The organism is Streptomyces sp. NPDC002701 (genome assembly GCF_042889045.1).
In the GTDB taxonomy this organism is placed as follows: Bacteria; Actinomycetota; Actinomycetes; order Streptomycetales; family Streptomycetaceae; genus Streptomyces.
This window is the reverse complement of the sequence record NZ_JBIAQL010000001.1, coordinates 995,458-1,044,388: the sequence shown is the minus strand read 5'-3', so window position 1 is coordinate 1,044,388 and position 48,931 is coordinate 995,458. Positions and strand designations below refer to the sequence as shown.

The window sequence follows — 48,931 nt, the reverse complement described above, 5'->3', positions numbered from 1 at the left end:
ATCACCTCGACGCGCCTGCGCTCGTCGAAGTCGATGTCGACGTCGGGCATGGAGACGCGCTCGGGGTTGAGGAACCGCTCGAAGATCAGGCCGTGCGGGATGGGGTCGAGGTCGGTGATGCCCATGGCGTACGCGACGATCGAGCCGGCCGCGGAGCCACGGCCGGGGCCGACCGCGATGCCCTGCTTCTTGGCCCACATGATGAAGTCGGCGACGACGAGGAAGTACCCCGGGAACCCCATCTGGATGATGACGTCCATCTCGTACTCGGCCTGCTTCTGGCGGTCGTCGGGGACGCCGCCGGGGAAGCGGCGCGCCATGCCGCGGCGCACCTCCTCCTGGAACCAGGTGACCTCGGTGAAGCCCTCGGGGATGTCGAACTTCGGCATGAGGTTCTTCGCCTCGAACATGCCGGTCGTGTCGATCTGCTCGGCCACCAGGAGGGTGTTCGCGCACCCCTCCTGCCAGGCGTCCGAGGAGTCGACGGCGTACATCTCGTCCGTCGTCTTCAGGTAGTAACCGGTCCCGTCGAAGCGGAAGCGGTCCGGGTCGGAGAGGTTCTTGCCCGTCTGGATGCACAGCAGCGCGTCGTGCGCGGTCGCCTCGTGCGCGTACGTGTAGTGCGAGTCGTTCGTCACCAGGGGCGGGATGCCCAGCTTCTTGCCGACCCGCAGCAGGTCCTCGCGGACCCTGCTCTCGATCTCGATGCCGTGGTCCATCAGCTCCAGGAAGTACCGGTCCTTGCCGAAGATGTCCTGGTACTCGGCGGCCGACTTCAGCGCCTCGTCGAACTGGCCCAGGCGCAGCCGCGTCTGCAGCTCACCGGAGGGGCAGCCCGTGGAGGCGATCAGGCCCTCGGACCACTGGGAGATGGTCTCCTTGTCCATGCGGGGCCACTTCTGCAGCCAGCCCTCGGCGTACGCGTCCGAGGAGAGCTTGAAGAGGTTGTGCAGCCCCGTCTTGTTCGCCGCCCAGATCGTCTTGTGGGTGTAACCGCCGGAGCCGGAGACGTCGTCGCGCTTCTGGTGCGGCTGGCCCCACTTGATCTTGCGCTTGTTGCGCCGGGACTCGGGGGCGACGTACGCCTCGATGCCGATGATCGGCGTGACGCCCGCCTTCTTGGCCGAGTGGAAGAAGTCGTACGCCCCGTGGAGGTTGCCGTGGTCGGACATCGCGATGTGCGTCATGCCCATCTCGTTGCACGCGTCGAACATGTCCTTGAGCCGCGCGGCACCGTCCAGCAGCGAGTACTGGGTGTGGACGTGCAGGTGCGTGAACGGCGGCTTCGACACGGTTTCGGCCTCCAAGAAGAACTGGCGTCGACGGGCTCCCGACAGGCTGCGGACAGTCTGGGGGACAGCGACGAAGTCTATGCCTGAGCACTGACACGAGGAGGCCCCTCCCCCGTACCTTCGTGCGGGGGAAACGGGCACTCCCGCGAACCTCCGTCCGTTGGACGGTGACGGAGACATCCGTTCCGCCGGGCGGCACGTTCCGCCCCCCATGTCATGCACCACCTGCACCAGGAGGCACCCAGCGATGTCGGTTCCGCAGCTCAGCGCCGAGCAGCGCGGCGAACAGATCCTCGCCGTATTCGATACCGCGTTCGGCGATCTGCTGGCCGCCGATCCGGCCGCGTTCCGGGTGAAGTTCCGGAAGATGGCGGCCTCCGCGTTCGCGTTCTACCGCGGGACGGCCAACCTCTTCTACCACGACCTGGACGAGGAGAAGAGCGGCGGACCGTACCTGGACGAGCGCACCTCGCGGGTGTGGATCCACGGCGACCTGCACGCGGAGAACTTCGGCACCTACATGGACGCCCAGGGCCGCCTGATCTTCAACGTGAACGACTTCGACGAGGCGTACGTCGGCCCCTTCACCTGGGACCTCAAGCGCCTCGCGGCCTCGGTGGCCCTGATCGGCTACGCGAAGGCGCTGAGCGACGAGCAGATCACCTCCCTCGTCCGGACGTACGCGGCGGCCTACCGCGAGCGCATCCACGCCCTCGCGACGGGCGCCAAGAGCGACGAGGTGCCGCCCTTCACGCTGGACACCGCGCAGGGCCCGCTCATCGACGTCCTGCGGGACGCGCGCTCGCTGACCCGCTTCGGGCTGCTGGAGTCGATGACCGAGATCCGCGACTTCGAGCGCCGCTTCGCGCCGGGCGGCGGCTCCATCGAGCTGGACGCGGCCACCCGCTACAAGGTGCTGGCCGCTTTCGACGGCTATCTGGAGACGCTGCCGGAGTCGTCCCTCGACCGCCCGGACTCGTACCGGGTGAAGGACGTCGTGGGCCGCCGGGGCATCGGCATCGGCTCGGCCGGGCTGCCCTCGTACAACATCCTGCTGGAGGGCGCCACCGACGCCCTGGAGAACGATGTGGTGATCTACATCAAGCAGGCCCAGACCCCGGCCGTCTCGCGGCACATCACGGACCCCGCGATCCGCGACTACTTCCAGCACGAGGGCCACCGCACGGTGATCTCCCAGCGCGCCCTCCAGGCGCACGCCGACCCGTGGCTGGGCTGGACCGAGCTGGACGGCGCGGGCCAGCTGGTCGCCGAGGTCTCGCCGTACGCGGTCGATCTGGACTGGGGCGACATCGACGACCCGGAGGAGATCGCGGCGGTCGTCGCCGATCTCGGCCGGGCCACCGCCACGATGCACGCCGCGGCGGACGACGAGAGCGGCCACTCGGAGCTGGTGCCGTTCTCCACGGAGCGCGCCATCGACGCGGCGATCGCGGGCGACGAGGACAGCTTCGGCGACCTCCTCGTGGACTTCGCCCACGAGTACGGCGCCCGCGCGCGACGCGACCACCAGATCTTCGTGGACCTGTTCCGTAACGGTCGGATTCCGGGTCTGTAGCCGTCCGGACACCCACAGGAACCCTTTAGGGGTCCCTTACAGGAGTACGTGACAGACTCTTCCCCGCTATGGACATATCCGGGACCCAGCTCAGAACCGTGCGCGCGGCGCTGTTCACGGCACTGGTCGTGACGCTCAGCACCGCGTCGCACGTGCTGCTGTCCCGGGCCCCCCTGCCGCTGACCACCGTGGCCGCGCTCGCCGGCGCCGTCTTCGCCGTCGCGTACGCGCTGGCGGGCCGGGAGCGCGGCTTCGGACGGATCGCCGCCCTGCTCGTCCCGCTGGAGCTGGCCGCCGACACGCTGTTCACCGCGGGCCAGCACGCCTGTTACGGCGAGGCGGGCGGCCCGGTGACCGGCCCGCTGCGCTCGGTCGGCCTCGACGTGCTGTGCGGCGGCGAGGTCGGCGCCCCGCTGGCCCGGGTGACGGGCGGCGAGGCCACGCCCGCCGCGGCGCTGCTCGCGCAGGCCGACCCGGGCGCCGCCTGGCTGCTGCTCGGCGCGCACGTCGGCGTCGGTCTCCTCGCGGCGGCGTGGCTGCGCCGGGGCGAGCGGGCCCTGGCCCAGTTCGTGGACGCGGTCGCCGCCACCACCTTCCGCCCCCTGCTGGTCGCGGTCGCCGCGGTGACCGTCCACCGCACCCCGGCGCGCCGGCTGCCGCGGCCCACCCGCCGGGTCGCCGCCACGCGTACGCGGCTCCTCGTGCACTCCCTGGGACGGCGTGGACCGCCGTGCTCGGCCTTTGCCGCCTGAGCACACCAGTCCACGTACACCTGCCATCACCACGGAGAACGATCATGAGCAAGAGGAACAGCCAGGCCGCGAAGTCGGCGGCCCGTGAGCGGCTGCGCGTCGAGCGCGAGCGCCAGGCCAAGCGCGACAGGGCCAAGCGGCAGCTCGTCGTCGCCGGTTCGATCGTCGCGGTCCTCGCGATAGCCGGCGGCATCGGTTACGCCGTCGTCCAGAACGGTGAGCCCTCGAAGTGGGACGAGGCCGCCGACGCGAAGGTCGTCGCACCCGCCAACACCAGCGGCAAGAACGGCACGACGATCGTCGTCGGGGACTCCAGGACCGACAACACGGTCCACCTCTACGAGGACCCGCGCTGCCCGGCCTGCGCCTCCTTCGAGCAGACCGTCGGCGAGACCGTCAACAAGGGCATGGAGGACGGCGACTACAAGCTCGCCTTCACCCTCGGCACGTTCCTGGACGGGAATCTCGGCGGCGAGGGCTCGAAGAACGGCGTGAGCGCGCTCGGCGCCGCGCTGAACGTCAGCCCGGAAGCCTTCCTGGAGTACAAGACCGCCCTGTACTCGGCGAAGTACCACCCGGAGGAGACGAAGGACGACCTCGCCAAGGACGACTACCTGATCAAGGTGGCGGACACGGTGGACGCACTGAAGGGCAACAAGAAGTTCCAGGACGCCGTCGAGAAGGGCACGTACGACGCCTGGGCGATGAAGATGAGCAAGGCGTTCGACGACTCCAAGGGCGTCGACTCGACGCCGACCATCAAGATCAACGACAAGGTGATCACGAACCCCAGCACGGTCGCCGAGTGGCAGAAGGCCCTCAAGGACGCAGGCGTCACCAAGTAGCGGAGGACGGCGCGGGGCCTCGGGGCGGGTGAACTCCTGCGAGTTCGCCCGCCCTTCATGTCCGCCGTCTTACCAAGGGTCCTACCGCTCAGTAATCTGATCCGCCGTGACCAGTCGCATCAGATCCCACTCCAGCCCCGGCCTCCCCGCCCCGACCCGCCGTACGGTGGTCAAGGCGGCCGCGGCCACCGCCGCGCTCGGCGCCCCGCTCGCCGCCGCACTGCCGGCCCGCGCCGCCCAGGCCCCCGCGTTCCTGCACGGCGTCGCCTCCGGCGACCCGCTGCCGGACGGCATCCTGCTGTGGACCCGGGTGACGCCCGCGGACGACGCCACCCCCGGCTCCGGGCTCGGCCCGGACGTCCAGGTCGAGTGGACGGTGGCCACGGACAAGGCGTTCACGAACGTCGTCACCAAGGGCTCCACCACCGCGACCGCCGCCTCCGACCACACCGTCAAGGCGGACATCCGCGGTCTGCGGCCCGCCACGGACTACTGGTTCCGCTTCTCCAGCGGCGGCACCGACTCACCGGCCGGCCGCGCCCGCACGGCCCCCGCCCACGACGCGGCCGTGGCGGGGATGCGCTTCGGCGTGGTGTCCTGCGCCAACTGGGAGGCCGGCTACTTCTCCGCGTACCGGCATCTCGCCGCGCGCGGCGACCTGGACGCCTGGCTGCACCTGGGCGACTACATCTACGAGTACGGGACCGGCGAGTACGGCACGCGGGACACCGTCGTACGCCCGCACGCGCCGGCGCACGAGATCGTCACCCTCGCCGACTACCGGACCCGGCACGGACGTTACAAGACGGACCCCGACCTCCAGGCCCTGCACGCCGCCGCGCCGGTCATCGCGATCTGGGACGACCACGAGTTCGCCAACGACACGTGGTCGGGCGGCGCCGAGAACCACACCGAGGGCGCCGAGGGCGCCTGGTCCGCCCGGCAGTCGGCCGCCAGGCAGGCGTACTTCGAGTGGATGCCGGTCCGGCCCGCGATCGAGGGGACCACCTACCGGCGGCTGCGCTTCGGCAGGCTCGCCGACCTCTCGCTGCTCGACCTGCGCTCGTACCGCTCGCAGCAGGTCTCCACGGGCGACGGCTCGGTGGACGACCCGGACCGTACGCTCACCGGCCGGGCCCAGCTCGACTGGCTGAAGACGGGCCTGCGCACCTCCGACACCAGCTGGCGGCTGGTCGGCAACTCGGTGATGATCGCCCCCTTCGCCATCGGCTCGCTCTCCGCCGAACTCCTCAAGCCCCTCGCGGAGCTGCTCGGCCTGCCCAAGGAGGGCCTCGCCCTCAACACCGACCAGTGGGACGGCTACACCGACGACCGCCGCGAACTCCTCGCACACCTGCGGGACAACGCGATCCGCAACACGGTCTTCCTCACCGGCGACATCCACATGGCCTGGGCCAACGACGTGCCCCTCGACGCCGGTACGTATCCGCTGTCGGCCTCCGCCGCCACCGAGTTCGTCGTCACGTCGGTGACCTCCGACAACCTCGACGACATCATCAAGGTCCCCGAGGGCACGGTCTCCGCGCTGGCGTCACCGGTGATCCGGGCCGCCAACCGGCACGTCCACTGGGTCGACACCGACCGGCACGGCTACGGCGTCCTGGACCTCACCGCCGAGCGGGCGCAGATGGACTACTACGTCCTCTCCGACCGTACGTCCACCAACGCGACGGCGTCCTGGGCCCGTTCGTACCGCACGCGCAGCGGCACGCAGAAGGTCGAGCGGACGTACGACCCGGTCTGATCCGCCGCCCGGCACCGGCCGCCGACCAGCGGCCGCCGGCAACGGGCAGCCGGCTACAGCGTCTCGAGGAAGCCGAGTGCCACCCGCCAGGTGGCCTCGGCGGCCTCCTCGTCGTAGTCCGGCAGACCGGGGTCGGTGTAGAGGTGCCCGGCGCCCGCGTACCGGTAGATCTCGACGTCCGCCCCCGCCTTCCCCATCTGCAGGTACCAGGCGGTCAGCCAGTCGTCGGGCTCGAAGGCGTCCGGCTCGGCGACGTGCAGCTGGACCGGCAGCTCGTCCACGGAGGCGTTCTCCGCGATGTCGGACGTGCCGTGCAGGAGCAGCAGCCCGCGCGCCTTGTCGTCGCCGAGCGCCAGGGTCTGCGCGGTGGCCGCGCCCAGCGAGAACCCCGCGTACACGAGCCCCCGTTCCGAGTAGGGCGCCGCGGCCAGGATGGCGCGCTTGAGCAGCTCGTCCTTGCCCAGTTCGTCCTTGAAGTCCCTGCCCTCCTCCACGGTCTCGAAGACGCGCCCGTCGAAGAGGTCGGGCGTCCACACCTCGTGTCCGGCCGCACGCAGCCGGTCCGCCGCGTCCCGCACCGCGGGCCGCAGACCGTAGGTCGAATGGAAGAGCATGATGTTCATGGAGCCATGGTGCCAGCCGCGGCTTGGACGCCCGCCGGGAAGGCGCGGGGGGGGGCAGATATGACCAGGGTTACAGGTTAAGGACCCCCGTCGGCCGGTTACGGTCGAAGGCATGGAGAACGTGCTTCGCCCGCTGATCGTGATCGGCGGCTCCGTCGTACTCACGCTGCTGGTCGGCTGGATCGCCGACCTGCTGCTGCGACGCGCCGATCAACGCCACCCAGGGGTCCCGCTGTGGGGCCTGCTGCGCCGCTGCCGTCTTCCGCTGCAGTTCGCGATGGGCGCGGCGCTGCTGAGAGGATCGTACGACGAGGCCGAACTCACCAAGGAGCACTCCGCGGGGGTCGGCCACATACTGACCCTGGTCCTCATCGGTTCCGCGGCATGGCTGCTGGTGCGCATCGCGACGGCGATCGTCGACTCCACGTACTCCCGGTACGCCAACGCCCACCGCGATCCGGCCAGGGTCCGCCGCGTCCGTACGCAGGTGGCGCTGATCCAGCGGGTGGTCTCCGCGATCGTCGGTGTGGTGGCGGTGGCCGCCATGCTGCTGACCTTCCCCACGATGCGCGCGGCCGGCGCCTCCCTGCTCGCCTCGGCCGGCATCCTCGGCATCGTCGCCGGTGTGGCCGCGCAGTCCACGCTCGCCAACATGTTCGCCGGGTTCCAGATCGCGTTCGGCGACATGGTGCGGCTCGGTGACACGGTGGTGGTGAACGGGGAGTGGGGCACGGTCGACGAGATCACGCTCACCTTCCTGACCGTCCGCACCTGGGACGAGCGCCGGTTCACCATGCCGGTGTCGTACTTCACGTCGCAGCCGTTCGAGAACTGGTCCCGCGGCGGTGTGCAGATGACCGGCACGGTCTTCTTCCACCTGGACCACAGCGCGCCGGTGGAGCTGATGCGCGACAAGCTGCGCGACATCCTCCGCGAGTGCCCCGCCTGGGACGGACGTGACTACGGTCTCGCCGTCACCGACTCCACGCCCAGCACGATGGAGGTGCGCGCGCTGGTCACCGCGAAGGACGCGGACGACGTCTGGACGGTCCGGGTCACGGTCCGCGAGCAGATGCTCCGCTGGCTGACCGCCCACCACCCGTACGCGCTGCCCCGCGTCAACACGGCCGAGGCGATCCTCCCCCCGGGCGCCGTCCACCCCAACGGCACCGAGAACCACCGCCCCCGCAGCATGCGCGCCCGCATGACGGAACCCCCGCGCACCGGCAGGGGCTGACCCGGCAGAACAGAGGACTACCGCAGACTGCGCACGTCGAGGTGCCGCAGCACCCGGTCCACCACCTCGGGATCGGCCCCCGCCTCGCTCCGCGCGGCGAGCACCTCGTGCCGGGCGGCCGACAGCATCTCCCCCTGGATGCGCCGCACCCGCCTGATCCGCCGAGCCCGCTGCTCGTGCGCCTCGCGCCGCTCGTCCTCCCCCATGTCGGGACTGATCCGGTACCCGATGTCGAACGCCCGCCGCAGCAACTGCTCGGTGAGCTCCTCGGACAGGTCCTCGCTCTCCCCGATCTCCCTGAGCCGCTGCTTCGCCGCGGTGGCCGCCCGCACGGCCAGTGCCCTCTCGAAGTCCTTCTCCCGGTCGGTGTCGGCCTGCACGCCCAGCCTGCGGACCAGCCACGGCAGGCTCAGCCCCTGCACCACGAGCGTCGCCATGATCACCCCGAACGCGATGAAGATCATCTCGTCCCGCTGCGGGAACGGCTCCCCGTTCTCCATCTCCAGCGGGATGGCCAGCGCGAGCGCGACGGACGCCACCCCGCGCATCCCGGCCCACCACATGACGACGGTCTCCCGCCAGGTCGTCGGGATGTCCTCGTCCCGGTCCCGCCTCGCGTGCATCCGCTGGGTCAGCCAGGTGGCGGGCAGCAGCCACGCCAGGCGTACGAGCACGACGACCCCCACGATCGCGGCGGCCCAGCCGAGCATCTCCCCCCACCGCCCCGAGGCCGTCCTGATGGCGTTGTGCAGCTCCAGTCCGATGAGCCCGAACGCCACCCCGGTGACCAGCGTGTCGACGATGTTCCAGAACGTGTGCCCGGCGAGCCTCGTCATGACGTCGTCGGCGTCGTTCGCGTACTCCGCCAGGAACAGCGCCGTGGTGAGGACCGCGAGGACGCCGGACCCGTGCAGCTCCTCGGCCAGCACGTACGAGGCGTACGGCACGAGCAGGGTCAGCCCGATCTGCAGGGTCGGGTCCCCGAGGTAGTCCAGCAGCCGGTTCGCGCCCCAGCCGAGGGCGAACCCCACGGCGAGGGCGACGACGGCGGACAGCAGGAAGTCGAGGGCGGCACCCGGCAGCGAGAAGGAGCCGCTGATCGCGGCGGCGATGGCGACGTGGTAGAGCACGATCGCCGTCACGTCGTTGAACAGCCCCTCGCCCTCCAGGATCGACACCAGCCGGCGCGGCAGCCCGAGCTGCCCCGCGACGGCGGTCGCCGCGACCGGGTCGGGCGGCGCCACCAGCGCGCCCAGCGCCACGGCGGCGGCGATCGGCAGTCCGGGCACGACCGCGTGGGCGACCCCGGCGACGACCGCGGTGGTGACGAACACCAGGGCCACGGCGAGCAGGAAGATCGGCCGTTTGTTGGCGGTGAACTGCCGCCAGGAGGTACGCCGTACGGCGGCGTAGAGCAGCGGGGGCAGCAGCGCGGGCAGGATCAGCTCGGGCGGGATGTCCACGTTGGGCACGAAGTGGAGGAGGGCCAGCACGATCCCGAGCAGGGTCATCAGCACCGGCGAGGGCAGCCCCAGCCGGTCCCCCAGCGGGACACTCACGACGGCCCCGAGCAACAGGACGAACAGCAGGGCCAACTGGTCCACGGTCGGGGCTCCAGGGTCTGGTCGGTCGGAAGGGTCCAGACCTCAAGCGTGCCACCGCAACCCGAATCCACACGTGACCGCCCCGACAACCCCGCCCCACCAGGAGCGCCCGTCAGGGGCGCGGGGAACTGCGCGGCAAGCCCCCACCGCCGTGCACCCGACGGCACCCCCGAGCCACCCGAAGCCTAGAAACGGTGCCGCATCGCCAGATGCGGAATCCCGGCGTCAGGGAACTCCGCCCCGTACGCCACATACCCCAGCCGCTCGTAGAACCCCACCGCGTGCGTCTGCGCGTGCAGGTCCATCTCCGTCAGCCCGCGCGCGCGGGCCGCGTCCTCGATGCCCCGCACGAGCGCGACCCCGACGCCGAGCCCCCGCGCGGCCCGCACGACGGCGAGCCGCCCCAGGGATCCGACACCGGGGTCCCCGTCGTTCTTCGCGGCGGCCGCCGCCCCGTACAGCAGCCGTCCCGCGCCGAGTGGCTCACCGTCCTCGCGCACGGCGAGCACATGCACGGCACCGGCGTCGTACGTGTCGTACTCGAGGTCCTCGGGAACCCGCTGTTCGACGACGAAGACCTCCTTGCGCACGGCGAAGCACGCCTCGCGGTCGGCGGGGTCCTCGGCGACCCGCACCACGTACGACGACGGGCTCGTCGACGGGCGCACCGACGGACTCATGCGTTGCTTTCCTCCCGTACGCGGTCCAGCGCCTTCTGCAGGTCCTCGGGGTAGTCGCAGGCGAACTCGACCCACTGCCCGTCCCCGGGGTGCTCGAAGCCGAGCCGTACCGCCTGCAGCCACTGGCGGGTGAGGCCGAGCCGCTTGGCGAGCGTCGGGTCGGCGCCGTACGTCAGGTCACCGACGCAGGGGTGCCGGTGGGCCGACATGTGGACGCGGATCTGGTGCGTGCGCCCGGTCTCCAGCTTGATGTCGAGCAGCGAGGCCGCGCGGAACGCCTCGATCAGGTCGTAGTGCGTCACGGAGGGCTTGCCCTCGGCGGTGACCGCCCACTTGTAGTCGTGGTTCGGGTGCCGCCCGATGGGCGCGTCGATGGTGCCGCTGGTCGGGTCGGGGTGGCCCTGCACGAGCGCGTGGTACCGCTTGTCGACCGTGCGCTCCTTGAACTGGCGCTTGAGCGACGTGTACGCGTACTCCGACTTGGCCACCACCATCAGGCCCGAGGTGCCCACGTCCAGGCGGTGCACGATGCCCTGGCGCTCGGCGGCGCCCGAGGTGGAGATGCGGTACCCGGCGGCGGCGAGACCGCCGATCACGGTCGGTCCCGACCAGCCGGGGCTGGGGTGCGCGGCGACCCCGACCGGCTTGACGATCACGACCACGTCGTCGTCGTCGTGGACGATCTCCATGCCCTCGACGGGCTCGGCGACGATCTGCACGGGCGGGGCGGCCTGCGGCATCTCCACCTCCAGCCAGGCGCCGCCGTGCACCCGCTCGGACTTCCCGACCACCGAGCCGTCGACCGTGACCTTCCCCGCCGCGGCGAGCTCGGCGGCCTTCGTACGGGAGAAGCCGAACATGCGGGAGATGGCGGCGTCGACACGCTCGCCCTCCAGGCCGTCGGGCACGGGCAGGGTACGGATATCGGGAACGGTACTCACCCGTCGAGTATGCCGGACGGCCCGGACACCGCCGCACCGCAGCCCGTGCGCCCGGCCCCTGCCCGCGCGCTCAGTCCTTGTGGACGGTGCCGTCCGGGTCCAGGCCCCGGAAGGAGAGCAGCACGATCAGGATGCCGCCGCAGACGATCGCGGAGTCGGCGAGGTTGAAGACCGCGAAGTGCTTGGGTGCGATGAAGTCGACGACCGCTCCCTCGAAGACGCCCGGTGAACGGAAGATCCGGTCGGTGAGGTTGCCGAGCGCGCCGCCGAGGAGCAGGCCGAGCGCGACGGCCCACGGCAGGCTGTAGAGCTTGCGGGCGAGGCGGGCGATGACCACGATCACGGCCGCGGCGATCACCGTGAAGATGATCGTGAACGCCTCGCCGAAGCCGAAGGCCGCGCCCGCGTTGCGGATCGCCTCGAACCGCAGCCAGTCCCCGATGATCTCGACCGGCTCGTGGTGCTCCAGCTTCGCGACCACGATCAGCTTGCTGATCAGGTCCAGCGCGTACGCCAGGACGGCGACCGTGAAGAGCACCGCGATCCGGCGCCTGCCCCTGGGCGCCCCGGGCTGCTCCGGCCCGGCACCCGCCGCGTCCGCGTCCGGAGTGTCCGGCGTACCGATGATGCGCTCCGCCTCTGCCACGTGAGTCCCTCAACCTAGGTGCCTGACTGAGCACGAGGGTACGGCACGGTCCGCCGCGGACGGCCGCCCAGGAGGCACACCGGGCGGATCGGTGTCCGATCGACGGAAGGCCGGTGAAGTCAGTAGCGGCGCTCCTGCTTCTGCTTGCACTCGACGCACAGGGTGGCGCGCGGGAACGCCTGCACACGGGCCTTGCCGATGGGGTTGCCGCAGTTCTCGCAGAGCCCGTACGTGCCCGCGTCCAGGCGCTCCAGGGCGCGTTCGGTCTGCTCCAGCATCTCGCGGGCGTTGGCGGCGAGCGCCATCTCGCTCTCGCGCGTGATGTTCTTGGTGCCGGTGTCCGCCTGGTCGTCGCCCGCGCCGTCCCCGGAGTCACGCATCAGGCCCACCAGGGACTCCTCGGAGCGCGTGATCTCGGTGCGCAGCCGCAGCGCCTCGGAGAGCAGTCCCGTGCGGGCCTCCTCGACCTCCTCGGGCGTCCACGGGTCCTCGCCGGGGCGTACCGCGAGCTCGCCGGGTTCCGCCGCGGCCACCCGCGCCTTGGGAACCGCCGTGGGCTTGTCCGCCGCTTCGGCCGTGCCAGGGGTCTTCTTCGCAACCACCGTCGTGGCTCCCGTCGTCTCGGCGGCCTGGGCCGCTCCCTCGGCCGCGGAGGCGACCGCCTTCTTGGCCGTGCGTGTGCCCTTCCTGCCCTTGGCCCCGCCCCCCGCAACCTTCTTGGCGACGGCCTTCTTCGCGACGGACTTCCCGGTCCCGGCGGCCCCTGTGGTTCTGCCGGACGCCGACTGCTGTGCGGCGGTCTTCTTCGCCACCATGGCCGCGGCCCCTTCACATTCTGTGACCTTGCACGCGAATCGTGCTGGGACGATAAATCGACTTCAGTCCCGCGGCAACGGGGCACGCCGTGCGGTCCCCCCGCCCCGCGCGTACCGCACAGCGAGTCTGCAAGCGTTGTGCCCAGCTCCCCGCCCGGTAACCCGCCGGATCGGCCGTCCCAGGATGCGAACGCGGCGCCCCGGCATTCGGCTCAGTGCCCGCCTCCGCGGAGCAGCGCCGCCGCGCTCCCGTGCTCCGCCGGACCCCGGAGAACCGGGCTGCCGCCGCCCGCCCGGCGCCGTACACTGGGCGGAGCGAGAAGCGTGGATGGGGACGAGTAGCGGCGTACGCGGCCAAGAGCGACCCGGGGGCGGTGGGAGCCCGGGGGCGAGCGCGACGTGAAGATCACCCCGGAGCCGCCGGAAGAGGGCCGCAGCGAGTCAGCAGCGGCCGGTAGACCCGGCATCGCGACCTCAATGAGGGGGTTCACCGGCGCGCGGAAAGCGCCGAGGGGCCAAGGAGGGTGGTACCGCGGGAGCGCGCCGCACACGGCGTAGGTGACACACAGCTCTCGTCCCTCCGGACGGAAGGCAGAAGTCCGCCGGAGGAAGTTCGTTGGATACGCAGCCGAGTACACAGCCGCAGTACCGCCAGGTGCCCGCCCAGGTCGACCTGCCCGCCCTAGAGCACGCCGTGCTCGACTTCTGGCGCGAGCAGAAGATCTTCGCCAAGTCCCTGGAGCAGTCCGAGGGCCGCCCGGAGTGGGTGTTCTACGAGGGCCCGCCCACCGCCAACGGCATGCCGGGGGCCCACCACATCGAGGCGCGCGTCTTCAAGGACGTCTTCCCGCGCTTCCGCACCATGCGCGGCTACCACGTCGGCCGCAAGGCCGGCTGGGACTGCCACGGCCTCCCGGTGGAGCTGGCGGTCGAGAAGGAGCTCGGCTTCAGCGGCAAGAAGGACATCGAGGCGTACGGCATCGCCGAGTTCAACGCGAAGTGCCGTGAGTCCGTGACCCGCCACACCGACGCGTTCGAAGAGCTCACGACCCGCATGGGGTACTGGGCGGACCTCAACGACCCGTACCGGACGATGGACCCGGAGTACATCGAGTCCGTCTGGTGGTCGTTGAAGGAGATCTTCAACAAGGGGCTGCTGACCCAGGACCACCGCGTCGCCCCCTGGTGCCCGCGCTGCGGCACGGGCCTGTCCGACCACGAGCTGGCGCAGGGCTACGAGACGGTCGTCGACCCCTCGGTCTTCGTCCGCTTCCCGCTCACCTCCGGTCCGCTCGCGGGCGAGGCCGCACTCCTGGTGTGGACGACGACCCCGTGGACCCTGGTGTCCAACACGGCGGTGGCCGCGCACCCCGACGTGACGTACGTGGTCGCGACCGACGGCCGGGAGAAGCTCGTCGTCGCCGAGCCGCTCCTCGCGAAGGCCCTGGGCGAGGGCTGGGAGACCACCGGCGAGACCTTCACGGGCGCCGAGATGGAGCGCTGGACGTACCAGCGCCCGTTCGAGCTCGTCGAGTTCCCGAAGGACGAGCCCGCCCACTACGTGGTCAACGCCGAGTACGTGACCACCGAGGACGGTACGGGTCTGGTCCACCAGTCCCCCGCCTTCGGTGAGGACGACCTCAAGGTCTGCCGCGCGTACGGGCTCCCCGTCGTGAACCCCGTGCGCCCGGACGGCACCTTCGAGGAGGACGTCCCCCTGGTGGGCGGTGTCTTCTTCAAGAAGGCCGACGAGCAGCTCACGGAGGACCTCCAGGAGCGCGGGCTGCTCTTCCGGCACGTCCCGTACGAGCACAGCTACCCGCATTGCTGGCGCTGCCACACCGCGCTCCTCTACTACGCGCAGCCCTCCTGGTACATCCGCACCACGGCCGTCAAGGACCGGCTCCTGGAGGAGAACGAGAAGACCAACTGGTTCCCCGACTCGGTCAAGAACGGCCGCTACGGCGACTGGCTGAACAACAACATCGACTGGGCGCTGTCCCGCAACCGCTACTGGGGCACGCCGCTGCCGATCTGGCGCTGCGAGGACGACCACCTCACCGTGGTCGGCTCCCGCGCGGAGCTCACCGAACTGACCGGCAGCGACCAGTCTGAGCTCGACCCGCACCGCCCGTTCATCGACGACGTCACCTTCGCCTGCCCGCAGGGCGGGAAGACACCGTGCGGGAAGACGGCCACGCGCGTGCCGGAGGTCATCGACGCCTGGTACGACTCGGGTTCGATGCCGTTCGCGCAGTGGGGCTACCCGTACAAGAACAAGGAGCTCTTCGAGAGCCGCTATCCGGCGCAGTTCATCTCGGAGGCCATCGACCAGACGCGTGGGTGGTTCTACACGCTGATGGCCGTCGGCACGCTCGTCTTCGACAGGTCCAGTTACGAGAACGTGGTCTGCCTCGGCCACATCCTCGCCGAGGACGGCCGCAAGATGTCCAAGCACCTGGGCAACATCCTGCAGCCGATCCCGCTGATGGACCAGCACGGAGCGGACGCCGTGCGGTGGTTCATGGCGGCCGGCGGTTCCCCCTGGGCGGCCCGACGGGTGGGCCACGGCACCATCCAGGAGGTCGTCCGCAAGACGCTCCTGACGTACTGGAACACGGTCGCCTTCCAGGCCCTGTACGCGCGCACGGCGGGCTGGGCGCCCAGCGGGGCCGACCCGGCCCCGGCGGACCGCCCGGTCCTCGACCGCTGGCTGCTGTCCGAACTGCACGCGCTCACCGACCAGGTGACGCAGGCTCTGGAGGCGTACGACACCCAGCGCGCCGGCAAGCTGCTCTCGGCGTTCGTCGACGATCTGTCGAACTGGTACGTGCGCCGCTCGCGCCGCCGCTTCTGGCAGGGCGACAAGGCGGCGCTGCGCACCCTGCACGAGGTCGTCGAGACGGTCACACGCCTGATGGCCCCGCTGACCCCGTTCATCACCGAGCGGGTCTGGCAGGACCTCGTGGTGCCGGTGTCCGCCGGCGCCCCCGAGTCCGTGCACCTGTCGACCTGGCCGGAGGCGGACCTGTCCGCCATCGACCCGGAGCTGTCTCAGCAGATGGTGCTGGTACGCCGTCTCGTGGAGCTGGGCCGGGCCACGCGCGCGGAGTCGGGGATGAAGACCCGCCAGCCGCTGTCCCGCGCGCTGATCGCCGCGACCGGGTTCGGGTCGCTCGACCCGGAGTTGCACGCGCAGATCACGGAGGAGCTGAACGTGAGCTCGCTCGCGTCCCTCTCCGAGGTGGGCGGCTCGCTGGTCGACACGACGGCGAAGGCGAACTTCCGGGCCCTCGGCAAGCGGTTCGGCAAGGGCGTGCAGGCGGTGGCGAAGGCCGTCGCCGAGGCCGACGCGGCCGCGCTGTCGCTGGCCCTGCGCGAGGGCACGGCGTCGGTGGAGGTCGACGGCGAGGCCGTCACGCTCGCCCCGGACGAGGTGATCATCACAGAGACCCCGCGCGAGGGCTGGTCCGTCGCCTCGGACTCCGGCGCCACGGTCGCCCTCGACCTGGAGCTCACGGAGGAGCTGCGCCGGGCCGGCCTGGCCCGGGACGCCATCCGCCTGATCCAGGAGGCCCGCAAGAACAGTGGCCTGGACGTGGCCGACCGGATCGCCCTGCGGTGGACGTCCACGGACCCGAAGGTCGTGGAGGCGCTCACCGAGCACTCGGCCCTGATCTCCGACGAGGTGCTGGCCACGGTGTTCTCGAACGAGGACGGCGCCGGGACTGAGACGGACGACACATTCGGCGCCCCGTTCACGGACGAGCCGCTGTCGCTGACGTTCCGCCTGCGCAAGGCGTAGCAGCACGGCCGAAGGCCCGGGTCCACCGAGGGAATTCGGGGGCCCGGGCCTTCGGCGTGGTGTTCCGCGTACAGGTGCGCCCGCCTCCGAACACGTACAGCAACCGGGCGACACGAACAGGGACGACAACGGGCGGAGCCCCCGGATATCCGGGGGCTCCGCCCTGAACGCTGCCGACGCCCTTACGGCGTACCGGAGGCCGTCAGTTGTCGTCCTCGTCGATCAGGAAGCCGCGCATCGGCGAGGGCGCCTGCTGCATGGGCGAGGGGCCCTGCGGCCGGACCGGCGCCATCGGCTGGGTCATGGCCGGCGTCATCTGCTGCTGGCCGCCGTAGGACGGGGCCCCGGGACCGGGGCCGCCCATCGGGTTGCCACCGTAGGACGGCGCGCTCGCCCCGGCCGGAGCCATGGACGGGCTGGGCGACGACGGGAGCGAGGCGGTCGCGGGAGTCCGCGGCGGAGCCAGCGAGTCGTCGGCCTGGGTCTCCAGCTGACGCAGCTGCGACTCCAGGTAGGACTTCAGACGCGTGCGGTACTCGCGCTCGAAGCCCCGCAGGTCCTCGACCTTGCGCTCCAGCGTGGCGCGGGCGGACTCCAGGGAGCCCATCGCGACGCGGTGCTTCTCCTGCGCGTCCCGCTCCAGGGCGTCGGCCTTGGCACGGGCGTCCCGCTCCAGACCCTCGGCGCGGCTGCGGGCCTCGCCGACGATCTTGTTGGCCTCGGAGCGGGCCTCGGCGATCGCCTGGTCGGCGGTCTGCTGGGCCAGCGAGAGCACCCGGGCGGCACTGTCGCCGCCGGGACCCTGACCGGGCTGTCCCATCTGCGGGCCGTGCCCGCCCATCGGACCACCCATGGGACCGCCCATCGGGCCGCCCATCTGCTGGGGCATCTGCTGCTGCATCTGACCCTGCATGGGGCCGGGACCCTGACCCATGCCGCCCTGGCCCATCGGGCCCTGACCCATCGGACCCTGACCCATGGGGCCCTGACCCATCGGGCCGGGACCCTGCTGGCCGCCCTGGGCGCTGGGGCCCGCGGGCAGCTGGGGAGCACCGCTGGGCAGCTGGGGCGGGCCACCCATGGGGCCGCCCATCTGCTGCTGCGGCGGGCCCGATATGCCGGCGGGCACGGGAGAGCCGGGACCGCGCATGCCCTGCGGCGGACCCTGCTGTTGCTGCTGGTCCTGCTGTTCGGGCGGCTTGCGCATGCCCTGTTGCTGGTTCTGCGCGGCGGCGCGTGTGGCGGCGGCCAGCTTGGCGCGCAGGTCCTCGTTCTCGCGGAGCAGGCGGGTCAGTTCGGCTTCGACCTCGTCGAGGAAGGCATCGACCTCGTCCTCGTCATAGCCTTCTCGGAGGCGGACGGTCGTGAACTGCTTGTTCCGCACGTCCTCGGGGGTCAACGGCATCTCTTCACCTCAACGTAGTCGTCGGCATCGTCGGCGTTCGGCAAGACCGTATCGTTCACAGCCGGCTCACGACGGAGATCAGGATGTAGACGATGATCATCAGTACGAAGAAGGACAGGTCGAGCGCCACGCCCCCGAGACGTAGCGGCGGAATGAACCGCCGCAGAAGCTTGAGCGGTGGATCAGTGACAGTGTAGGTGGCCTCAAGAACCACCACCATCGCCTTGCCGGGTTGCCATGAGCGGGCGAACTGGAAGACGTAGTCCATGACCAGCCGGAAGATCAGCACGATGAGGAAACACATCAGCGCGACGTAGAGAACCTGCGCAACCACGCTCATGATCCGTGCGTCCCTCTCCCCTGTTTCCCTGCTTGTCCGGTCCTGCGTCTCAGCTCTGGTTGAAGAACCCGCCCTCTGCGATGCGAGCCTTGTCCTCCGCCGTGACATCGACGTTAGCAGGCGACAACAGGAACACCTTCTGCGTCACCCGCTCGATGCTCCCGTGGAGACCGAACACCAAACCGGCCGCGAAGTCGACAAGTCGCTTCGCGTCCGTGTCGTCCATCTCGGTCAGATTCATGATCACCGGGGTGCCCTCACGGAAGTGTTCCCCGATGGTACGGGCCTCGTTGTAGGTCCGGGGGTGCAGTGTGGTGATCCTGTACGGCTCTCGTTCCGACACGACCTTGGGCATGATCACCGGTGCGTTCTTCTCCAGGCTCTGGCGTTCTTGTGTGATGGACGCCACGGGGGCGATACGGGCCGGACGCCCGGAATCCGAGGCGGGCGAAGCGGAATGGGAGACCGGCTCGCGCTGCACCGGCGGCTGTACCACTCGTACCGGTTCGTCCCTTTGGGACTGATGTGGCTGGTGCGACTGATGCGACGGCTCATGCCGTCGGCGGTCCCGCTCGGGCTCCGGATCAAGTTCGGGCTCGAAGTCGTCGTCGGGGTCGAAACCCCTGCCGTCGTACCCATCGTCCTCCACGAGGCCGAGGTAGACCGCCATCTTGCGCATCGCGCCGGCCATGCTCTGAGTCCTCCGCTCTGTGGTGGATCGGCTGACTGTTGCCAAGCGCCCGCGATCCACGAGGTCGTCTGCCCGCCAGCGGCGGTAATGACCATATTTTCTGCTGTGGTCCGACTTCCTGGCGACGTTACCCGAGCCTGGGGCGGACGCCGAGTACCGCAGTGCCGACGCGTACATGTGTCGCTCCGGCCGCCACCGCGTGTTCGAGGTCCGCACTCATCCCTGCCGAGACCATGGTGGCAGCAGGATGAGCGCGGCGCAGGTCAGTCGACAAATCCATCAGGCGCTCGAATGCCGCCAGTTCACGCCCCGCGTACGGGCCGGTGAGCGGCGCGACGGTCATCAGTCCGTCGAACCTCAGCCCCGGAGCCCCGGCGACGAGTCCGCACAACTCCTCGACGCCTTCGACCGGTACCCCACCGCGCTCACCCAGGCCCCCGCTCTCCCGGGGCTTTTCACCCGGGGACCGCTCCGCGTCGAGCGCGACCTGGACGAGACAGCCCACCTCGCGTTCCGTCCGTACCGCCTCCTTCGACAGGGCGGTGACCAGCCGGGCGCGGTCGACGGACTGCACGACGTCCGCGTAACCGACCACGGAGCGCACCTTGTTGGTCTGCAGCTGACCGACGAAGTGCCAGGACAGGGGCAGGTCCGCGCAGGCCGCGGCCTTGGGAGCCGCGTCCTGGTCCCGGTTCTCGGCGACGTGCCGCACTCCGAGGCCGGACAGGAGCCGCACGTCCTCGGCCGGATAGGTCTTGGTGACCACGATCAGGGTCACCTCGTCGCGCCGGCGCCCGGCCGCCACGCAGGCGGCGGCGATCCGCGCCTCCACTTTCGCCAGGTTCTCGGCGAGTTCGGTCCTACGGTCCGTCATGCCCGATCAGTCCAGCCACACATAGCCCGCGAGCCGACCGGTGATGCCGTCGCGGCGGTACGAGAAATGGTCCGCCGACTCGATCGTGCAGACCGGCGACTGCTCCCGGTCACGCACGCCGAGCCTCTCCAACTGCGCGTGCACCCCCGCGGTCACGTCGACCGCCGGCGTACCCCAGGTCGTCTCGGCGTACGCCGCGGGCTCGACTGCCGCGACCTGCGCCCGCATCTCGTCCGGCACCTCGTAGCACCGGCCGCAGACGGCGGGTCCGGTGCGGGCGACGATCCGGGACGGTTCCGCGCCGAGCCGCACCATGGCCTCGACGGCGGCGGGCACGACCCCGGCGACCATGCCGGGCCGTCCCGCGTGGGCGGCGGCCACGATCCCGGCGACGGGGTCCGCGAGCAGTACGGGGGTGCAGTCAGCGGTCAGCACGGCGAGGGCGAGGCCACGGCGCGCGGTGACGACCGCGTCGGTCTCCGGCACCGGCCGGTCGCCCCACGGCCCGTCGACCACGGCGACGTCGGGCCCGTGGACCTGGTTCATCCAGACGACGTGCGCCGGGTCCAGGCCGAGCGACTTGGCCGCCAGGTCGCGGTTGGTCCGTACGGCCCCGGGGTCGTCGCCGACCGCTCCGCCCAGATTGAGCTCCTCGTACGGAACGGCGCTCACCCCGCCCCACCTGTCGGTGAAGGCGAAGTGCGCGCCGCTCACGGTGCTCACCGGGGAGCGCCGTCCTATCACTTGAGGAAGTCCGGCACGTCCAGTTCCTCCGCCGCGCTGTCGGAGTAGCTCCGCGACGGCGGGACCGGCGGGGTCGCCGAGGGCAGTTCGCTGCTCACCGGCTCCGGGGCGGGCTCCGGTGCCTCCTTCGGCGTGACGCTGCCGAGCGAGCCGAAGGACGGACGGCTCTCGGCGGCCCGCACCGGGGCAGGCTCCTCCCGCTTGACGGAGGACGAGCCGAGCACGTTGTCCCGCTTGGACGGGGGCTGGCCGCCGTCGAAGCCGGCCGCGATGACGGTGACCCGTACCTCGTCGCCGAGCGCGTCGTCGATGACCGCGCCGAAGATGATGTTGGCCTCGGGGTGCGCGGCCTCGCTCACCAGCTGGGCGGCCTCGTTGATCTCGAACAGCCCGAGGTCCGAGCCGCCGGAGATCGAGAGCAGGACGCCCCGGGCACCGTCGATGGAGGCTTCCAGGAGTGGCGAGGAGATCGCCATCTCGGCGGCCGCCACCGCGCGGTCGTCGCCGCGGGCCGAGCCGATCCCCATGAGGGCCGAACCGGCTTCGGACATCACGGACTTGACGTCCGCGAAGTCGAGGTTGATCAGACCGGGCGTGGTGATGAGGTCGGTGATGCCCTGTACACCGGAGAGCAGGACCTGGTCCGCCGACTTGAACGCGTCGAGGACCGAGACCTGGCGGTCCGAGATGGACAGCAGCCGGTCGTTCGGGATGACGATGAGGGTGTCGACCTCTTCGCGGAGTTCCGCGATGCCGTCCTCGGCCTGGTTGGCGCGGCGCCGGCCCTCGAAGGTGAAGGGGCGGGTCACCACGCCGATGGTGAGCGCGCCGAGCGAGCGGGCGATGTTGGCCACCACCGGCGCGCCGCCGGTGCCGGTGCCGCCGCCCTCACCGGCGGTCACGAAGACCATGTCGGCCCCCTTGAGGACCTCCTCGATCTCCTCGCGGTGGTCCTCCGCGGCCTTGCGGCCGACGGCCGGGTTGGCTCCGGCGCCGAGTCCTCGGGTGAGTTCGCGGCCGACGTCGAGCTTGACGTCGGCGTCGCTCATCAACAGAGCCTGGGCGTCCGTGTTGATGGCGATGAACTCGACACCCTTGAGACCGACCTCGATCATCCGGTTGATGGCATTGACACCACCGCCGCCGACACCGATGACTTTGATGACTGCGAGGTAGTTCTGCGGTGCTGCCACGTCGAAGGCCTCTCGCCTCGAGTTACGTGTCGTCGCCTCGCACGGTCGCGATCCGACGACTGATGCCGAATGGGACGGTCCGAACGCCGACCCGAACCCTAACGCTGAAGTTTAGGGTTACCAGTGTGTCTGTTCCTTGGACTCTTCCGAACAGGACACTAAGTCGACAAGTGGCGCACGTTCAACGAACACGCCGAACCTCCCGTTTTTCTTTTCACCCTATGTGATCAGCCATAGCGCTGCCCAACCAGGGTCCTGGCCTGCACAGATGTGCGTCAACTCCCGGAGGAGGCCGGGGCGGTGGGAACACTGACGTCGAAGTGCCGCGCCCCGGGAGCGGCTTTCATGAGAGCAGTGAGCGTATGCGCTTTGGCGCGCCCCTTCTCGCCACTTCCCCACTTGACGGTGCGTTCGCCGCTCAGCTCCAGCGAGATGGAGTCGTACGAACCGACCCTGACGACCCGGGTGGCGCGCGCGACCGCGGCCGGGAGGGAACGGGCCACGAGCACCGCCTCGCGCACCAGCCGGTCGGTGCCGAAACGGCGCAGTCCCGCCGACCGGGACGCGCTCAATTCCAGTACGGGCACTCCCTGCGGGGCGCGGGAAACCGTGGCATATCGCACACCTTTGGCGTCCACTTCGACATACTTGCCCCCCTTTCCGGTGTTTTTCGTGATGAGGACCGGGATGCGCTCGGTGACTTTCAGGCCGATTTCGTGAGGCCAGGAACGGACGACGTCGACCGAGTCGATGCGGGGCAGTTTCCGCAGCAGTCCTGCCTCGATCTCGTCGGTGTCGACGGAGATCAGCGGCGATCCGGCCGGGACATCGGCCGCCTCGACGACCTGTTCGGCCGTCAGGACCCGCGTGCCGGAGGCCGATACGCGTTCCACGCGGGTCCACCGCGAGCCGTAGAGCACCCAGAGGACGCCCGCGGCGAGCAGGGCCAGGCAGACGGCCAGGGCGAGCAGCCCGCGGGGCCCCGGCAGCCTCCCGCGCAGGCGTGGCCGGAGCGGGCCGGAGGCTGGTTCCCGCCGTCCTTGCCGGTCTTGCCGTTCGCCGCGTTCGGCGGTGGTCGGTCCGGCCACGCTCCCCTGCCTTCTGCCACGCGTTAGCGGCGTGACGCAATCGCCTCGTACACCATCCCGACGAGCAGGTCGTCGGCGTCCCGGCGGCCGAACTCGGAGGCGGCGCGGGACATCTCGAACAGCCGGTGCGGATCGGCGAGCACGGGCAGGACGTTGCCCTGGATCCACTGGGGCGTCAGTTCCGCGTCGTCGATCAGCAGTCCGCCGCCGGCCTTGACCACCGGCTGGGCGTTCAGCCGCTGTTCGCCGTTGCCGATGGGCAGCGGGACGTAGACGGCGGGCAGCCCGACGGCGGAGAGTTCGGCGACGGTCATCGCGCCCGCGCGGCAGAGCATCATGTCGGCCGCGGCGTACGCGAGGTCCATCCGGTCCACGTACGGTACCGGGATGTACGGGGGCATCCCCGGCATCTGGTGGACCTGCGGCAGTTCGTTCTTCGGGCCGACCGCGTGCAGGATCTGGATACCGGCCTGCTGGAGGTACGGGGCGGTCTGCTGGATCACCTCGTTGAGGCGGCGGGCGCCCTGTGAGCCGCCGGAGACCAGCAGGGTCGGCAGGGCGGGGTCGAGTCCGAAGGCCGCGCGGGCCTCGGGGCGGGCGGCGGCCCGGTCGAGCGTGGCGATGGTGCGGCGCAGCGGGATGCCGATGTAGCGGGCGTTCCGCAGCTTGCTGTCGGGCGTGGACACGGCGACCTGGGCCGCGTACCGGGAGCCGATCTTGTTGGCGAGTCCCGGCCGGGCGTTGGCCTCGTGGACGACGATCGGGACGCCGAGGCGCTTGGCCGCGAGATAGCCGGGCAGGGCCACGTAGCCGCCGAAGCCGACGACCGCGTCCGCCTTGGTGCGCTCCAGGATCTGCTCGGCCGCCTTGATGGTGCCGCGCAGCCGTCCGGGGACGGTGATCAGCTCGGGGGTGGGCTTGCGCGGCAGCGGTACCGCGGGGATCAGCCCGAGTTCGTAGCCCCGTTCTGGTACGAGTCGGGTCTCGAGTCCGCGCTCCGTGCCCAGGGCCGTGATCCCCACGGTCGGGTCCTGCCTGCGCAGGGCGTCCGCGAGGGCGAGCGCGGGCTCGATGTGGCCGGCGGTCCCCCCGCCGGCGAGTACGACATGCACCGAAATTCACCGCTCTCCGGACGAACGCGCCGAGGCACGCCGTCGCATCGTGTTCCAGTTCCGAGGCCCCCGGACAGCGGAGCCTCTCACCGCACCCCGCTTTCTGCCAAAGCGGGGCTGCCGCATCGCGAGCGCCGTCCGCGCAGCGGGGTCCTCACGCGCGAAGGCGATCAGGAGCCCGATGGCGAACATGGTCGGCAGCAGGGCGGAACCCCCGTAGGAGAACAGCGGGAGCGGGACACCGGCGATCGGCAGCAGACCGAGCACCGCACCGATGTTGATCACGGCCTGGGCCGTGATCCAGGTGGTCACGCCACCCGCGGCGTACCTCACGAAGGGGTCCTCCGTGCGTCCGGCCACGCGGATACCCGCATAGCCTAGAGCCGCGAAGAGTGCGAGCACCGACAGAGTGCCCGCCAGGCCCAGTTCCTCACCTGTGATGGCAAAGATGAAGTCGGTGTGCGCTTCGGGCAGTTGCCCCCATTTCTCCACGCTCGCGCCGAGGCCCGAGCCGAAGAGCCCTCCGTTGGCGAGCGCGTAGATGCCGTGCACGGCCTGCCAGCAGGAGTCGCCGGGTCCCGGTTCGGTGGCGCCGAGGCAGGCGAGGCGGGCCATGCGGTTGGGGCTGGTCCTGATGAGGATCACGCCGAGGGTGAGCGCGATGGCGAGGACGCCGCCGAAGAGCCGGGTGGGCGCCCCCGCGAGCCACAGGAGGCCGAACAGGATCGCGGTGAGGATGATCGCCGTGCCCATGTCGCCGCCGAGCATGATCAGCCCGAGCAGCATGAAGGCCACCGGCACGAGCGGCACCAGCATGTGCTTCCACTGGGTCAGCAGCCGCTTGTCCTGTTTGCGGGCGAGCAGGTCGGCCCCCCACAGCACGAGGGCGAGCTTGCCGAACTCGCTGGGCTGGAGCTGGAAGGGGCCGCCGACCGAGATCCAGTTCTGGTTGCCGTTGACCGCGACCCCTATCCCCGGCACCTGGACGAGGATCATCAGGAAGACCGAGCCGAGGAGTATCGGGTACGCCAGCGCCCGGTGCAGCTTCGAGGGCATCCGTGAGGCGGCCAGCAGCAGCAGGCCGCCGAGCACGGCCGCGAGGAACTGCTTGCGGAAGAAGTAGCTCCCGGGCAGCGACAGCTGGAGTGCGGTGATCTGCGACGCCGAGTACACCATCACCAGGCCGAGCACGGTGATGAGCAGACTGCCGCCGAGGATCAGGTAGTACGCGGTCAGGGGCCGGTCCCAGGCACGGCGTGCGCGGCCGTAGAGGCGGACCACGGGGTTGTCGCGCGGCGGGCGGGGTCCGGGGGGCCGCCGGGGGGCGCGCTGGACGGGAGGGCGTCCTGTGCGGCTAACGGGCATGGCGGGGCCCCCTGGTCGTCGACGGGCGCCCCGGCGGGGTGCCCCCGGGCCGTTCGGGTGCCGGGCTCAGGGCGGGGCGGCACAGCGCCGTGTCACCGGCGGAGGGCCGCCGCCGATACACCGACCACGATGGCGTCACGCGTCGCTCCCAAGGATCCCGGGCGCCCGGGCCGGCCCGGGGGCCTGCCGTCAGGCGCCCGCGGCGCCGAGTTCGCGGACCGCTTCCGCGAACATGTCACCGCGCTGGTTGTAGTTGGTGAACATGTCCATGGAGGCACAGGCCGGCGCCATGAGTACCGTGTCGCCGGCGCGGGCGAGCCGTGTCGCCTCCTGAACCGCCGCGGACATCGCCCCAGTGTCGGTCCGGTCGAGGTCGACCACCGGTACCTCGGGCGCGTGTCGCGCGAGGGCTTCGCGGATGAGGGCCCGGTCCGCGCCGAACAGGACGACACCCCGCAGCCGCTTCGCCGAGGTGGCCACGAGTTCGTCGAAGGTCGCGCCCTTGGCGAGCCCGCCCGCGATCCACACGATCGACTCGTAGGCCGCCAACGAGGCTTGCGCGGCATGCGTGTTGGTGGCCTTGGAGTCGTCGACGTAGGCGATGCCGTCCACGTCCGCCACGTGCTCGATGCGGTGGGCGTCGGGCCGGAAGGCCCGCAGTCCGTCCCGGACGGCCGCGGCGGGCACGCCGTAGGCGCGGGCCAGGGCCGCCGCGGCGAGGGCGTTGGCGATGTTGTGCGGGGCGGGCGGCTCGACGTCGGAGATCTCGGCGAGTTCCTGGGCCTGCTCGTGCCGGTCCTCGACGAAGGCGCGGTCGACCAGGATGCCGTCCACGACGCCGAGTTGGGAGGGGCCCGGGGTGCCGAGCGTGAAGCCGACGGCCCGGCAGCCCTCCTCGACGTCCGCCGCGCGCACCAGGTCCTCGGTGGCCCGGTCGGCCGCGTTGTAGACGCAGGCGACCTGGTTGCCCTCGTAGACCCGGCCCTTGTCGGCGGCGTACGCCTCCATGGAGCCGTGCCAGTCGAGGTGGTCGGGAGCGAGGTTCAGGACGGCCGCGGAGTGGGCGCGCAGGGAGGGCGCCCAGTGCAGCTGGTAGCTGGACAGCTCCACGGCGAGCACGTCGAGGTCGGCGTACGCCTCGTCGGTGCCCAGCACGACGTCGACGATCGGGGTGCCGATGTTGCCCACCGCGGCCGTGCGCAGGCCCGCGGCGGCCAGGATCGAGGCGAGCATCCGGGTCGTGGTGGTCTTGCCGTTGGTGCCCGTGACGGCCAGCCAGGGGGCGGCCCTGCGGCCGTCGTGACCGCGCAGCCGCCAGGCGATCTCGACGTCGCCGACGACGTCCACGCCCGCCTTCGCGGCGGCCTGGAAGAGGGGGCTGTCCGGCTTCCAGCCCGGCGAGGTGACCACCAGGCCGGTGCCCTCGGGCAGCGTGTCGGCGTCCGCGAGGCGTACCGCGATGCCCTGCTGTTCGAGGGGGACGACCCGCTCGCGGTGCGCCGGGGAGTCGCCCCCGTCGACGACCGTGACCGAGGCGCCGAGGCCGGCCAGGGCGCGGGCGGCGCTGATGCCGCTCACGCCGAGGCCGGCGACGGTGATGTTCATGCCCTGCCAGGCGGACGCGGTCGTCACTTCTTGGCTGCCCATCCCGCGTAGAAGAGGCCGAGTCCGACGATGACGCACATGCCCTGGATGATCCAGAACCGGACCACCACGAGGACCTCGGACCACCCCTTCAGTTCGAAGTGGTGCTGCAGCGGTGCCATCCGGAAGACGCGTCTGCCGGTGAGGCGGAACGAGCCGACCTGGATGACGACCGACATGGTGATGAGGACGAAGAGGCCGCCGAGCAGGGCGACCAGCAGCTCGGTGCGCGAGCAGATCGCGAGACCGGCCAGCGCGCCGCCGAGCGCCAGGGAACCGGTGTCCCCCATGAAGATCTTGGCGGGCGAGGTGTTCCACCACAGGAAGCCGAAGCAGGAGCCCATGAGGGCGGCGGCGACGACCGCGAGGTCGAGCGGGTCCCGCACCTCGTAGCACGCGCCCGGGTTGGTGAGGGTCTGCGCGTTGGCGCAGGACTCCTGGAACTGCCAGACGCCGATGAACGTGTAGGCGCCGAAGACCATCGTCGCGGCGCCGGTGGCCAGACCGTCCAGGCCGTCCGTCAGGTTCACGCCGTTCGACATCGCGAGGATCATGAACAGCGCCCAGACCACGAACAGCACCGGGCCGATGGACCAGCCGAAGTCCTGCACGAAGGAGAGCCTGGTGGAGGCCGGGGTGTTGTTGCGGTTGTCCGCGAACTGCAGCGCGAGGACCGCGAAGGCGATGCCGACGATCAGCTGGCCGGCCATCTTCGCCTTGGCCCGCAGACCGAGCGACCGCCGCTTGACGATCTTGATGTAGTCGTCCAGGAAGCCGACCACGCCCATGCCGGTCATCAGGCCGAGCACCAGCAGTCCGGAGAACGTCGGCGGCTTGCCCGTGATCACCTTGCTGAGGAAGTACGCGAGGAGCGTGGCCAGGATGAAGGCGATACCACCCATGGTCGGCGTACCGCGCTTGGCGTGGTGCTCGCGCGGGCCGTCGTCGCGGATGTACTGGCCGTAGCCCTTGCGGGCCAGCAGCTTGATCAGCAGAGGGGTGCCCACGAGAGTCAGGAAGAGGCCGATGACTCCCGCGAACAGGATCTGATTCATCATCGGACGGCGACCTCACCCTCGGTGCCCTCGACCAGCGCCTGCGCCACCCGTTCGAGACCGACCGACCGGGACGCCTTCACGAGTACGACGTCTCCCGGGCGCAGCTGACTGCGCAACAGGTCGACCGCCGACTGTGCGTCGGACACGTGCACCGACTCCTCACCCCACGAACCCTCGTTATATGCGCCCAGTTGCAGCCAGGACGCTTCCCTGCCCCCGACCGCGACGAGCCTGCTGACGTTGAGCCGGACGGCGAGCCGTCCGACCGCGTCGTGCTCGGCGAGCGCCTCGTCCCCGAGCTCGGCCATCTGGCCGAGCACCGCCCACGTCCGACCCCCGTGTGCCTGTGAGGCTTTGCCCATGGCCACGAGCGCGCGCAGGGCGGCTCGCATGGACTCGGGGTTCGCGTTGTAGGCGTCGTTGACGATCGTCACGCCGTCCGGGCGCTCGGTGACCTCCATCCGCCAACGGGAGAGGGTGCCCGCCTCGGAGAGCGCGGTGGCGATCTCGTCTGCGGACATGCCCAGCTCATGGGCGACGGCGGCGGCGGCGAGCGCGTTCGACACGTGGTGCTCACCGTACAGGCGCATGGTCACTTCGCTGCACCCGGAGGGTGTGTGGAGGCTGAACGCGGGCTGTCCGCTCCCGGTGAGCCGCACGTTCTCGGCCCGTACGTCCGCTTCGTCGGACTCTCCGAAGAGGAGCACGCGTGCCTTCGTACGCGAGGCCATGGCCCGGACGAGGGGATCGTCGGCGTTCAGGACGGCGGTGCCGCCCTCTTCGGCGGGCGGCAGACCCTCCACCAGTTCGCCCTTGGCCTGGGCGATCTGCTCACGGCCGCCGAACTCGCCGATGTGCGCGGTGCCGACGTTGAGGACGAGGCCGATCTTCGGGGGCGTCAGGTCCGCGAGGTAGCGGATGTGGCCGATCCCGCGGGCGCCCATCTCCAGGACGAGGAACCGGGTCTCCGCGGTGGCGCTGAGGGCGGTGAGCGGCAGGCCGATCTCGTTGTTGAGCGAGCCGGGTGTGAAGACCGTCGGCGCCTTGCTGCCGAGCACCTGGGCGATCAGGTCCTTGGTGCTGGTCTTGCCCGCGGACCCGGTGAGGGCCACGAGGGTCGCGCCGAGGCGTTCCACGACGTGGCGGGCGAGGGCGCCGAGGGCCTTCTGGACGTCGTCCACGACGATGGCGGGGACGCCGACGGGCCGGGAGGCCAGGACGGCCACGGCGCCCGCCGCGACGACGTCCGCGGCGAAGTCGTGGCCGTCCACGCGCTCACCCGCGAAGGCGACGAAGAGACAGCCCGGCTCCACCTCCCGGGAGTCTCTGACGACCTGTCCGGTGACCTGGACCGACGGATCCGGTATGTCGTGGGTCTGCCCGCCGACGACAGACGCGATCTCGGCGAGAGAGAGGGCGATCACAAGTTCATCCCTGGGTCTTCTGGATAGCTGCGCGGAGCACCTGGCGGTCGTCGAAGGGACGGATCACCCCGGCGATGTCCTGGCCCTGTTCGTGGCCCTTGCCCGCGACCAGCACCGTGTCGCCGGGCTGTGCGCGGGCGACGGCCGCGGCGATCGCGGCGGCCCGGTCCTCGAAGACCTGGACCTCTCCGCGCTCGTGGGCCGGCACCTCGGCGGCGCCCGCGAGCATCGTGGCGAGGATGGCGAGGGGGTCCTCGCCGCGGGGGTTGTCCGAGGTCAGCGTGGCGGTGTCGGAGAGCCGGACCGCGGCGGCGCCCATCGGCATCCGCTTGGTCCTGTCGCGGTCGCCGCCGCAGCCGAGGACGATGTGCAGTCTGCCCTCGGTGACCTTGCGCAGGGCCCTCAGGACGGATTCGACGGCGTCCGTCTTGTGCGCGTAGTCGACGACCGCGAGGTAGGGCTGTCCGGCGTCCACGCGCTCCAGGCGGCCGGGCACGCCCGGTACGGCGGCGATGCCGTCGGCGGCGGTCTGCGGGTCGATCCCGGCGGCGGCGAGGGCGACGATCGCGGCGAGCGTGTTGGCCACGTTGAAGGTGCCCGCGAGCGGCGACCTGGCGGTGATCCGCTCGCCCCCGGGCCCGACCGCGACGAAGGCCGAGTCCATCGGCCCGACCCGGACGTCCTCGGCGCGCCAGTCGGCGTCCGGGTGCCCTTCCGCGGAGAACGTCACGACGGGGACGCCGGCCTCCTTGACGAGCCTGCGGCCGTACTCGTCGTCGAGGTTGACCACGCCGAGCCTGCTGCGCAGCGGTGTGAACAGCTGCGCCTTGGCCCGGAAGTAGTCCTCCATGTCGGAGTGGAACTCCATGTGCTCCGGGCTGAGGTTGGTGAAGACCGCGATGTCGAAGACGCAGCCGTCGACCCGGCCGAGGACCAGGGCGTGGCTGGAGACCTCCATGACGACCGCCTCGACGCCGCGTTCGCGCATGACCGCGAACAGCGCCTGGAGGTCGGTGGCCTCGGGGGTGGTGCGTTCCGACTTGATGCGCTCGTCGCCGATGCGCATCTCCACGGTGCCGATCAGTCCGGTGCTGTGGACGCCCTTGAGGCCGCCCTCGACGAGGTACGCCGTGGTGGTCTTGCCGGACGTGCCGGTGATGCCGATCTGCAGCAGGTCGCGGCCGGGGTGGCCGTAGATGGTGGCGGCGAGTTCGCCCATCGACCCGCGCGGGTCGTCCACGACGAGGACGGGCAGGCCGGTGGCCCGCGCGCGGTCGGCGCCCGTCGGGTCGGTCAGCACGGCGACGGCGCCGAGGCCGGCCGCCTGCGTCACGAAGTCGGCGCCGTGCATCCGGGCGCCGGGCAGCGCGGCGTAGATGTCGCCCGGGCGGACGGCGCGCGAGTCGTGGGTGATGCCCGTGACCTCGGCGGCGCCCTCGGGCTGTTCCGCACCCGGCCGGCCGGCCAGCTCCGCGAGGGGTGTGGCGGAGGTGCGAACCGGTCGCGGCGGCCCCGGATATGTCACAGGGACGCCCTTCTGGGTGGTTTGGGACTGATCGGCGTGTGGCACGGCGGTGAGCGTACCGGGCACACCCCCGCCGGAGCGAAGCGAGGGGCGCGGCGGTGCGGACGGCGGGCCGTCGTCGCCGGGGTCGGGAGTGATCGTCGTCACGAGCTGGTTCCTGATCGGTGTTCCGGGCGGTGGCACGGGCGGTTCCGGTCGGTCGTTCCGGTCGGTGCTGATGAGGGTGTGATCGGGTGCTGACGAGGGGGGCGGGCGCGGCCGGTCAGGGCGTGAAGGTGACGGGGAGTCTGGCGGCCGACTGCCCGGTGGGCGGTACCTGGAGGGTCTTGAGTGCGAATTCCAGGACCTCCTTGTAGACGGGTCCGCAGATCTGACCGCCGAAGTAGCTGCCCTTGGTGGCGTTCTGGATGGCGCAGTACACGGTGACGCGGGGATTGTCCGCGGGCGCGAACCCGGCGAAGGACGAGGTGTAGCCGCGGTAGCGGCCGGTGGCCGGATCCACGCGGTTGGCCGTGCCGGTCTTGCCCGCGACGCGGTAGCCGGGGATGCGCGCCTTGGTGCCGGTGCCCTCCTCGTCGTCCACGACGGACTCCAGCATGTGCGCCAGGGTCTTCGCGGTCTTCTCGCTGACGACCCTGGTCCTGTCGGCCTTGGCGGCCGGGGTGAAGCGTCCGTCGGCTCCCTTCGTGCCGCGGACGAGCGTCGGTTCCACGCGTACGCCGCCGTTGGCGATCGTGGAGTAGACGGAGGCGGCCTGCAGGGCGTTGACGGACACGCCCTGGCCGAAGGGGATCGTGTACTGCTGGGAGGTGGACCACTGGTCGGCGGGGGCGAGGATGCCCTTGGTCTCGCCGGGGAAGCCGAGGCCCGTGTAGGCGCCGATGCCGAACTTGCGCAGGTACGAGTGGAGGACCCGGTTGGCCTCCTTCTGCGTCTTGCCGAGCTGGCCGGTGGCGAGGATGGTGCCGATGTTGCTGGACTTGGCGAGGACGCCGTTGAGCGTCAGGTACCAGGTCGGGTGGTCGATGTCGTCGCGGAAGAGCCGGTCGCCGCGGTGCAGCCGGTTCGGCACGGTCACGTGTGTGGCGGGAGTGGCGACGCCCTCCTCCAGGACGGCGGCCATCGACATGACCTTGGCGGTGGAGCCGGGCTCGTAGGCGTCCTCGATGCTCCAGTTGTGCAGGGCGCCCCCGTCGGCCCGGGACAGGTCGTTCGGGTCGAAGCCGGGCGCGTTGGCCATGGCGAGGATCTCGCCGGTCCTGTTGTCCTGCACTATGACGTACCCGCGGTCGGCCTCGGACTTCTCGACCTGCTCGGCGATGGCGTTCTGCGCGGCCCACTGGATGTCGCGGTCGATGGTCAGCTCGACCTCGGAGCCGGCCACGGCGGGTTTCTCGGTGGAGCCGGCGGTCGGCACCTGCCGTCCCCCGGACTGGGCGTAGCGGATCTCGCCGTCCTTGCCGGACAGTTCCCGGTCGAGCTGCTGCTCGATGCCGCCGCCGCCCTTGCCGTCGGCGTTGACCCAGCCCAGTATCCCGGCGCCGAGGTCGCCGTTCGGGTAGATCCGCTGGCTGCTGGGCTCCTGGAGGACGCCTGCCAGGACGTTCGCCGCGCCGCCCGCCCCGGCCTTCTCGGCGAGTGCGCTCTTCAGGTCCTTGATCTGGGTCCAGACCTGGGGGGTCTGACGGCGGGCGAGCACCACGTACCGGGTGTTCTCGGTACGGAGCTTGGCGGCGATGTCGTCGGGGTCCTGGCCGAGGATCGGGCCGAGCAGGGCGGCGGCCTGTTCGGGGGCGTCGGCGGTCTTCGTCGCCTTCCGCGTGAACAGCGTGGGGTCGGCGGTGATGTCGTTGGCGTCCACGCTGATCGCCAGGTCCACGCCGTTGCGGTCGGTGATCCCGCCGCGCTCGGCGGCCAGGGTGCGGCTGAGGTACCGGTTCTTCTCGGCCTTGGCCGTGTACTCGCTCGCGTCGACCGCCTGCACCTGGAGGAGCCGCACGACGAACGCGATCAGTACGAGGGCCAGGGCGAGGCTGACCAGGCGCAGCCGCGGACGGGGGCTGCCGAGCCGGATGACGCGCGGGGCCCTGCCGCGGGGCGGGGCCGGGCGGCGGGCGGGCCGGGCGCCGGGGCCGGGGCGCCGCTGCCTGCCGGGTTTCGCGGGCCCGCCGGGCTTCACGGACCGGGCGGGCGCGGGCACCCTGCGGCGCGGGGGTTCCCTGTCGGACACTTCCGTCACCTGCCGGGAGTCGTAGGGGTCGGCGTGGGCTGCGGGGCGGACCCGGCGGCGGGGTCCGGCGCGGGATCGGGCGCCCCGCCGGGCACCGGGGAGCCGGTGAGGGTCTGGGGCTCGGTGAGCGTCTGGGGCCCGGTGAGGGTCTGCGGGCCGGTGGGCGTCGCGGCCGGTTCGGGGGCGAGCACCTCGGGCGGGCTGGTCACGGGCCCCGACAGGGACGACTGCTCGGCGGCCGCGCCGGGGACACCGAGGACCGTGCCGTCGGGGTTGAGGAAGGCCGGGTCGCCGCCGGGCACCATGCCCAGCTCACGGGCGCGGCGCTGGAGGGCGTCGGGGGCGGAGTAGGCGTCCACGTCCCGCTGGAGCGCCTGCTCCTCGTCGGTGAGGCTCTTGGTGTCCTTCTGGAGGTCGTCGAGCTGGAACGACCCCGCGCTGAGCGCGGAGTTCAGGACCAGAAGCCCGATGAGACCGCCTCCGAGCAGCAGCACCACCAGCAGGACGAAGGGCGTACGGGCGGCCTGCCCCGAGCCCGTCGGAAAGAGCCGTGCGAGCCGGGCCGCCCGCCCGCGCAGTTCGGGTCTCCTGTTCACTCGTCCTCCAGGTGCGCTCGGGTCGCCGGCCCACAGGTCCGGGTCCTGGGCCCAGGTGCCCGGTGAGTCCGGTCGTCAGCCGTCCGCGCCGCCTGCGTCACTCGGCGTCCTCCCGGATGCGCTGTGCCCCGCGCAGCCGCGCCGGGGCGGCCCGCCGGTTCTCCGCGACCTCTTCCTCGGTGGGAAGTTCGGCACCGCGCGTGAGCAGCTTGAGCCGCGGCTGGTAGCGCTCGGGGACGACCGGCAGTCCGGGCGGCGCGGTGGTGGCGGCACCCGCCGCGAACACCTGCTTCACCAGCCGGTCCTCCAGGGAGTGGTACGACAGCACGGCGATCCGGCCTCCGACGGCGAGTGCCTTGACGGCGGCGGGCACCGCCCTCTCCAGGACGGTGAGTTCGCCGTTGACCTCGATGCGCAGCGCCTGGAACGTCCGCTTGGCGGGGTTGCCGCCGGTGCGCTTGGCCGCCTGCGGCAGGGAGTCGCGGATCAGCTCGACGAGGCGCGCGCTGTCGGTGAAGGGCTCCTTGTCGCGCTCGCGCACGACCGCGGACACGATCCGCTTGGCCTGCTTCTCCTCGCCGTACGCCCGCAGGATCCGCACGAGCTCGCCGGGCGGATAGGTGTTGAGGACCTCCGCCGCGCTGATGCCGGTCGTCTGGTCCATGCGCATGTCGAGGGGCGCGTCCTGGGCGTAGGCGAAGCCGCGGTCCGCCTCGTCGAGCTGCATGGAGGAGACGCCGAGGTCGAAGAGGATGCCCTGGACGGCCGGCAGACCCAGGCGGTCGAGCACGTCGGGGAGTTCGTCGTAGACCGCGTGCACCGGCGTGAAGCGGTCGCCGAAGGGCGCGAGCCGCTCCCCGGAGAGGCGCAGCGCCTCCTTGTCGCGGTCCAGGGCGACCAGCCGCACCCCGGGGAACCGGCTGAGCAGGGCCTCGCTGTGCCCGCCGAGGCCGAGCGTGCAGTCGACGACCACGGCGCCGGGACGCTCCAGGGCGGGGGCCAGCAGGTCCAGGCACCGCTGGAGCATCACCGGGACATGTCGGCTGTGGCTCGAGCTCAAGGGGCCCTCTCAGGTCCGGCGCGGCCGGTACGTACCGCCGGGTCCCCGCCCTCCCGCGGCCGGCGCGGGGTCCCCGGGTGAGAGGGGAGGCCCGCCGGCGCCGAGAGCGTCAGCCGACCGGGAGCGGGAGGAGGCCGAGCCGTACGTACGCGCCGCGCACGCGAGGAGATCCCGGCACGGTCGCCGGGCCTCCGGGAACAGCAGTCCAGCAGGGAGGACGTCTCGCCTCCCGCTTCGCGTCACTTTAGTCCACGGTGTCGCGCGGTCAATGAACCGGCCTGCGCGTCGCGGCTGCCGTCCACGATCAAGCGGCAAACCGGCGATTTCCACCCGTACGGGTGGAGTCGATCCCCCCTTGTGGGTTACCTCACACCAACGCTCGTTGATGTTCTTTGTCCCATCCCACAGCAGGCCCGAACGGCACTTGCCCCTTACCGTCATAGGTATGACGACTTCCGCATCCGTTCCCACCGAACCCGAAGACGCCATATCCCGCCCCGGCACCGTCACGGACCGCCTGGTGGAGGCCAACGAGCGGTACGCCGCCGCGTTCGCCGACCCCGGTATGGACGCCCGTCCCGTGCTGGGTGTCGCGGTCGTGGCCTGCATGGACGCCCGTCTCGACCTGCATGCCGCGCTGGGCCTGGAACTCGGCGACTGCCACACCATCCGCAACGCGGGCGGCGTCGTGACCGACGACGTGATCCGCTCCCTCACCATCAGCCAGCGCGCGCTCGGCACCCGCAGCGTCGTGCTCATCCACCACACCGGCTGCGGCCTGGAGTCCCTCACCGAGGAGTTCCGCCACGACCTGGAGATGGAGGTCGGCCAGCGCCCCGCCTGGGCGGTCGAGGCGTTCCGGGACGTCGAACAGGACGTACGGCAGTCCATGCAGCGGGTACGGACCTCCCCGTTCCTTCTGCACAACGACGACGTACGTGGTTTCGTGTTCGACGTGAAGACGGGCCTGCTGCGTGAGATAGACCCCACCTGACGCCAGTTCGACCCGGCCAAAGACCGCAAGACCTGACATATCACGGCCAGTTGTCCACAGGCGAGTGACACGAACCGGTAACGGCAACAAGAATGCGTCTGTGGCGTCACGCGGAACTTTTCACGCGTGGTGTCCGTGTTCGGGGTGGGCCGGTCCGCATCGCAGAGCGTCGGCCCGGAGAATTGAACGGGCCGAGGAGGGCCGGGTGACGACCTATGACGATCGAGCGAGCCTCACAGATCTGACCGCCACTGTGGAGAGAGTCCGCAGTTCGGTGGAGGAAGTGATCGAGGGCAAGCCTGAGGTCGTACGGCTTTCGCTGACCGTGCTGCTCGCCGAGGGACATCTTCTGATCGAGGATGTCCCCGGCGTCGGCAAGACCATGCTGGCCAAGGCACTGGCGCGGTCCATCGACTGCTCGGTGCGGCGTATTCAGTTCACGCCCGACCTGCTGCCCTCGGACATCACCGGTGTGTCCATCTGGGACCAGCAGAGCCGGGACTTCGAGTTCAAGCCGGGCGCGATCTTCGCGCAGATCGTGATCGGCGACGAGATCAACCGCGCGTCGCCCAAGACGCAGTCGGCGCTCCTGGAGTCCATGGAGGAGCGCCAGGTCACCATCGACGGGCAGACCTACGAACTGCCCAGCCCCTTCATGGTGGTGGCCACGCAGAACCCGGTCGAGATGGAGGGCACCTACCCGCTCCCCGAGGCCCAGCGCGACCGTTTCATGGCCCGGGTCTCCATCGGCTACCCCAGCGCGGAGGCCGAGCTGCAGATGCTCGACATCCACGGCGGGGTGTCCCCGCTGGACGACCTGCAGCCGGTGGCGCACGCGCACGAGATCGTGAAGCTCATCGACGCCGTCCGCACGGTCCACGTCGCCGACCCGGTGCGGCGGTACGCGGTGGACCTGGTCGGCGCCACGCGCCACCACCCGGACCTGAGACTCGGCGCCTCGCCGCGCGCCACGCTGCACCTGCTGCGCGCCGCGAAGGCGTCCGCCGCCCTCAGCGGCCGGGACTACGCACTGCCGGACGACGTCCAGGCCCTCGCCGTGGCGGTCCTGGCACACCGCCTGCTGCCCACCGCCCAGGCCCAGTTGAACCGCCGTACGGCCGAGCAGGTCGTCCTGGAGATCCTCCAGCGCACGGCCGTGCCGGCGGCTCCCCAGCCACCGGGCGGTCCCGCGGTGGGCCGGAGCACGTCCTTCTTCGGCGATCAACCGCCCCGGAGGCTGTGATGAGCACCGGGGGGATGCCCGCAGCGACGGCCGAGGAGGACAAGGGCGGACTGCGCACGGCTCTCGCCGGGCTCACCACGCGCGGGCGGTCCTTCCTGGCCGCCGGCATCGCGGCAGCCATCTGCGCGTACGTCCTGGGGCAGAGCGATCTGCTCCGGGTCGGACTGCTGCTCGCCGTGCTGCCACTGGTCTGCGCGGCCGTGCTGTACCGCACGCGCTACCGGGTCGCCGGCAGCCGCCGCCTCTCCCCCGGGCGCGTGCCGGCGGGCTCCGAGGCGCGCGTCCACCTGCGGATGGACAACGTCTCGCGGCTGCCCACGGGCCTGCTGATGCTCCAGGACCGGGTGCCGTACGTGCTGGGGCCGCGGCCCCGGTTCGTGCTCGACCGGGTCGAGGCGGGCGGCCGGCGCGAGGTGTCGTACCGGGTGCGCTCGGACCTGCGCGGCCGCTATCCGCTCGGCCCGCTGCAACTGCGGCTCAGCGACCCGTTCGGGATGTGCGAGCTGACCCGCTCCTTCTCGACGTACGACACCCTCACCGTCATCCCGCGCGTGGAGCCGCTGCCGCCGGTCCGGCTGACCGGCGAGGCGAAGGGGTACGGCGACGGGCGCCAGCGCTCGCTCGCCCTGGCCGGCGAGGACGACGTGATCCCGCGCGGGTACCGCTACGGCGACGACCTGCGCCGGGTCCACTGGCGGCTGACCGCCCGGTACGGCGAGCTGATGGTGCGCCGCGAGGAGCAGCCCCAGCGGTCCCGCTGCACGGTGCTCCTCGACACCCGGGGCATCGCCTTCGACGGCGCGGGCCCGGACTCGGCCTTCGAGTGGGCCGTCTCCGGCACGGCGTCCACGCTGGTGCACATGCTGGAGCGGGGCTTCTCGGTGCGGCTGCTGACCGACACCGGCACCTCGGTGCCGGGCGAGGGCGCCGACGGGTTCGCCGGGGCGAGCCAGGAGTCGGCGGACGCCGCCGGGCTGATGATGGACACCCTCGCGGTGATCGACCACTCCGACGGTACGGGCCTGTCGCGGGCGTACGACGTCCTGCGCGGCGGCAACGAAGGACTGCTGGTCGCCTTCCTGGGCGACCTGGACGAGGAGCAGGCGACGGTGCTCGGCAAGATGCGCCAGCGCAGCGGCGGGGCGGTCGCCTTCCTGCTGGACAGCGGCGCATGGGTGCGGGGCGCCGCCGGCGAACGATGCGAGGAGCGGCTTCGGATGCTGCGTGAGGCGGGCTGGACCGCCCTGGCCGTTCCGCCGGGCACCGGTCTCGGCGACCTGTGGCGGGAGGCGGACCGCCAGCGCAACGGTGTCGCGTCGACGGGCGGCACGGCAGGGGGCGGTGGCTCATGAGCGGACGCGCGCGACTCGCGCTGTGCGCGGCGGCGGCGACGCTGATGGCGTCCTGCGCGCTGCTGCCGCTGGTCGACCCGGCGACCTGGTTCCTCCAGGCCGCGTTCCTGCTCGCGATACAGACCGGGGTGGGCGCGGCGGCCCGCCGGGTGCCCCTCGCCAGGCCGCTGACGATCGCGGTGCAGGCGCTGGTCACCCTGCTGCTGCTGACGCTGTCCTTCGCCCGGGAGCAGGCCGTCGCGGGGCTGCTCCCCGGCCCGGAGGTCTTCCGCTACTTCGGCGACCTGCTGCAGGCGGGCACGGACGACGTCAGCCGGTACTCGATCCCGGCGCCGCTGTCCGACGGCATCCGTCTGATGATGGTCGGCGGGGTCGTGGTGATCGGACTCGCGGTGGACGCGCTCGCGGTGACGTTCCGCAGCGCGGCCCCCGCCGGACTGCCCCTGCTGGCCCTGTACTCCGTCGCCGCGGGTCTCGCGGACGGCGCAGCCGGATGGGTGTGGTTCCTGCTGGCGGCGGCCGGTTTCCTGGTGCTGCTGCTGGCGGAAGGCCGTGACCGGCTCTCGCAGTGGGGCCGGGTCTTCGGCGGCGGACCCCGCGCACCGGGCGCGGACCCCTCGGAGAGCGCGCTCGCACCGGTCCGTACGGGCCGCCGCATCGGCGCCGTCGCCCTCGGCATCTCCCTGGTGGTGCCGCTCGCGCTGCCCGCGCTGGACGGCGGGCTGCTGGACGGCGCGGGGACCGGCGTCGGCACGGGCTCCGGAGGCGGCGGCACGATCTCCGCGGTGAACCCGCTGGTCTCGCTCCGCGACAGCCTGAACGTGGACGAGGACCGCGAGGTCATGTCCTACCGCACCAACTCCGAGGAGACGCGGGACCTCTATCTGCGGATCGTCTCGCTGGACGAGTTCGACGGCACGGCGTGGAAGCCGGCCAAGCGCCATGTCGAGGACGTGCCGGGGTCGTTCCCGACGCCGCCCGGCCTCGGTGACGACGTACGGCGCACCGAGATCCAGACGAGGATCTCCGCGGCCGACTGGTACGCGCAGGACTGGCTGCCGATGCCCTACCCGGCCAGCCAGGTGGGGATCGGCGGCAAGTGGCGGTACGAGCCGGTGGGCCGCACGCTCGTCGGGGACCACGGCCAGACCACCCGCGGCCAGGAGTACACGGTCAAGAGCCTGATCGTGCAGCCCACCGCGGAGCAGCTCGCGGACGCGCCCGAGGCGTCGGAGGCGCTGAAGCGCGAGTTCACCGAGGTGCCCGGCTCACTGCCGCCGGTGGTGTCCCGGACGGCCCGGGACGTCACGGCGGACGCGGCCAACGACTACGAGCGCGCGGTGGCGCTGCAGGACTGGTTCGCCCTGGAGGGCGGCTTCACCTACGACACCGAGGTGCAGGTCGGCAGCGGGTCCCAGGCGATAGCGCGCTTCCTGCGGGACAAGGAGGGCTTCTGCGTCCACTTCTCCTTCGCGATGGCCTCCATGGCCCGCACCCTGGGCATACCGGCCCGGGTCGCGGTGGGCTTCACCCCCGGTTCGCCCCAGGCGGACGGCACCACCTCGGTGGGGCTGCGGGACGCGCACGCCTGGCCGGAGCTGTACTTCGAGGGCGTGGGCTGGACCCGCTTCGAGCCGACGCCGAACCGCGGCACGGTGCCGGAGTACACCCGGACGGACACACCGGGCACGACGGTCCCCGACCCCGACGTGCCGTCGCGGTCCTCGTCCACGGAGCCGTCCGCCGCGCCGTCGAGCAGCGAGAGCTGCACGGCGGCCGAGAAGAAGCTGGAGCAGCCCTGTGGCGACGAGTCTCCGCAGGCGGCCTTCGGCGCGACGAACGACGATCCGCCGTGGGAGTTGTTCCTCCTGCTCCTCCTGCCCGCGCTCGCCGTGCTCGCGGTGCCGCTGCTGCCGATGCTGTGGCGGATGCGGGCCCGCTCGGTGCGGCTCGGCTGGCACGGGCGGACCGAGGAAGGCGCCGCGGCCGCCACGCTGGCGGCCTGGCAGGAGGTGAGCGACACGGCGTGGGACTTCGGGATCGCCCCCGACGAGTCGCAGACACCGCGCAACGCGGCGGCCCGGATCGTGCGCATCGGGCATCTCGACCCGGAGGCCGCGGCCTCCGTCCACCGGGTGGCCGACGCGGTGGAGCAGGTCCTGTACGCGCCACGGCCCCGGCCGGCCGTGGGTCTGGGCGACGACGTACGCCGGATGGCCGCGGGCCTCGGGGCCACGGCGAGCCGCGGTACGCGCCTGCGCGCACTGCTCGCACCGCGCTCGGCCGTACGGGTGGCGTGGACGGCCTCCGAGAAGTGGACGGCGCTGAAGTCCCGGTCCGCGGCCCGCTGGACGGCGCTCGTACGGCGGCCGTCGGGGCAGGGCAGCGGCTGAGGCCGACCGGCCTCACGAGCCGAGGGAAGGGCGCCCATCCGGACCGGATGGGCGCCCTTCGTCGCCGGTCGGCCACCGCGGGGCTTGCCCTGGGACTGTCCCGTCGGGGGGACACCCGGCGGCGGGCGTCCGGGCGACGGGCGTCCGGGCGACGGGCGTCCTGACGGCGGGTATCCCGGCGACGGGCGTCCGGGCGGCAGGCGTCCGGGCGATGGGCATCCGGGCGACGGGCGTCCTGACGGCGGGTATCCCAGCGGCGGGCGTCCCGGCGGCGGGCGTCCGGGCGCGGATCACGGTGGGCGTCCAGCCCCGCCGTGGTCGGGCATGCTGGAGGGGTGACCACCTGTGCGGTGGTCACCCCTTCAGCATGTGTGTCTCGGCCGGGACCCGGTGGGCTACTGGCCGCCCTGCTCGTCACGGCGCCGCTGCCAGCGCTGTTCGATGCGGTCCATCATGGAGCGCCTCTGCCGGCCCTGACCGCGGGCCTGCGGAGCACCCGGCGCACCCGCCGCGGGCTGTTCACCCGGCTTGGGGGCCTTGCGCCAACCGGTCACGGCGAGCACCGCGCAGCCCAGCATGACGAGAAAACCCACCACGCTGACCCAGATCTGCTGTGCGACCATTCCGGCCATGAGGAGCGCGATACCTACGAGGAAGCCGGCGACCGCCTGGTAGACCCGTCGCCGGGTGTACGTACGCAGCCCGCTTCCCTCAAGCGCTGTCGCGAACTTGGGATCTTCGGCGTACAGCGCTCGCTCCATCTGCTCGAGCATTCGCTGCTCGTGCTCCGAGAGCGGCACGGCGTCCTCCTCATCGTGCAGTCGCCGGGGCGACGACCGGGGGTCCCCTTCAGGATAGGCAGGGAATCGCCCCCGTGAAACCCGCCCCTCTGCGCCAATCCGCCAACCGGAACCCGCCATGAAGCTCCGATCCACTGAGGCGTAGATTCCCCAGCGGCCGGCCCGTCATGCCGGACGGTCTCCCCCGATCATACGGCTCCGAGCGCCCGATAGGGGGGCCTGTGGCGTACTCCATCTGCTGTCGCGGCGCGGGGGAGCGGGGCGGCACCGGGGGGGGGGCACCTCCCCGCGGCCACCCCCCGCTCACCCCCCCCAAGAATCATCGGGGCGGCGGGGGGGGATGGGGCGCGTTGGGGGGCCCGGGGCGGCGGGGGGGGGGTGGGGGGGGGGGGGGGCCCCCCCCGGGGGGGGGCGCCCCGCCCCCCCCCCCCCCGACACGGGAGGCGGCTCACGTCCCGGCGGACACCCGCGTCTCACCCAGCACATGAAGCTGCGTGGCGACGGCGTGGAAGGCGGCGAGTTCGGCGGCCGCGGCCTCCAGCTTGAGCAGGGCGTCCAGGGCGCCCGGCTCGGTGTCCACGAGGACCCCGGGGACCAGGTCCGCGAAGACCCGGACACCGTGCACGGCACCGACGGCGAGGCCCGCGCCCTCGACCAGGGCGGTGAGCTGGTCGGCGGTGAAGCGCCGCGGGACGGGATCACCCTCGCCCCAGCGGCCGTCCGGGTCACTCAGGGCGTGCCGGGCCTCCGTGAAGTGTCCGGCGAGGGCCCGGGCGAGCACGGCGCCCCCGAGGCCGGCGGCCAGCAGGCTGAGGACCCCCTCGGGACGCAGGGCGCCGACCGCGTTGCGCAGGCCCTCGGCGGGGTCGTCCATGTACTCCAGCACGCCGTGGCACAGCACCGCGTCGTGGCCGCCGCGCTCGACGACGTCGAAGAGGCCGTGCGCGTCGCCCTGCACGCCCCGGACGCGGTCGGCGACGTCGGCCTCGGCGGCCCGTCGCTCCAGCGCGAACAGCGCGTTCGGGCTGGGGTCCACGACGGTGACGCGGTGGCCCAGGCGGGCGACGGGCACCGCGAAGTTGCCGCTGCCGCCTCCGGTGTCGAGCACGTCCAGCGACTGACGGCCGGTGGCCTTGACCCGGCGGTCGAGGGCGTCCTTCAGGACGTCCCAGACCACGGCTGTACGGAGAGAGGCGCGGGGCCGGGAGGGGTCGGAGCGCGGCGACGCCTGCTGAGGGCGGCGTGGGGAGGCGGGCGGGCGCATCGGGTCCGACACGGCAGTTGACTCCTCGGCGCGGCACCGCCTCGTACGGGGGCGGAGCGATGGGGACATCTCCCCGCCCTGTCCGACGCAGGGGAGATGCAGGCGTCCCCAACCCTATTGCCTCGCACCCGCTGCCCGGCTCCCCGTCTCGCGCGCCGGACGGACGGCCCGTGACAGCCCTGGCCACCGGTCGGACGACGCCCCGGCACACCGCGCCACCGGGACATCGGGCCACCTGGCCACCGCCCGCGCGGGATCGCCCGGCCGCGCCCTGCTCGCCGGACCATCACCAGGTGACACCGGCACGCGGCCCCGGCCACCCCCGCGGAAGGCAGGCACCTGTCAGGCGGCCCCACCGCCCGGCGGCCCGCGGTCGTCCCCGCGCCGTCGGTGCGGTCGGGGGCGCGGTCTACGGTGCGGCGGTCCGGGCGCCGTCATCCCGCGTCCGGCACGTCCGGGGCGGCGTCCGGCAGGTGCCGTGCCTCCCCGTCGTTCTCCTGCCGTGGCTGGGGCAGGACCGGCTGGAGCACCAGCATGCGTTCGACGAGACGGAGGAACATCGCCACGTCGCGCAGCAGGTCGTCGGCGTCGCGGTGGCTGGCCGCGCCCTGGATACCGGCCTCAGCGCGGGCACGGCGGCCGGCTCCGGAAGCGAACAGCACGCTCCACTCGGCGAGTTCGGGCGCTATCTCGGGGAGCACTTCCCAGGCGCTCCGGATCTTGGCGCGGCGCCTCGCGGTGGTCTCCGGGCGGCCCCGGGCGGCGAGCACGGCCGCGGCGGTGCGCAGGGCGGCCAGGTGGGCCGTCGCGTACCGCTCGTTCGGCGTTTCGAGCACGGACGCCTCGTCGAGTCCGGCGTGGGCCTGGGCGAGCAGGTCGAGGGCGGCAGGCGGGGCCGTGGCCCGGCGGAGCACGGGGTGTACGTCGCTCGCCGGTCCGGTCAGTGAGGGGGCAGGGCCGGTGGCGCGGCGCCGACGGGCGGCGGCTGCGGAAGAACTGGCCATGACGAACCTCCTGTCGTCTGTGTGACAGCACGCCCCGACGGGGAGTGCCGTATGTGCCTATCGTGCGGTATGCCACTGACAATCCGTTCTGACCTGCGGTTTTGCTTCGATCGTAGGTTCGGAGTAGTTTTTGCACTGACCAGTCAGTGCAAAAACTTTGTGCTTCAAAGAGACGTGAAGGGACCGACGGGTGGGGGACGTTGTGGACGGTCCGCACGGACTCGGCGTCAGCGCCGAGGACTTCGGACTCAGGGGGCCTCGGGGCTGGACGTTCCGCGGCGTGCACGTCGCCGCGGAACCCGGCTCGCTGATCGCGGTCGAGGGACCTTCCGGCTCGGGCCGCACCTGCCTGCTGCTGGCGCTCACCGGGCGGATGAGACCGACCGAGGGACGCGCCGAGGTGGGGCGGTTCGCGCTGCCGAAGCAGATGGCGGCGGTCCGCCGGTCCAGCGCGCTGGCCCACGTGCCCGGCGTCACCGACCTGGAGCCCGCCCTGTCGGTCGCCGAGCACCTGCGGGAGCGGGCGCTGCTGCAGCGGCGGTTCGGCGGCCCCGTACGCGGGCTGCTGAAGCCGCGGCGGGAGCGGTCGGCGCAGGCCCGTCTGCGGGTCGACAGCGCGCTGGCCGCCGCCGGTCTCGACCCGCGGACGCTGCCGAAGGGTCCCAGGACCGCCGTCCGCGACCTGGAACGCATGGAGGCGCTGCGGCTGTCCGTGGCCCTCGCCCTGATCGGCCGCCCCCGGCTCCTCGGGATCGACGACACCGACCTGAAGCTCGGCGAGGCGGGGCGGACCGAGGTCTGGGCGCTGTTGCGTTCCCTGACCGAGGCCGGGACCACCGTCGTCGCGGTGTGCAGCGAGGCCCCCGAGGGGGCGGTCGTGGTGTCCACCGGCCCCGCAGGCGGGCCGGTCAGCGACCGGACCGAACAGAACGACCACGACAAGGAGACGGTGGATGCGCTCGCCGAAGCTGGCCGCTCTTGAGCTCAGGCGTTTCGGCAGGGGCAGGCTCCCGCGCGCGGCGCTGGCCGCGCTCCTGCTGCTGCCCCTGCTGTACGGCGCCCTCTACCTGTGGTCGTTCTGGGACCCCTACGGCCGTCTCGACCGCGTTCCCGTGGCGCTGGTGAACGACGACCGGGGAGCCACCGCCGCCGGCGAGAAGATCGTGGTGGGTGACGAGATCACCAAGGGGCTGCGCGGGAGCGGGACGTTCGAGTGGCACGAGGTGAGCGCCGCCGAGGCCCGGTCGGGCGTGGAGGACGGCAGGTACTACCTGTCGCTGACCATGCCGTCCGACTTCAGCCGGAGGGTCACCTCCGGTGCGGGCGACGCACCGGAGACGGGCGCCCTCCAGGTACGGACGAACGACGCGAACAACTACATCGTCGGGCAGATCTCACGGACCGTCTTCAGCGAGGTGCGCACGGCCGCCTCGACCAAGGCGTCCCGGTCGTTCCTCGACCGGATCTTCGTGTCGTTCTCCGACATCCACGGGAGGACCGAGAAGGCCGCCGAGGGGGCGGACAGCCTCAAGAGCGGGATCGGGAAGGCGCGCAAGGGCTCCAAGGACCTCGCGGACGGCCTCGCGGACGCCGAGAAGGGCAGTGGCAGGCTCTCCGCGGGACTGAGGAAGCTCGACACGGGCGCGGGCGACCTGGAGGACGGCTCACGGCAGGTCTCGGCGGGGACGCAGACCCTCGCGGACAAGGTCAACGGCGTCGCGGACAAGGTGGGGCCCTTCCTCAAGGGCAGCGAGAAGGAGATCGGCGACACCGCCCGGCTCGTCGCGGACTCCGCCTCGGCGATCCGCCGCAACCTCGACACGCTGGCGGAGAAGGCCCCGGCCGCCGCCGAGGGCGCACGCACCGCCTCGGACACCCTGGACGCCGTCCACAGGGCGCGCTGCGTGGACCGGCCGCTGCCCGACGCCGCCTGCCCCGACCTGAAGAAGGCCAGGGACGCGGCCGCCGACGTGGCGAAGGTCGCCGACGACGTCGACACGCTGGTGGCCGGCCAGGACGGCGACCTGGAGACCCTCGACAAACACCTGGCCACCCTGGAGAAGCAGGCGCGGGCGCTGGCCGGCCGCTCGCCGCACCTGTCCGAGGACCTCGCCACGACCGTCGCCAGGATCAACGAGCTCAACAAGGGCGCGGGAAAGGTCGCCAAGGGCGCCAAGACCCTGCACACGGGGCTCGGTACGGCCAAGAAGGGCGCCGAGGACCTCGACAGCGGGGTCGGCGCACTGGGGTCGGGCGCCGACGATCTCGAAGGGGGCATGTACAAGCTCGTCGACGGCTCCGGGAAGCTGGCCGGCGGACTGCACGACGGCGCCGGACGGATCCCCGACTACGACAAGAAGGACCGTGAGCGGCGCACCGGGGTCATGGCCGATCCCGTACAGCTCGCTTCGCGGGACCTGCACAAGGCGCCCAACTACGGCACCGGCTTCGCCCCGTACTTCATTCCGCTGTCCCTGTGGGTGGGCGCGATGGTCGCCTACATGCTGATCCCGGCGCTCAACCGGCGCGCGCTCGCCGCGGGCGCCCCCGCCTGGCGCATCACGCTGGCGGGCTGGCTCCCGGTGGCCGCCCTGGGAGTACTGCAGACGGTCGCGCTGATGTCCGTACTGCACTGGGCGATCGGCCTGGAGGCGGTCAGGGCGGCCGGCACGGTGGCCTTCCTGTTCCTGGTGACGGCCTGTTTCGCGGCGATCGTGCAGTGGCTCAACGCCCGCTTCGGGGCGGCCGGCCGGATCCTCGTCCTGGCGTTCCTGATGCTGCAGCTGACGTCGGCCGGCGGCACGTACCCCGTGCAGACCAGCCCGGACTTCTTCAACGCGATCCACCCCGTCATGCCGATGACGCACGTCGTCGACGCCCTGAGGAGGCTCATCACGGGCGGCGGTCAGGGGCCGGTCTGGCAGGCGTGCGCAGTACTCACCGCGTACACACTGGGCGCCCTCGCGCTCACCGCGGTCTCCGCGCGGCGACGGCAGGTGTGGACCCTCGACCGTCTGCACCCGGAGCTGAGCCTGTGACAATCGGGGCCATGGAAAGCAGCAGGACGGTGGACAGCGGCGGCGGCCGGAGACAGGCGACCCGGCAGAAGCTCTACGAGGCGGCGGTGACCCTCATCGCCGAGCAGGGGTTCTCGGCCACCACCGTGGACGAGATCGCCGAGCGTGCCGGAGTGGCGAAGGGCACGGTCTACTACAACTTCGCCAGCAAGTCCGTCCTCTTCGAGGAACTGCTCCGGCACGGAGTGGGACTGCTCACGGCCTCTCTCCGGGACGCGGTCGAGAGGACCGACGAGGAAGGCGGCAGCCGGGTCGACGCGCTGGACGCGATGATCCGGGCGGGCCTCGTCTTCATCGACCGCTACCCGGCCTTCACCCAGCTGTACGTGGCGGAACTGTGGCGCACCAACCGGGCCTGGCAGTCCACGCTGATGGTGGTCAGGCAGGAGGCCGTCGCGGTCGTGGAGAACGTCCTGCGCGACGGGATCGCGAACGGCGAGCTGAGCGACGAGATCGACACCCCGCTGACGGCCGCGGCCCTGGTCGGCATGGTGCTGGTGGCGGCCCTGGACTGGCTGGCGTTCCAGCCGGAGCGGTCCCTGGACGACGTCCACGGGGCACTGTCCCTGCTGCTCCAGGGCAGGATCGGCGGCGGGCGCCTGGGACACGAGTGAGCGCCGGTTCCGGAGTGGCCGCGTCCCCCGCGGGCCACGCCGGAACCGGCGCCCTCTCTCGTGCTCCCCCGTGCGTCCCCCGCACTCCCCGACGGTTCCCGTTCCGGTCCCCCTCGGGCCCCCGTGTCTCGCTCCCGCCGATCTCTCGGCGGAAGGAGCGGTAGAGGGCGCCGCACCGTTCCGCCGCCCCGTGTCGGCGGTACCGGAGCCGCGCCCCTTTCCGTGCCCCCACTCTGTCCTTCACGCAGGTCGGCGCCCATCCGCGCGCGTACTCAACTCACCTCCTAGGTACGCGTACTCAGCTCTGCGCACGCAGGCCCAGGACGCGCCGTCGCCCACTCGTTACGATCGCGTCCGTGTCCGTACTCCCTCTGGTGTTCACCAGCGGCTGGGCCAGCGGCGTCAACGCGTACGCGGTGGTGCTGCTCCTCGGCCTCTTCGGCGCGACCGGGCTGACCGACGAGGTGCCCGAGTCGCTGCAGCGACCCGAGGTCCTCGTCGCGGCGGGTGTCCTGTTCGTCTGCGAGGCCGTCGCCGACAAGATCCCGTACGTGGACTCGGTGTGGGACGCCGTGCACACCGTGATCCGTCCGGTGTCGGGGGCCGTCGTCGCGGCGCTGCTGGCCGGGGAGAGCGGTTCGCTGTCCGAACTGGCGGCCGGGGCGATCGGCGGCTCGTCCGCCCTCGCCAGCCATGCCGTGAAGGCCGGGACGCGCATGGCGATCAACACCTCGCCCGAGCCGTTCAGCAACGTTTTGATGAGCGTCGCCGAGGATCTGGGGGTCGCCGGGATCCTGACCTTCGCGATGTTCCACCCCGAGGCCGCGGCGGTCGTCGCGGCCGTCCTGCTCCTCACCGGCCTGCTGGTGCTCTGCTTCCTCGTCTCGCGGATCAGACGGTTCCTGCGCCGCAGGGCCCAGCGGCGCGAGGAGAAACGGCTCGCGGGCCGGCTCGGGCCGCCGCCCGGCTGACCCGGCGGCGGAACCCCGGGCGGACGGGCCCGGCGGCCGGCTCCGGCGCCAGGGCCGTCAGCGCGGCTGTCAGTGGCGGCCGATACAGTCCCTGGCATGGCACGGATCGTGGTGATCGGCGCCGGGATGGGCGCGATGGCGGCCGCTGCCCGGCTGGCCGTCGCGGGCCACCGGGTGACGGTGTTCGAGCGCACGGCGACGTACGGCGGCGCGGTGGGCCGCTTCGAGCGCGACGGCTTCGCCTTCGACACCGGCCCCGGGCTGCTCCAGGTGCCCGCGGTCTACCGCG

41 protein-coding genes (1 of these 41 cut by a window edge) are annotated in these 48,931 nt (G+C 71.8%); 15 read left to right on the top strand and 26 right to left on the bottom strand.

What is annotated here, in order from left to right:
• Positions 1 to 1,292, bottom strand: a 1,292-nt coding sequence (gene dnaE, locus ACFYXC_RS04455) for a DNA polymerase III subunit alpha (RefSeq protein WP_389546674.1), incomplete at its 3' end; no start/stop codon positions are given.
• A 247-nt stretch (positions 1,293 to 1,539) separates the two neighbouring features.
• On the opposite strand from dnaE, the gene ACFYXC_RS04450 reads away from it, so the two are divergent.
• From ACFYXC_RS04450 to ACFYXC_RS04435, 4 genes are all read left to right on the top strand, one after another.
• Positions 1,540 to 2,868: a DUF2252 domain-containing protein gene (locus ACFYXC_RS04450; RefSeq protein WP_388919710.1), complete on the top strand. Its 1,329-nt coding sequence runs from the start codon at positions 1,540 to 1,542 to the stop codon at positions 2,866 to 2,868.
• A gap of 68 nt (positions 2,869 to 2,936) precedes the next feature.
• Complete coding sequence (locus tag ACFYXC_RS04445; RefSeq protein WP_388919707.1) at positions 2,937 to 3,620, top strand: hypothetical protein; 684 nt, start codon at positions 2,937 to 2,939, stop codon at positions 3,618 to 3,620.
• A 44-nt stretch (positions 3,621 to 3,664) separates the two neighbouring features.
• The gene (locus tag ACFYXC_RS04440) at positions 3,665 to 4,465 is read left to right on the top strand and encodes a DsbA family protein (protein WP_389546669.1); all 801 of its coding nucleotides are present in this window, start codon (positions 3,665 to 3,667) and stop codon (positions 4,463 to 4,465) included.
• 106 nt (positions 4,466 to 4,571) lie between these two features.
• The gene (locus ACFYXC_RS04435) at positions 4,572 to 6,230 is read left to right on the top strand and encodes an alkaline phosphatase D family protein (protein WP_389546666.1); all 1,659 of its coding nucleotides are present in this window, start codon (positions 4,572 to 4,574) and stop codon (positions 6,228 to 6,230) included.
• Between the two features lie 53 nt (positions 6,231 to 6,283).
• On the opposite strand, the gene ACFYXC_RS04430 is transcribed toward ACFYXC_RS04435, so the two are convergent.
• Positions 6,284 to 6,853 (bottom strand): dienelactone hydrolase family protein, encoded by a 570-nt coding sequence (locus ACFYXC_RS04430; protein ID WP_388919698.1) that lies wholly within the window; start codon positions 6,851 to 6,853, stop codon positions 6,284 to 6,286.
• 112 nt (positions 6,854 to 6,965) lie between these two features.
• On the opposite strand from ACFYXC_RS04430, the gene ACFYXC_RS04425 reads away from it, so the two are divergent.
• Positions 6,966 to 8,090, top strand: a complete 1,125-nt coding sequence (locus ACFYXC_RS04425) for a mechanosensitive ion channel family protein (protein ID WP_389546663.1) — start codon at positions 6,966 to 6,968, stop codon at positions 8,088 to 8,090.
• Positions 8,091 to 8,107: 17 nt separating this feature from the next.
• On the opposite strand, the gene ACFYXC_RS04420 is transcribed toward ACFYXC_RS04425, so the two are convergent.
• The 5 genes from ACFYXC_RS04420 to ACFYXC_RS04400 all read right to left on the bottom strand — a co-directional run bounded on the left by ACFYXC_RS04420 (position 8,108) and on the right by ACFYXC_RS04400 (position 12,776).
• Positions 8,108 to 9,694: a Na+/H+ antiporter gene (locus ACFYXC_RS04420; protein ID WP_388919692.1), complete on the bottom strand. Its 1,587-nt coding sequence runs from the start codon at positions 9,692 to 9,694 to the stop codon at positions 8,108 to 8,110.
• Between the two features lie 185 nt (positions 9,695 to 9,879).
• Positions 9,880 to 10,374, bottom strand: coding sequence for a GNAT family N-acetyltransferase (locus ACFYXC_RS04415; protein WP_389546660.1), 495 nt, complete (start codon positions 10,372 to 10,374; stop codon positions 9,880 to 9,882).
• Entirely contained in the window at positions 10,371 to 11,315 is a 945-nt protein-coding gene (locus ACFYXC_RS04410; RefSeq protein ID WP_388919686.1) for an RluA family pseudouridine synthase, read from the bottom strand. The genes ACFYXC_RS04415 and ACFYXC_RS04410 overlap by 4 nt, the downstream gene beginning before the upstream one ends.
• Positions 11,316 to 11,385: 70 nt before the next feature.
• Positions 11,386 to 11,961: a signal peptidase II gene (gene lspA, locus ACFYXC_RS04405; protein WP_389546657.1), complete on the bottom strand. Its 576-nt coding sequence runs from the start codon at positions 11,959 to 11,961 to the stop codon at positions 11,386 to 11,388.
• Positions 11,962 to 12,080: 119 nt separating this feature from the next.
• Positions 12,081 to 12,776 carry a TraR/DksA family transcriptional regulator gene (locus ACFYXC_RS04400; RefSeq protein ID WP_388919680.1) on the bottom strand — a complete coding sequence of 232 codons (696 nt, stop codon included), beginning with the start codon at positions 12,774 to 12,776 and terminating at the stop codon, positions 12,081 to 12,083.
• A gap of 616 nt (positions 12,777 to 13,392) precedes the next feature.
• On the opposite strand from ACFYXC_RS04400, the gene ileS reads away from it, so the two are divergent.
• Entirely contained in the window at positions 13,393 to 16,581 is a 3,189-nt protein-coding gene (gene ileS, locus ACFYXC_RS04395) for an isoleucine--tRNA ligase (RefSeq protein ID WP_389546654.1), read from the top strand.
• A gap of 202 nt (positions 16,582 to 16,783) precedes the next feature.
• Here the strand turns inward: ileS and ACFYXC_RS04390 are convergent, their stop codons facing one another.
• The 16 genes from ACFYXC_RS04390 to rsmH form a co-directional block, all read right to left on the bottom strand.
• Entirely contained in the window at positions 16,784 to 17,986 is a 1,203-nt protein-coding gene (locus ACFYXC_RS04390; RefSeq protein WP_388919674.1) for a DivIVA domain-containing protein, read from the bottom strand.
• Positions 17,987 to 18,041: 55 nt separating this feature from the next.
• Positions 18,042 to 18,326 carry a YggT family protein gene (locus tag ACFYXC_RS04385; RefSeq protein ID WP_055612103.1) on the bottom strand — a complete coding sequence of 95 codons (285 nt, stop codon included), beginning with the start codon at positions 18,324 to 18,326 and terminating at the stop codon, positions 18,042 to 18,044.
• Positions 18,327 to 18,375: 49 nt separating this feature from the next.
• Entirely contained in the window at positions 18,376 to 19,017 is a 642-nt protein-coding gene (locus ACFYXC_RS04380; RefSeq protein WP_389546651.1) for a cell division protein SepF, read from the bottom strand.
• A gap of 127 nt (positions 19,018 to 19,144) precedes the next feature.
• Positions 19,145 to 19,891: a YggS family pyridoxal phosphate-dependent enzyme gene (locus tag ACFYXC_RS04375; RefSeq protein ID WP_389546648.1), complete on the bottom strand. Its 747-nt coding sequence runs from the start codon at positions 19,889 to 19,891 to the stop codon at positions 19,145 to 19,147.
• Between the two features lie 6 nt (positions 19,892 to 19,897).
• Positions 19,898 to 20,614 (bottom strand): peptidoglycan editing factor PgeF, encoded by a 717-nt coding sequence (pgeF, locus tag ACFYXC_RS04370; protein ID WP_388919665.1) that lies wholly within the window; start codon positions 20,612 to 20,614, stop codon positions 19,898 to 19,900.
• A 17-nt stretch (positions 20,615 to 20,631) separates the two neighbouring features.
• Entirely contained in the window at positions 20,632 to 21,828 is a 1,197-nt protein-coding gene (gene ftsZ, locus ACFYXC_RS04365) for a cell division protein FtsZ (RefSeq protein WP_388919662.1), read from the bottom strand.
• 275 nt (positions 21,829 to 22,103) lie between these two features.
• On the bottom strand, positions 22,104 to 22,916 hold the full coding sequence (locus tag ACFYXC_RS04360) for a cell division protein FtsQ/DivIB (RefSeq protein WP_389546645.1): 813 nt from the start codon (positions 22,914 to 22,916) through the stop codon (positions 22,104 to 22,106).
• A gap of 23 nt (positions 22,917 to 22,939) precedes the next feature.
• On the bottom strand, positions 22,940 to 24,028 hold the full coding sequence (murG, locus tag ACFYXC_RS04355) for an undecaprenyldiphospho-muramoylpentapeptide beta-N-acetylglucosaminyltransferase (RefSeq protein WP_388919656.1): 1,089 nt from the start codon (positions 24,026 to 24,028) through the stop codon (positions 22,940 to 22,942).
• Positions 24,029 to 24,034: 6 nt separating this feature from the next.
• A complete protein-coding gene (gene ftsW, locus ACFYXC_RS04350; protein WP_388919653.1) occupies positions 24,035 to 25,393 on the bottom strand; it encodes a putative lipid II flippase FtsW in 1,359 nt (452 codons plus the stop codon).
• Between the two features lie 189 nt (positions 25,394 to 25,582).
• Positions 25,583 to 27,040 (bottom strand): UDP-N-acetylmuramoyl-L-alanine--D-glutamate ligase, encoded by a 1,458-nt coding sequence (murD, locus tag ACFYXC_RS04345; protein ID WP_389546642.1) that lies wholly within the window; start codon positions 27,038 to 27,040, stop codon positions 25,583 to 25,585.
• On the bottom strand, positions 27,022 to 28,095 hold the full coding sequence (gene mraY / locus ACFYXC_RS04340; RefSeq protein ID WP_388919647.1) for a phospho-N-acetylmuramoyl-pentapeptide-transferase: 1,074 nt from the start codon (positions 28,093 to 28,095) through the stop codon (positions 27,022 to 27,024). The genes murD and mraY overlap by 19 nt, the downstream gene beginning before the upstream one ends.
• Complete coding sequence (gene murF / locus ACFYXC_RS04335) at positions 28,092 to 29,519, bottom strand: UDP-N-acetylmuramoyl-tripeptide--D-alanyl-D-alanine ligase (RefSeq protein ID WP_388919644.1); 1,428 nt, start codon at positions 29,517 to 29,519, stop codon at positions 28,092 to 28,094. The genes mraY and murF overlap by 4 nt, the downstream gene beginning before the upstream one ends.
• A gap of 4 nt (positions 29,520 to 29,523) precedes the next feature.
• Positions 29,524 to 31,191, bottom strand: coding sequence for a UDP-N-acetylmuramoyl-L-alanyl-D-glutamate--2,6-diaminopimelate ligase (locus tag ACFYXC_RS04330; protein WP_388919641.1), 1,668 nt, complete (start codon positions 31,189 to 31,191; stop codon positions 29,524 to 29,526).
• Between the two features lie 115 nt (positions 31,192 to 31,306).
• Positions 31,307 to 33,274 carry a peptidoglycan D,D-transpeptidase FtsI family protein gene (locus tag ACFYXC_RS04325; protein ID WP_389546638.1) on the bottom strand — a complete coding sequence of 656 codons (1,968 nt, stop codon included), beginning with the start codon at positions 33,272 to 33,274 and terminating at the stop codon, positions 31,307 to 31,309.
• Positions 33,275 to 33,279: 5 nt separating this feature from the next.
• Positions 33,280 to 33,870, bottom strand: coding sequence for a septum formation initiator family protein (locus tag ACFYXC_RS04320; protein WP_389546635.1), 591 nt, complete (start codon positions 33,868 to 33,870; stop codon positions 33,280 to 33,282).
• 97 nt (positions 33,871 to 33,967) lie between these two features.
• Positions 33,968 to 34,930, bottom strand: coding sequence for a 16S rRNA (cytosine(1402)-N(4))-methyltransferase RsmH (gene rsmH / locus ACFYXC_RS04315; RefSeq protein ID WP_389546632.1), 963 nt, complete (start codon positions 34,928 to 34,930; stop codon positions 33,968 to 33,970).
• A gap of 445 nt (positions 34,931 to 35,375) precedes the next feature.
• Here rsmH and ACFYXC_RS04310 point away from each other — a divergent pair, with 445 nt between their 5' ends.
• The 4 genes from ACFYXC_RS04310 (at position 35,376) to ACFYXC_RS04295 (ending at position 40,912) form a co-directional block, all read left to right on the top strand.
• Positions 35,376 to 35,924, top strand: coding sequence for a beta-class carbonic anhydrase (locus ACFYXC_RS04310; protein WP_388919628.1), 549 nt, complete (start codon positions 35,376 to 35,378; stop codon positions 35,922 to 35,924).
• Positions 35,925 to 36,129: 205 nt separating this feature from the next.
• Positions 36,130 to 37,167: an AAA family ATPase gene (locus tag ACFYXC_RS04305; protein WP_388919625.1), complete on the top strand. Its 1,038-nt coding sequence runs from the start codon at positions 36,130 to 36,132 to the stop codon at positions 37,165 to 37,167.
• Complete coding sequence (locus tag ACFYXC_RS04300) at positions 37,167 to 38,519, top strand: DUF58 domain-containing protein (RefSeq protein WP_389546629.1); 1,353 nt, start codon at positions 37,167 to 37,169, stop codon at positions 38,517 to 38,519. Before ACFYXC_RS04305 ends, ACFYXC_RS04300 begins: the two co-directional genes overlap by 1 nt.
• Complete coding sequence (locus ACFYXC_RS04295) at positions 38,516 to 40,912, top strand: DUF3488 and DUF4129 domain-containing transglutaminase family protein (protein WP_389546626.1); 2,397 nt, start codon at positions 38,516 to 38,518, stop codon at positions 40,910 to 40,912. The genes ACFYXC_RS04300 and ACFYXC_RS04295 overlap by 4 nt, the downstream gene beginning before the upstream one ends.
• Positions 40,913 to 41,307: 395 nt before the next feature.
• Here ACFYXC_RS04295 and ACFYXC_RS04290 read toward each other — a convergent pair whose 3' ends face one another.
• The 3 genes from ACFYXC_RS04290 to ACFYXC_RS04280 form a co-directional block, all read right to left on the bottom strand.
• Complete coding sequence (locus ACFYXC_RS04290; protein WP_107017474.1) at positions 41,308 to 41,712, bottom strand: DUF3040 domain-containing protein; 405 nt, start codon at positions 41,710 to 41,712, stop codon at positions 41,308 to 41,310.
• A gap of 448 nt (positions 41,713 to 42,160) precedes the next feature.
• Positions 42,161 to 42,988 carry a class I SAM-dependent methyltransferase gene (locus tag ACFYXC_RS04285; RefSeq protein WP_389546622.1) on the bottom strand — a complete coding sequence of 276 codons (828 nt, stop codon included), beginning with the start codon at positions 42,986 to 42,988 and terminating at the stop codon, positions 42,161 to 42,163.
• Between the two features lie 422 nt (positions 42,989 to 43,410).
• Positions 43,411 to 43,980: an SAV_6107 family HEPN domain-containing protein gene (locus tag ACFYXC_RS04280; RefSeq protein ID WP_389546619.1), complete on the bottom strand. Its 570-nt coding sequence runs from the start codon at positions 43,978 to 43,980 to the stop codon at positions 43,411 to 43,413.
• Positions 43,981 to 44,182: 202 nt separating this feature from the next.
• On the opposite strand from ACFYXC_RS04280, the gene ACFYXC_RS04275 reads away from it, so the two are divergent.
• The 5 genes from ACFYXC_RS04275 to ACFYXC_RS04255 form a co-directional block, all read left to right on the top strand.
• On the top strand, positions 44,183 to 44,962 hold the full coding sequence (locus ACFYXC_RS04275) for an ATP-binding cassette domain-containing protein (RefSeq protein ID WP_389546798.1): 780 nt from the start codon (positions 44,183 to 44,185) through the stop codon (positions 44,960 to 44,962).
• Positions 44,934 to 47,018 carry a YhgE/Pip family protein gene (locus ACFYXC_RS04270; protein ID WP_389546616.1) on the top strand — a complete coding sequence of 695 codons (2,085 nt, stop codon included), beginning with the start codon at positions 44,934 to 44,936 and terminating at the stop codon, positions 47,016 to 47,018. Before ACFYXC_RS04275 ends, ACFYXC_RS04270 begins: the two co-directional genes overlap by 29 nt.
• Before the next feature lie 11 nt (positions 47,019 to 47,029).
• Positions 47,030 to 47,671: a TetR/AcrR family transcriptional regulator gene (locus ACFYXC_RS04265; protein ID WP_389546613.1), complete on the top strand. Its 642-nt coding sequence runs from the start codon at positions 47,030 to 47,032 to the stop codon at positions 47,669 to 47,671.
• A gap of 356 nt (positions 47,672 to 48,027) precedes the next feature.
• A complete protein-coding gene (locus ACFYXC_RS04260) occupies positions 48,028 to 48,642 on the top strand; it encodes a DUF4126 domain-containing protein (protein WP_388919601.1) in 615 nt (204 codons plus the stop codon).
• 96 nt (positions 48,643 to 48,738) lie between these two features.
• On the top strand, positions 48,739 to 48,931 hold the 5' portion of the coding sequence (locus ACFYXC_RS04255; RefSeq protein ID WP_389546609.1) for a phytoene desaturase family protein. The gene runs 1,322 nt beyond the window's last position; 193 of the gene's 1,515 nt are visible here — the first part of the coding sequence; its start codon is at positions 48,739 to 48,741; its stop codon lies beyond the right edge, outside the window.

Excerpts from the sequence above, each read along its gene's own strand:
- ACFYXC_RS04380 (WP_389546651.1), bottom strand. The coding sequence starts at position 19,017 with ATGGCCGGCGCGATGCGCAAGATGGCGGTCTACCTCGGCCTCGTGGAG.
- ACFYXC_RS04440 (WP_389546669.1), top strand. The coding sequence starts at position 3,665 with ATGAGCAAGAGGAACAGCCAGGCCGCGAAGTCGGCGGCCCGTGAGCGG.
- ACFYXC_RS04310 (WP_388919628.1), top strand. The coding sequence starts at position 35,376 with ATGACGACTTCCGCATCCGTTCCCACCGAACCCGAAGACGCCATATCC.
- ACFYXC_RS04265 (WP_389546613.1), top strand. The coding sequence starts at position 47,030 with ATGGAAAGCAGCAGGACGGTGGACAGCGGCGGCGGCCGGAGACAGGCG.
- ACFYXC_RS04450 (WP_388919710.1), top strand. The coding sequence starts at position 1,540 with ATGTCGGTTCCGCAGCTCAGCGCCGAGCAGCGCGGCGAACAGATCCTC.
- ACFYXC_RS04295 (WP_389546626.1), top strand. The coding sequence starts at position 38,516 with ATGAGCGGACGCGCGCGACTCGCGCTGTGCGCGGCGGCGGCGACGCTG.
- ACFYXC_RS04425 (WP_389546663.1), top strand. The coding sequence starts at position 6,966 with ATGGAGAACGTGCTTCGCCCGCTGATCGTGATCGGCGGCTCCGTCGTA.
- ACFYXC_RS04390 (WP_388919674.1), bottom strand. The coding sequence starts at position 17,986 with ATGCCGTTGACCCCCGAGGACGTGCGGAACAAGCAGTTCACGACCGTC.
- ftsW (WP_388919653.1), bottom strand. The coding sequence starts at position 25,393 with ATGCCCGTTAGCCGCACAGGACGCCCTCCCGTCCAGCGCGCCCCCCGG.
- ACFYXC_RS04400 (WP_388919680.1), bottom strand. The coding sequence starts at position 12,776 with ATGGTGGCGAAGAAGACCGCCGCACAGCAGTCGGCGTCCGGCAGAACC.
- ACFYXC_RS04445 (WP_388919707.1), top strand. The coding sequence starts at position 2,937 with ATGGACATATCCGGGACCCAGCTCAGAACCGTGCGCGCGGCGCTGTTC.
- ACFYXC_RS04300 (WP_389546629.1), top strand. The coding sequence starts at position 37,167 with ATGAGCACCGGGGGGATGCCCGCAGCGACGGCCGAGGAGGACAAGGGC.
- ACFYXC_RS04415 (WP_389546660.1), bottom strand. The coding sequence starts at position 10,374 with ATGAGTCCGTCGGTGCGCCCGTCGACGAGCCCGTCGTCGTACGTGGTG.
- ACFYXC_RS04375 (WP_389546648.1), bottom strand. The coding sequence starts at position 19,891 with ATGACGGACCGTAGGACCGAACTCGCCGAGAACCTGGCGAAAGTGGAG.
- ACFYXC_RS04385 (WP_055612103.1), bottom strand. The coding sequence starts at position 18,326 with ATGAGCGTGGTTGCGCAGGTTCTCTACGTCGCGCTGATGTGTTTCCTC.
- ACFYXC_RS04280 (WP_389546619.1), bottom strand. The coding sequence starts at position 43,980 with ATGGCCAGTTCTTCCGCAGCCGCCGCCCGTCGGCGCCGCGCCACCGGC.
- murD (WP_389546642.1), bottom strand. The coding sequence starts at position 27,040 with ATGGGCAGCCAAGAAGTGACGACCGCGTCCGCCTGGCAGGGCATGAAC.
- mraY (WP_388919647.1), bottom strand. The coding sequence starts at position 28,095 with ATGATGAATCAGATCCTGTTCGCGGGAGTCATCGGCCTCTTCCTGACT.
- ACFYXC_RS04270 (WP_389546616.1), top strand. The coding sequence starts at position 44,934 with ATGCGCTCGCCGAAGCTGGCCGCTCTTGAGCTCAGGCGTTTCGGCAGG.
- ACFYXC_RS04430 (WP_388919698.1), bottom strand. The coding sequence starts at position 6,853 with ATGAACATCATGCTCTTCCATTCGACCTACGGTCTGCGGCCCGCGGTG.